Source organism: Chryseobacterium foetidum, from assembly GCF_025457425.1.
In the GTDB taxonomy this organism is placed as follows: domain Bacteria; phylum Bacteroidota; class Bacteroidia; order Flavobacteriales; family Weeksellaceae; genus Chryseobacterium; species Chryseobacterium foetidum.
Window position 1 is genome coordinate 1 of the sequence record NZ_JAMXIA010000001.1, and the last position, 57,671, is coordinate 57,671.

Sequence of the window (57,671 nt, forward strand, 5' to 3'; positions counted from 1 at the left end):
ATGAAAGAAAATTTGATGATGACATGGCAGAATTGCCTTCAGTTTATGAGAGATAATCTCAATGCGGCTGAGGATAATTCTGATCTGAAGAAACTTGAAAAATCCTTCGACTTACTTTTCGACAAAGTGCAGCCGGTTTCTCTGGTTGACAACAATCTTACGTTGATGGTACCGAGTGATTTTTACAAAGAATATATTGAAGATAACTACCTGTCTCTACTTTCTGCTGCCCTGAAGAAAAATATTGGCAAAGGCGTTAAGCTTTGGTATTCTGTGATGGAAAACAAACCCGCAGGTCAGGAAAAACCTGTTACCATGAATATGAAAGGCAAAACCGTTGCTACACCAAAAGTGCAGGAAACGATGCCTCAGGGTTTTTCGGGAAATATCGTTAATCCTTTTGTGGTTCCTGGTATTAAAAAGGTAAACATTGATTCCAATCTGAAATCGGATTTTTCTTTTGATAATTATGTGGAAGGGGAGAGCAATAAATTTGCTTCCACAGTGGCGAAATCTATTGCCAAAAGACCTGGTGCAACGGCTTTCAACCCTTTGTTTTTATATGGAGGTTATGGTGTGGGTAAAACTCACCTTGGTCAGGCAGTTGGTCTTGAAGTGAAAAGCCAGTTTCCGGATAAAGTGGTTTTGTATTTATCTTCAGAGAAATTTATCCAGCAGTTTATTTCGGCTGCGAAAGCTCATAAACAGACAGAATTCGCCAATTTTTACCAAATGGTGGATGTGTTGATTATCGACGATATTCAGTTTCTTTCAGGAAAATCTGCAACACAGGACAGTTTCTTCCATATTTTTGATTATTTACATCAGAACGGTAAGCAGATTATTCTTACTTCAGATAAAGCTCCGGTGGATATTATGGATATTCAGGACAGAATTGTTTCCCGATTCAAATGGGGACTTTCTGCAGAAATCAAATCTCCGGATCTTGAAACAAGAAAGAAAATTATTGTTGACAAACTAAGCCGCGACGGAATTGTTTTAACAGACGATATGCTTGATTTTCTTGCATCAGAAGCGAAGACAAACGTTCGTGAACTGATTGGTGTGATCAATTCTGTGATTGCGTATTCTACTATTTATAAGTCGGACTTAAGTCTTGAACTTTTAAAGGAAACCATTAATAAAATTGCCGCCAATCAAAAGAAAATCATCAATATTCCTTATATTCAGGAAGTTGTATGTGATTATTTTGGAATTAAAAGAGAGCAGCTTTTATCTAAAACCAGAAAAAGAGAAATTGCACTTCCAAGACAGTTGGCAATGTACTTTGCAAAAGAATATACCAACTCTACATTTACCAAAATTGGTGAAGAAATGGGAGGGAAGGACCACTCAACCGTAATGTACGCCTGCGAAACAATTAAAGATGTTTCGAAAATTGACAAGGAAGTAAAAAAATATGTAAAAGATCTTACTGAAAGAATCAAACATTAAGTAAGAATTTTTTTAAATTAATATTAAAAATGAAGGATAGATTTATTCTTCATTTTTTATTTTTGTAATCTCAAATCTCAAATCTCAAATCTCAAATCTCAAATCTCAAATCTCAAATCTCAAATCTCAAATCTCAAATCTCAAATGAAAATATTAATGGTCTGTCTCGGAAATATCTGCCGAAGCCCGCTTGCTGAAGGAATTTTAAAATCTAAACTTCCTTCAAATTTCACAGTTGATTCTGCCGGAACTATCAATATGCATGAAGGCAATGCTCCCGATAAAAGATCTGTGGAAGTGGCTGTGAAAAACGGTTTAAATATTTCAAAACAGCGTTCAAGACATTTCCAGTCTCAAGATTTAGATGAGTACGACAGAATTTTCTGCATGGATAAAAATAATCTGAGAGATGTTTTATCTTTAGCTGAAAGTGATGAGCAGAGACAAAAAGTTTCGCTATTGATGAATGATTTAAATTTAAAACAGCATCCCCACGAAGTTCCTGATCCATACTGGAGCGGCTCCGAAGGTTTTGATCAGGTGTACAGACAAATTGATGAAGCCTGTGAAATCATCGCAGAAAATCTTCTAAAAGAATCTTTTAAAATTAAACCTTAATTTCAGCCTTAAACTAAATCTCAACCTAACAAAATGCTTTTTTTACTTCCAGCTTATCTTTCAGAAAATACCTCTATAACTAACTTTTCTCCCGTGATTAAAGAGTACATCATGCAGACCGATTACTTTTTTGTTGAAAACGAGAAGACTGCCAGAAAAGTAGTTAAGTTTTTCGCACCCGAAAAAAAGCAGGCAGATCTAAAACTGTTTTTGCTTGATAAATACACAGAAAATGCTGATATCAAGGAAGCTCAGACCCTGATGCTGAAAGGTCAGGATTTTGGTTTATTGTCTGAAGCGGGTTTGCCCTGTATCGCTGATCCGGGGAATCTCATGGTAAAATGGTGTCATGAAAAAAATATTCAGGTGGTGCCAATTTCAGGGCCATCTTCGATTATTTTAGCTTTGATTTCAAGTGGATTTAACGGGCAGGAATTTACTTTCAACGGATATCTTCCCATCGATAAAGCAGAAAAGAAAAGACAGATTCTTCATTTGGAAAATCTGGTTCAGAAAACGGGTTATTCACAGATTTTTATGGAAACACCTTACAGAAATAACCAGCTTGTTGAAGATCTTTTAAAATTTCTTCCAGCAAATACAAAGCTTTGCATCGCTGCCAATATCAACGATCCGGAAACTGAATTTATCAAAACAAAAACCATCAAAGACTGGCAAAAGCAAAAGCCTGAACTTCATAAAATTCCTGCAGTATTTGTATTAGGAAAGTAATTAAGAATCTCATAAATGGAGCAGGTTGATTGTGTAATTTTTGAAAGACTATTTTATATAAATTATCTTATTTATTATTTAACACCTCATTAACACACCCTTTGCATCATTCTTGTCAATACATAATTATAACATCAAAAAAATAAAATATGTCTGACAAAAAATTAGCTGGTCTGTGGATCGATATGCAAAAGGCGGTAGTGGTAAAAAATCATGATGCTCAGAATGCATTTAAATTCTTTCTCTGCAGTCCGGTAAAAGCGATTATCCAACACGGAAACTCAAGTGAAAATGCAGGAAACAATGCTGAACAAACCAATAAGGTTAAATTCTTCAAGGAAGTTGAGCATTTGCTAACCAATTCAGAAGAAGTATTGATCACAGGTCCGGGAACGATTCAGGAAGAACTGAAAAAACATCTTCACGACACTGCACAGTTTAAAGATTTAAAAATCACTCTTGAAACTTCACAGCAAATGTCTGATGAGCAGGTTTTAGAGACGGTAAAGACACATTTTAATGCTTAATTAAATTGTTATTGCAAAGGAATCATCCGAGTACCAAAAGTATTTGGATGTTTTTTTATGTTTATTTTTTATTTTTTCTGCTCCACCATTTTCTCCAAATTACAATTCCTATCGGAACAAGGATAAGTAATGGCCAAAGAGAAATTACACCTAAAAGAAGTGCGACTAAACCATTCCATCCTTCAGTTAAAGAATCGGCAAATCGGCTTCCAAAACCGACTTTGGAAGTGGTGGAAGATCTTACTTTTTCTTTAAAAAGCGTGAGATTGAGCGTGCTGTATTTCACACGGTCATCGATAAATTTTAATCGGCCTTCGGATACATCAATTTCATCCTCAAGAGTGCGGATGTTTTCCTGAATTTCAAGCATATCACTTGTAGATTTCGCACTTTTAAGCATATCCCTGTACTTTTCAAGGTAAATCTTTTTATTTTCAAGTTTAATGGAAATATCGACATATTCTTCCGTAACGTCATCAGAATAAATATTTTTTGCGGTCACCGTTCCAAAACCATCTGAAAAAGAATTGATTAATGATTCAAATTGTTGGTGGGGAACCCTGATCGTAAACTCCATCTCGTCCCGCATATCGCTGTTTCGGAAAGTTTCTTTCTGAATGTAAGCCTGATTCTTTTTAACGATGGACTGGATCTGGCTTTGGGATTTTATAATATCTCCGACCTGAACAGTCATCTCCCCATTTTTAATAATTTTTTTCGCAATTGAATTGACTTTGGGAAGCGGTTGTGATTCTATAGCTTTATCTTCTGATGCCCGTCACTGCTTGCCGCCGCAGCATCCCTTTGAGGAGCAAAATTTGCGGTGGCACTTGCAGGCATATCCTTGATTTCTTCAAGATTAACTTCTACTATCTGTTCTTCCTGCGGCTCACCTTCATTTTTACTACAGGATACGAGGGTTGTAAATGCGATTGCAATAAATATTTTTTTCATTTTAAAATTTTTGTAACTTTTAATAAGATGTTCTATTCAATATTACGAATTTGTTTTCATATTTTTAAAACATGAAAAGATATCTTCACGCCTTTTTGTTTTTGCCCATTATCAGTTTTGCTCAAACTCCGGAACTGACCGATGAAATGGCTGTCAAACTATCCGAAAAACCGCTTCACTGCATTAATCAGGAGTATCCTAATAAAACAGCTCACATTATTAATAATGCTGGTGAAGTTTCACTCAGTCCGAAAGATCTGCATCCCAGTTTTTATGGTTGCTTCGATTGGCATTCGTCTGTTCATGGGCATTGGATGTTGGTTAGGCTATTAAAAACAAAACCCAGTCTGTCGGTTTCCAAAGAGATTGAAAAGATTTTAGACAATTCATTTAAAAAAGAAAATCTCCAAACCGAAGCAGATTATTTTACAAAATATCAACTGACAACCACTTTCGAGCGAACTTACGGCTGGGCCTGGCTGTTGAAACTCGATGAAGAACTGATGACGTGGAATCATCCGAAAGCAAAAATCTGGCATGAGAATTTAAAACCTTTAACAGATAGAATTCTCAATTCATGGAAAACTTATCTGCCGAAACAAACCTATCCAAACCGAACGGGCGTTCATCCGAACACCGCATTCGCAATGGTTTTCGCACTGGATTGGGCGAGAGCGGCAAAAGATAAAGAATTTGAAAATCAACTGACTGAAAAAGCAAAATATTTTTATCTAAACAATACAAAAACGCCTGCGTATCTCGAGCCGGACGGTTCAGATTTCTTTTCGCCAAGTCTTGAAATTGCTGATTTAATGCGGAGAATTCTTCCGCAAAAAGAATTTGTAAAATGGCTTGATAACTTTTATGAAAAAAGAAGTCTGGAAAACATTGAAAAAATTCCTGTGGTCAGTGATTTGAGCGATTATCAAACTGTTCATCTCGTTGGTTTATCTTTCACAAAAGCATGGTGCATGAAGGGAATCGCAAAATCTCTTCCCGACAGTCATCCGCTAAAAAAAGAATTCCAAAAAACGGCAACCATCTTTTTAAACAATGGACTTCCATTATTATTTCAGGGAAATTACGGCGGAGATCATTGGCTGGCAAGCTTTGCAGTGTATGCTCTGGAAGATTGATATTTGATTTAAATTAATTAAGAATTCTATTCTTAAATCATAGTATTATGTTATTAAGCGAAACGCCATTGTTTATCTTGAAAATACGCACAACACTTTTAAAAAATCTTTGTCTAACCTTGCGTTTAAGAAGAAATTAAAATCAATATCTAATCCCCAATTTTTTCAAAATAAAACTCAACAACCAAATAGGTCCAATTAAAAGAAACTGTAAGTCTTTGAGAAATGAAGGTTTTTTGCCCTCAATTTTGTGTCCTACAAACTGTAAGATCCATGTGATAATAAAAACTGCAAGGTAAATCATCCACGATTTTCCGCCGATGTGGATATTCACAGCATACGCCAGATGTTCCATCAAAAGCATTGCAAAAATCATGATGAAACCAATTAATAAAGAAAGTCTGAGATAAAATAAAGTCACCAGAATTACAGCAATTAAACTTACCAAACTGATGCATCCAAAATATGGCGCACAGAAATGTGGGGAAGGAATCAGTGAAGTAAATCCTAAAATAGTCCAAAAGATAAGCGGAACACAGATCCAGTGAATCAACTTGTTGGTGGAGTTTCTGTGACTTTCGGCGTATTCTGCGAAAAGCAAATCGATCTTTCTCATGGTTATGAATTTGGGTGTACTAAAATAATAAATTTTTGCAATCGAAAACAGATTGTTTACATTTGCCTTATGTCTGCTTTAGAAAAATTCGGGGTTGAGATTTTTACGCAACACAATATCTTTGAAAGAATCTCTGCCGACAAACCTTTCCGTCCCGATAATCCTGCTTTTATCTTTATCAGAAGCGGTTCTATTAAACTGCGACAGCATTTCAGCGACCTCGAGCTGTCTGCGAATATGTTTATGGTGACCGACCCGCAGACGGTTTATGAGCTGATTTCCGTGAGCGATGATTTTCAGTCGAGGATGGTTTCTTACAAACGGGAATTTATTTCGGCTTTGTCGTTGAAATTCAACAGATTGATTACATATCGTTATTTCCGTCAGCAGATGAATGTGGGAGTTCCTTTTCATCAGGATGATATGGATGTGGTCTGGAAAAGCGTCAATTTTTTAAAATACATTCTCGATTCTCAGACGGAGATGACCTACAAAAAAGAAATGGTGGAGCATCTTTTCTCGGTTTTCTGTTATCAAATGGCTGGAATTATTTCCAGTGAAGACAGCAATTCGATGAATCAAATGTCGAGACAGGAAGAAATTGTTTTCGTTTTTCTCAATGATTTGGCTTCCCATCATCATAATAACAGAACGGTAGAATTCTATGCCGAGCGACAGTCGATTACAACCAGACATCTTTCATCAGTTGTAAAGACCATTACGGGAAAGTCGGCAAGTCAGATTATTGCTTTAATTGTAATCAATGAGGCTAAAGTATTATTAAACTCTTCTAAAAAGCCTGTTTCAGAGATTTCTGCAATTCTTGGATTCAGCGACCAATATTCGTTTTCCCACTTTTTTAAGAAACATCTGGATGTAAGTCCGTCACAGTACCGTCATCAGTTCGAAAGCTAGAATCCTACATTTGAACATCTTTTTCCAAATATCAAACATTTGTTTGACTTTGCATCTGTTGTAACTTTGCTTCGTAAAACAAGGTAAAATGACAAAGAATATAAAAACAGCACTATCACTCGTGATGGCTATCTTTCCTGCGCTGTTTTTTTCACAGGAAATAAAACAGATGACAGCAAATGAAGTTGCCGAACTGGCACTTCAGAACCACTATCAGCTAAAAGTTTCAGCTCAGAATATCAATATTGCCAAACAGCAGACCGATATCACCAAACTTCAGAAACTCCCTTCCATCACAGCTTCTACAACTCAATTTTATTTGGGAAACGTTGCGGCAATCGACAAAGACTTTTCCAATTCAACAGCTATTCCGATGCCTCACTATGGAAGTACGTACGGCGTTCAGGCAACACAATTGATTTTCAAAGGCGGATTGGTGAATAAATCTATCGAACTTGCAGGACTTCGTGAACAGCTTTCGGAACTCGATTTAGAAAAAAATCAGCAGGACGTTAAATTTTTAGTGATATCCAATTATCTGGACGTTTATAAAATCATCAACCAGCAATCGGTTTTTGAAAATAACAAAAAACTGGCTCAGCAACGGTTAAAAAACATCAACGATTTCTACAAACAGGGAATGGTGACCAGAAACGAAGTTATCCGTGGTGAACTGGCCATCAAAAATATTGACCAAAGCATTCTCACTTTAGCCAACAACCGAAAAATCCTTAATTATAATTTAAATATCGGTTTGGGTTTACCTGCTGATACGGAAATTATTCCGGTTGAAAATTTGGAAAATAAAGAAATTGGAATCGGGATGGATTATTATTTAAATCTCGCTCACGACAGCAATCCACAACTGAAATCTGCAGAAACCAACATCGGTGTTGCCGATAAAAATATCGAAATCATAAAAACCGACAGAATGCCAACGCTTTCCGGTTTCGGTGGATATAGTCTTCAACGACCGATTACCAATAGAAATCCTGTTCTGGATATGTATGCAAGTGGTTGGCAAGGTGGAATTTCGTTAAGCTACAACATCGATAATTTATATAAAACCAAAGAAAGAGTAAAGCTTGGTGAATTTCAAAAAACTCAGGCCAATGATGTTTTCACTCTAACTCAACAAAATGTTGATATGAATGTAAACGCTTCATACGTCAAATATCAGGAAGCAATCCAGCAGGCCGATATTTTAAATGATGCGAAAAGACTGGCGGAAGAAAACTATAAAATCACCGAAGCGAAATACCTCAATCAATTGGCGGTACAGGCAGAAATGATTGATGCGCAAAACCAGAAACTTCAGTCTGAACTGGATTTTGCGAATGCGGAAATCAATGTGCTGTATCAATATTACAATTTATTGAAATCAACGGGAACGCTTTAATAATTTAAACATTTTAAATGCGCTAAAATTTATTTTAAACGCAAAGTTTTATGATGGCTGAAAATATTATTAAGTGAGCAAAGATGAATCAACAAGTTGATTTTATTAAGCATATGCATAAGCTTCGCAAAACAAATTCATTTGCCTTTGCACCCTTAAAAATAAAGCGTTGCAAATAAAAAATCTTTGCGTTATACAATAAAACACAACGACTTTTCTAAATTAAAAGGCTTTTTGAAACTAAAATCATTCATAGTTAAAACTCTCAGAACCTCGTGTTCAAAAAACATATAAAAACAATGGAAAACAAGGAACAAAATATTCAGAATACACAACCACAAGCGCCGGTAAAACAAGTGGTTACAAGTGCTGAAGCCAAGAAAAAACAAAACAGAAAGAATAAAATCAGAGCCATCATCTCAAACGTTATTGTTTTTGCAGTGATTGGTTTCGGGTTGTTCTGGTTGATTCGTCAGTACTTTCACATCGGTGATAAAACCTATACGGAAGCGGCTCAGGTGGAAGAATTTATCAATCCAATCAACACCAGAGTTTCGGCTTACATCAAAGAAATTAAATTCATTGAACATCAGCAGGTGAAGAAAGGTGATACGTTGGCCATTTTGGATGACCGCGAAATCATTACACAACTCGGACAGGCGGAAGCAGCCTACCAAAACGCATTGGCTCAGCGTTCGGCAACAGGTTCATCAATCAATACCGTTTCCAACAACGTCAGTGTAATGGAATCTAACATTGCCGGCGCAAAAGCGAGATTGTGGAATGCCGAACAGAATTTAGGACGATACAAAAACCTTTTGGCAGCAGAAGCGGTAACCAGACAGCAATTTGACCAAGCCAAAACAGAATACGATGCCCAAAAAGCAGCGTATGAAACTTTGGTCAATCAGAAACAGTCCGCCAACCTTTCTACCACCGAAGTAAAAAGCAAACTGGGAATCAATGATGCCGAAATCAAACGAACAAAAGCCGCTTTGGATATGGCGAAAATCAATCTTTCCTACACAGTCATCACCGCACCTTACGACGGTGTAATGGGAAGAAGAACGATTTCGGAAGGACAGCTCATTCAGCCTGGACAACAGGTTGCTACCATCGTTTTAAACAATCAAAAATGGGTAACCGCCAACTTCCTCGAAAGTCAGATGCCCAATATTAAAATCGGTGAAAAACTCATGATGACTGCCGATGCACTAGGCGGAAAACAGTTTGAAGGAAAAGTCACCGCAGTTTCCGCAGCAACAGGCTCAAGATATTCAAGCGTTCCGACGGATAACTCCACCGGTAACTTTATTAAAGTTCAACAGAGAATTCCCGTAAGAATCGAGTTTACAGATGCCAACAAAAAAGAAGATGTAGCGAAACTGAGTGCGGGGATGAATATGAATGTTTCTATTCAAGAGCCAAGTAAAAAGTAAAAAGAGCCAAGTTAATGGGATGGAAGTGGGAAGCGGGATGATGGAAGGACGTGATTAGTAAACTTTCGACATTTAGTGACAAAGTTTAAAATTTTATAAAAATAATAAACGCAATACTGGAAAACTTCCAGCACCCATCTTCCATCTTCCCTCTGAAAAAATAAACGCAATACTGGCAAAACTTCCAGCACCCATCTTCCCTCTTCCCTCTGAAATAATAAACGCAATACTGGCAAAACTTCCAGCACCCATCTTCCATCTTCCATCTAAAACAAATATTATGTACAACAAAGGTCTTTTCAGCGATTGGGTTCCGAAACCCGTACAGCTTCTGATGATGGTTTTACTGCTTATCGTAGTGATGCCGTTGGGTGGAGTTTATACCGGAAACATCAGTTTTATGGTGGGCGGAACCGGCGTGATGCAGGAATATTTTCTGTGGGCAAACTATGCCACCACCATTGGGATGGGTGCGTGTATGCCTGTGGTTTTAAGAATGAAAATGCGGTTCAAAGTCCGTGATAAACTCGTGGTTTTATTGGTGCTTTTGGGTGCATTAAGTTATATTAACGCTAACACTTTCGAGCCGATGGTTATCGTGATGAGCTCGTTGGTCATTGGCTTTTTAAAAATGATGATAACCATCGAATTATTTTTACCGTTAATGGCAATGCTTGGCGGACGTGGGATTTTCTACGGCGTTTTCTACACATTTGTTTTAATATTAAATCAGGTCTCCGCGTACTACGCTGTGGAAGTTTCAATAATGTACAACTTTCAGCAGTTCTTTATTTTGGCGGCCGTTTTGTGTTTCGTTTTGGCATCATTGTGCTGGATTTTGATGCACGATAAATATTTTGCCCTAAAAGTTCCGTTACATTACATCGACTGGCTGAGCGTCATCCTTTTTGTTTCAACGTTTATGTTTTCGGCCTACGTATTTTCGTTTGGGAAACAGCAGGATTGGCTTAATTCAAAAAACATCATCAACGCAAGCATAGCAGCATTTGTAAGTTTCGCATTATTGGCGATTCGTCAGCTGACATTAAAAAGACCATACATTTCCTTTAATATATTCACAAAAAGCAATGTGCTCAACGGACTGTTTATGCTCCTATGGCTGGGAATGTTTTTAGGGACAACATCGCTTCAAAACATTTATTCAGTCGGGGTTTTGGGCTACGACCAACTGACCAATGCAAAACTCAATCTCATGATGATCCCCGGACTACTTTTAGCCGGAGTCATCGCCGTATTTTGGTTTAAAAAAGAATCACCGCTTAAAATGTTTATCTTTTCGGGCTTTTCAGCAATGACGGCTTATGCAATCATTATGTATTTTTCGATGGTACTCGAATTCAACTACGAAAGCTGGTACTTACCGATGTTCCTGAAAGGTTATGGCATGTGTTCACTCTTCATTTCGGTTTGGTATTACACATTAGACAAACTGGAACTCAACGAAATGCTGGCCGCCATCGGATTGGTTTTGGTGTGGCGGACTTTCCTTGCAGTAGGGTTTTTCTCAGCCCTGTTTTCATGGTTTCAGTATCAGTTTCAAATCGTCAGTTTAGGAGATTTGGCTGTTTATATGGATGGGATGACGATTACGCCGCAAAACGTTGCAACCAATATGAAAACCATTCAGCTCAACGCCATTATTTCCGCCAATAAAAAGATATTCGGCTACATTATCGTCGCCGGTTTTGGAGTAATGTTGTACGTGCTGACTCATCATTTCGGAAAACGCACAGAATATTTAAGAGTCATCAGAATCCTCAACGGAAAGTCTGTCATCGCCAGACGAAGATTCCGTGAAAGAAAAAAATTGGAAGAAGACATCAAAGGCGCCGCCGGCCCTGCCTTATAAAGAAACCTTGTTTTTACCCGTAAAGTCTCGTTTTGTTTTTCAAAGCGGGGCTTTAATTTTTAAAAATTATCCAGTACATATTACTCATTACCCATCACTCATTACCGATATTTTCGGGAGCTTAATCCCGCTGTTCACTATATCTTTTGCTCTTCGTTCCTCATCACAAAAGGATGCCGTTTCCATCGGGGCTAGGGAATCCCGCCATCAAAGATTTATTTCGAAATTTGATCTTAAACCTCATAGGTTTCGAAAACTTACGAGGTTTTGCATCTAAGATGAAGATTTGTTCAAAGAAACAGATCGGAAGAATCAAAAGTAAGAAAACGCCCTGCCACAAAGGTCCCTGCACCCGTGCATCAGGTTTGCGGGAAGTACGCAAGTCTGTCGCACCTTAGCAACATACTTGCGGAAACATCCGAAAGCTTGTCGCACCCCCGCAGGAAGCTTTCGGTAAATTATAATTGTTTATCGCTGTGTGACATCGTGTTTTCGGACAAGTAATAATCCTGTTTATTTTTAAAATAAAATTTTCACATCAATCAAAATGCAAAAATCAGATTTAATAAAATATTTCAAAGGCTTATCTTTGCGGAAGATTTACTTGTATGAAAGACTTAATGGGACGCGCAATTCTGGATTATTTTCAAAACGAAAATCCTGAAGATCTGCAGACAGAAACCTCAATTTCCGAACTCGATGAACTTCCGGTAGAATATCTTTTCAGAGGTTTTGAAGAGATGAACAAAATCGAACAGAAAGCTTTGAAATTAGCTCATGGAAAAGTCCTTGACATCGGAGCAGGAGCGGGTTCGCATTCACTGTATCTTCAAAATGAAAGAAAATTGGATATTACCGCTTTGGATATTTCGCCAAAATCTATTGAAGTCTGTCAACTACGGGGTATTCAGAAAACTGTTGTCCAAAATATGCTGGAATTTTCCGGGGAAACTTACGACACAATTCTTCTCCTTATGAACGGAACCGGAATTTTCCAAAGCCTGAATGTGATTGATATTTATCTTCAAAAACTTCATTCTTTATTAAATAAAAACGGACAAATCCTCATTGACAGCACAGATATTCTTTACATGTTTGATACCGACGAAGATGGCGGAGTTTTGATTCCTGCCAACGGATATTATGGCGAGCTTGATTATATCGTTCATTACAAAGGCGAGTCTGAAGATCCGATAAAGTGGCTTTATTTAGATTTCAATACATTAAAGAATGCTGCAGAAAATAATGGTTTTAAAATAGAAAAGGTTTTGCAGGATGAAGATTCTTACCTGGCTAAACTGATTAAAAACTAGATTGATTTTCTGGTAATTAAGTTTTGTTGACTTTAAAATCGTTGTAAGTTGACTTAATTTTTTTTATTGCATTGATTACTCTGTATAAATTCCTACTCTGAAAATCTCATTAAAAAATAGCTTGAGAATAATCTTTCATAATTTGAGAATATCAAGAACAGCATAATGGCTGCAAATATACTCGGGAACAGGTAAGATTGAGATCTGTAAACTATTCTCTTCGGCATTGAAGTTACCCAAATAATGACTAAGATGAGAGGTCCTGTTACAACGGGAAGTATTTCAGGACTATATCTTGATGAAGATGCCAAGTTATTTTCAACGATAAACTTATAGGCATAAAATTGTAGAGGCACATAAATAATTCCAAGTAAAAATGTGAAAACAGCAGGAATATATTTTTTTAGTTTTAAGAAGTTTAAACTTAGTAAAATGGCTCCGAATAATGTTCCAAGAAACACGCCTGAAATCAAAATGAATGTTCTTGAATATAGCTTTACAGCAGATGGATCTGTCGTTATATGATCTTTCCAGTCTTCAATTTCTTCATATTTTTTTGCAGCTTCAGATTCTTTTTTGTGCTGAATAAGATGCTGAATGTTGTTTATTTCTGCAGCAGAAAATATTCTTCCTCTATCCTTTAAAATATCAAAAGCGATCTGAACAGCTTCAGGCACAAAGCGGTTTTGTGACTGAAGATATTTCTCTAATTCCCTGTTTGAAAGTTTTTCTAACGTACTTTTCTTTACCATGATTCAAAAAAAAAGGGCATCCGAAAATGCCCATTTCCATATCATTTTAAATTTACCCAATCTCAATCCCATTCTCAACATTGCTGTCATCCGGCGTCACAAAAGATAATTTTCCGTCAGGTTTTGTAGTCAACAACAGCATTCCCTGAGATTCAATCCCTCTGATTTTTCTTGGCGCAAGGTTTAATAAAATCATCACCTGCTTTCCGATTACTTCTTCAGCCTTAAAGCTTTCTGCGATCCCAGAAACAACAGTTCTTACGTCAACACCTGTATCAACAGTTAATTTCAATAATTTATCTGCTTTTTCTACTTTTTCAGCTTCAATAATCGTTGCTGTTCTCAGGTCGATTTTTGTAAAATCATCAAACTGTATTTCGTCTTTCATTGGATTGGCTTTAGGGTTTGTTTTTTTATTGCTTTGTTTTGTATTTTCTAATTTCTGGATTTGAAAATCAATTACATCGTCTTCAATTTTGGAGAAAAGAAGAGTGGCTTCATTGATTCTATGACCGTACGGTAAAAATTGATTTGTCAAATTTAATACGTCGTCCCACACTAATTTTGAATAGTTTCTGCATTTTATTTCTTTATCTGATTTAACGAAAGGTTTTGAAATTAATCTATCAGTAAAATTAATATCAAGTTCTAAATCATTTGAGTTGAAAATTTCTTCGATTTTATTTGATGTAAAAGGCATAAAAGGCTCGCATATATAACCAAGCAATATTGATATTTGAGAGGCAACATATAATTGTGTTTTAACTCTTTCAGGATTGTCTTTAATTATTTTCCATGGCTCTTCATCAGCTAAATACTTGTTACCAATGCGTGCAACAGTAATCATTTCATTCAAAGCATTCCTAAATTCATACTTGTTTAGATATTGTCCCAATTTTTCAATTGAATTTTGAACCAGATGCATTGCCTCAATATCTTGTTGAAGAAAGTTTGGCTTTTGTACAATTCCATCATAATATTTATGAATTAAAACGGCAACTCTGTTGATGAAATTTCCGAAAATCCCAACCAGCTCAGAATTATTCTTTGTCTGAAAGTCCTTCCATGTAAAGTTATTATCCTTCGTTTCAGGAGCAGAAGAAAGCAATGCATAACGCAAAACATCCTGTTGCCCGGGAAATTCTTCCACATATTCGTGTGCCCAAACTGCCCAGTTTCTTGAAGTTGAAATTTTATCGTTTTCTAAATTTAAAAATTCAAACGCAGGTACATTTTTCGGCATAATGAAATCTCCGTGAGCCTTCATCATTGCAGGGAAAATAATACAGTGGAACACAATATTGTCTTTTCCAATAAAGTGAACCAAATCTGAGTTTTCGCTTTGCCAGTAATCTTTCCAGTCTTTTCCGTTTTTCTCAGCCCATTCTTTGGTGAAAGAAATATATCCAATCGGAGCATCAAACCAAACGTAAAGTACTTTACCTTCTGCATTTGGAAGTGGTACAGGAACGCCCCAGTTCAGATCTCTGGTCATGGCACGGGGTTTCAAACCATCCGTTAACCACGATTTTACCTGTCCATAAACATTGGTTTTCCAGTCGTCTTTATGGCCTTCGATGATCCATTCGTTTAAGAAATCTTCGTATTCATTTAAAGGTAAATACCAGTTTTTGGTTTCTTTTAAAACAGGAACGTTACCGCTCAACATCGATTTTGGATTGATCAGTTCTGAAGGTGAAAGGGTAGTACCACATTTCTCGCACTGATCTCCATAAGCGTTGTCATTTCCGCAATTCGGACAGGTTCCAACGATGTATCGGTCGGCTAAAAATTCGTTTGCCTGCTCGTCAAAATACTGCTCAGACATTTCTTCTGTAAACTTTCCCTTCTCATAAAGAACTTTAAAGAAATCCTGACTTGTTTCGCGGTGATTTTGAGAGGTAGTTCTTGAATATTCATCAAATGAAATCCCCAAATCCGAGAACGATTTTTTGATGATTTCATGATATTTATCGACGATATCCTGTGGGGTCACGCCTTCTTTTTTAGCTCTGATGGTAATAGGAATTCCGTGCTCGTCACTTCCGCAGATAAAAGCAACATCTTTCCCTGACCTTCTCTGAAATCTTGCGTAGACATCAGCAGGAATATAAACACCCGCCAAATGCCCTATATGAACCGGTCCGTTGGCATAAGGCAACGCTGCCGTAATCAATTTTTTATTTGACATTTTTATACTAAAATTTAGATGTGCAAAGATAATTATAATTTATCTAAAGTTTTAAGAAATGATTCTCATCAAGGCTTATCATAAATTTTGGCTGACACTTGGTCATTTAGTTAAACGAATGTTTAATTTTTTACTGTATCAACCCATATATTATGCAATGTATAGTTTTTGCTAATAATGTGATTATTAATAATTTGTGAAAATCATGTGGTTTAAGATAAAGAAAATTTAATAAATAATTAATATTTATTAACATCAAATAGTTTTTTGTTTAAATTGCAGGGCTGGGATACAGCATAAACAAAGGAAACTATATAAAAATAATATTGTGAAAAACTTTACAACGGTATTAAAGATTGCACCGGCATTTTTACTGGCAAGCTCAGTAATGTTCGGGCAAGAGCAGGATTCTACTGCAAAGGAAAAGAAGATTGAGGAAGTAGTTTTAATTGGTTACGGTAAGCAGAAGAAATCGGACCTTACAGGATCTATTACTTCAGTTAGCGAAAAGGAATTTAATAAAGGTGCAATTGTATCAGCAGATCAGCTGATTAATGGTAAAGCTCCCGGCGTACGTATAACGAACACTGGAGGTTCTCCTGATTCAGCACCCAATATTAGAATCAGGGGTGGTTCATCAATTTCTGCACAGAATAATCCTCTCATTGTAATAGATGGAGTGCCATTAGATTTTGTATCTGCTGCAGGATCTGCTAATCCTCTCAATTTGGTAAATCCCAATGATATTGAATCTTTTTCAATTTTAAAGGATGCATCTGCTACAGCTATCTATGGTTCAAGGGCATCAAATGGTGTAATTATTATAACAACAAAAAAAGGAGGCGGTAAATTAAAGATTAATTTTAGCACGAATATGTCTGTTGGTGAGGTAACAAAATTTGCTGATGTGATGGATGCTGATCAATTTGTAGACTATGTCAGCAAATATTTTCCGCAAAGTAAATGGAAACTTGGGGTAGGTGGATCTGCTGATAACCCTACAACGACAGGAACAATTTACAATACTGACTGGCAAAAAGAGATTTACAGGACTTCTGTATCAACGGATAATAATCTAAGTTTATCCGGAGCTTTGTTTGATAAAAAATTACCTGTAAGATTATCTTTAGGTTATAACCGAACTGAAGGTGTGGTAAAGACGAGTGACTACGAAAGGTTTTCGGGAGCATTGAGAATAACACCAACATTATTTGATAAGCATCTGAAAATTGACGTAAATGCAAAAGGTATAATATCTGATCTTAATGCGATAGATCAGGATGCAGCCATTGGTGGAGCCATATCCATGGATCCTACAAAACCTGTTTACGTTTCGCAAACTGGTCTGAGTGGAAATCCATACAACAGGTTTGGAGGGTTTTATCAGAACACTGCATTGGTGAGCAATCAATATAATGCTATTGGGCAGTCAAATCCTTTGGCAGTTTTGTTACAGAGAACTTCCCCTCAAAACATTAAGAAATTACTAGGTAACGTAGAATTGGATTACAAAATGCATTTTCTACCTGAATTGAGAGCCGTTGTGAATTTAGGTTTGGAAACTTCAGAATCCAATCTTGAAACTGTTTTCGGTGATAATGCTATTCAAACCTACAGGTTGGTGAGTGGAGCTGCTACACCAAATGACTTTGTTTTTAATCCAGGAGTAAATTACCGCGAGAGACAAAATATTTTTAACAAGACGTTGGATTCATATTTAGTATACGAAAAAAATTACTCAGGATTTATTTCCCATTTTTTAATTCAGGGAGGATACTCTTATCAAAGTTTTAGGAATGAGGGACATAAGGATGAATTCAGATATAACAATGAGACAGGTATAAGAGAAAGTTTTGTTCAGTTTCCATTACTCAACCCGAACAATAATTACTATAATTTAACCAATCTACAGTCGTTTATTGGAAGAACAAATATTGATATCAAAAATAAGTATTTATTCACAGCTACATTGAGAGCGGATGCGTCTTCTCTATTCAGAAAAGATATCAGATGGGGATATTTCCCTTCTGTTGCGTTTGCATGGAAAATTAACGAAGAAGGTTTTCTTAAAGACTCAAATAATATAAAAGAGTTGAAATTGAGATTAGGGTGGGGACAGACAGGACAGCAGGACATTACTCAAATTGCAGGTTATTATCCATCCAGAGCTTTATTTCAGGAAGGTAATGCAGGATCTCAATATTTTCCAGGAATCGGAACTTATAGTGCGATACCATTTAATGATGAGTTAACCTGGGAGAAAGCTACAACAATGAATGCTGGATTGGACTTCTCTTTATTCAGGAATAATTTTATTACAGGTAGTTTAGATGTATATAGAACTGAAACCAGTGATCTTTTGGCTAAAGTTCCTTACCCTGCAGGGCAATTTCTTACTAACGAATTTGTACGAAATGTAGGAAGTACAGAAAACAATGGAGTTGAGCTCAACCTGACTGTAAATGCTGTGCGGACTGACGATGTCACCTGGAGCGTCTCTGGAAATATGGGCTATAACAAAGGAAAGGTAAAAAATCTGGATCAATTAAAATTGATTCAGGGTCAGGATGGAGGTTTGCCTGTAGGTACCGGAAATATTCTTGCATATAACGCGGTAGGGTATCAGCCGTTTTCCGCCTATGTTTATGAACAGGTTTATGATTCAAACGGTAATCCTTTGGCCGGTGTAGTTGTTGACCGAAATAATGACGGCATAATTAACACAGAAGATAAATACTTTAAAGCAATCAGACCCAATTGGACTTACGGATTTAGTACATCGTTCAATTACAGGAAGTTTGATTTTAGTACAAGTTTGAGAGGTCAGATAGGAGGTAAAGTTTTCAATGCCAGAAAACTTTCGCAAGGTTACAGACAAAGTTCAGTTCCACAAAACGGACTTTCAGTTAATAATGCTAATTCCTACGCTGCAGTATCGCCATTTGATAATATAACAGATCCGGTTATCTATTCAGATTTCTTCTTGGAAGATGCTTCGTTTTTGAGAATGGATAATGCAACAGTAGGTTATTTAATTCAAAATGCATTTAAAAATACCAATATCAGAGTTTACGCATCTGTAAACAATGCATTTGTTATTACTAAATACAACGGTGTGGATCCGGAAAATTTTAACGGTATTGATAACAACTTTTATCCAAGACCAAGAATCTATACACTTGGTTTTAACCTTAACTTTTAAAAATAAATCATGAAAAATATAAAATTTAAATTACTTACACTAGGTACAGTGCTTTTACTTGCTACAAGTTCTTGTATTGGTGATTTGGATACAGAACCAAAATATGATTATACTTTAGAACAATTAATTGCTCAGGATCCAAATGCAGTAGAGGGATTACTTTCAAGATTATATGCAAGTTACGCATTGTCAAGTGTGAGAGGGTCTGGTGAATCTGATGTTGCGGGGGCAGATCCGGGTGAATCACCTTTTATCAGAGGTCTGATTAATCTTGAAGATTTCACAGCTGATGGTATGAAAAACAGATGGGGAGATAATGGTTTAGATCAGTTGACAACCACTGTAAACTGGACTGACAGTAATAAGTTCTTCAGATATGTTTATGACAGATTATACTATATTATACCGCAGGCAACCAATTTGATTCTGATTCTTAATAAAGATGATGTAAGCTATGCAAAGAAAGCAGAAGCAATTGGCGAATTAAAATTTTTACGGGCACTGTCATATTACTACATCATTGATCTTTTTGGTAAAGGTGTGTTGGTAAATGATACTAATTTTGGTACAACCGCCCCTCTTCCGGAATCCTCCAGAACAGAACTTTTTAATTATGTAGAAAGTCAACTAATTGAAGCTGAAGCAGTTTTGCCTGCTACGAACTCTTATGGAAGAGCAAACAAGGCAACAGTACAATTTCTTTTGGCAAAATTATATCTAAATGCAGAAGTGTATACCGGAACAAATAGATACAGCAGTGCCGTACCTTATCTAAACAAAGTAATAGCAGCTGGATATAGTCTTGAAAGTAATTTCTCTAAAAATTTCAGGACAGACAATAATACTTCGAAAGAAATCATATTTCCCTTGATTGCGGACGCAATCTCAAGTCAGAGTTTTGGAAATACAACATATATTATTCAAGGTAGTCTTAGTATAGAAACGATGACTCCGCAAACTTATGGTTCAGTAGGACCTGATGCAGGAGCGTGGGCAGGCCACAGAGCTACGAAGGCCTGGTACGGCCTGTTTGGAAATTCTGCTGCTGCACTAAACGCAAGTCCGGATCAGAGAGCGAAGCTATTTTGGACTACTGGGCATAGCTATGAAATGACTGATTATAAAGTGTGGAAAGATGGATATCCTTCTGTGAAATTCCAAAATGTGAATGCTGCCGGAAACGGAACACCATCAGTTTTTGTTTCTACTGATTTTCCTTTATTCAGATTAAGTGATGCTTATCTTATGTATGCAGAGTGTGCAGTAAGAGGGGCTGCAGGAGCTGACATGGCATTGGCTCAAAGTTATTTTAACCAGGTAAGAAATAGATCAAATGCTGGAAATCTGACCGTGACACTCCAAAATATTTTAGACGAAAGGGGTCGTGAACTTAATCTCGAAGGAGTGAGAAGACAGGATTTAATCAGATTCGGAAAATTTACAGGAGGATCATACCTGTGGCCATGGAAAGGTGGCTCTAAAGACGGTACCGCAATCTCTGACAATTACAAGCTTTTCCCTATTCCTGCTACAGCACTTCAGTCTAACCCTAATTTGACACAAAATACAGGATATTAATTATTTAAAAATTACTCAGAATGAAAAATATATTTAAAATATTTCTTTTAGGGATACTCGTCGTTTTTATAATTTCATGTCAGGAAGATGACGATAAAGTAATGCTGAACAATACTTCTGTAAGTACATTGTCAGTAAATAAAACAACTGTTGTTTTAGATGAAACAACTGCAGATCAGGCGGCTCTTGTATTTGAATTTAGGAATCCAACCTTTAGCCCTTCAGTTCAATTTACGAATGCTGTGGAATTTGCCGTTGCAGGAACTAATTTTAGCCCAAATACCACCAGAGAGGTTTCTATGGGTCAGAATACATTTTCTTTAAGTCATTTACAACTTAATAATATATTGGCTGATTTAAATGTAGTTCCTAACACACTTAAGTCAATTGAAATTAGATTAAAATCCAACGTAAACCCAGTTACTCCGTTTTACTCGAATGTTTTGAAAGTATCGATGACCGGTTATACACCAAACCCGGATTTGATTTTTCCTAAGATAAATGTTCCAGGTGGATACGCAGGAGCAGCAGGTTACGCAGACTGGACTCCTGCAAATGCGCCTAATCTATTCTCTCCAGATAAAAACAGCCAGTATAGAGGATTCATTTACGTAACTGCTCCAAACAGTGAATACAAATTCACGATTAATCAGGATTGGGCAGGGGACAAAGGGGATGATGGTACACTCACAGGTAAACTTGTTGAAACTGGCGAACAGAATATAAAAGCAGCAACTGCGGGCACGTATTATGTGAAAGTTGACTGGACTGCCAATACATACTCGTCTGTTTTGGCAAACTTTGGGGTAATAGGCGATGCTACTCCCGCAGGTTGGGGTGCTGATACAGATCTTGTTTATAATCCATCTACAAAAACGTACGTAATCAACTCAATTGTTTTAACTGCAGGTGGAGTTTTCAAATTCAGAGCAAACGATGACTGGGCAATGAAGATTCAACCAGCCGCAGCGGATCAGACTCTTGCTTCGGGAACAGCTGTTCAGACTTTCTTCAATGCTGAAGGAACTGTACAGGGAGATTCCAGTTACAAAGTTTCTGAAACCGGAAATTACAGAATCGAATTAGATTTACACAACTCAGCATATTACAAGCTGACTGTTACAAAATTGTAAAATATATCTTATTTAACAGCAAAACTGTTGCTTCCCAGCAGCAGTTTTTTTATTTTTAAAGTTTATAATAAATCTGACATGAAGAAAATGACAACAGGAGCGCTAATGCTCTCAATGATGTTTGGAATAGCCAATGCACAATCCTTAAAATCTCCCGACGGAAAATTTGAAATGAATTTTCAGCTCAAAAACGGAGTACCTTTTTACAATTTGAAATATGAAGGTAAAACGGTTCTGGAAGATTCAAAATTAGGATTGAGATTATTTAAAGATACCTCAATAAAATTCGCCTCAGAAATTGCAAAGCCGGAAGATGCTAAAAACGATTTGAACAACGGCTTTACAAAAACGGACGAAAAAAGAGACTCCAAAAACGAAACATGGCAACCGGTTTTAGGAGAGAAAAAAAATTATATCAACCACTACAACGAATTTGCGGTTACGCTAAACCAAACTTCAACAGACAGAAATATCATCATTAAATTCCGTCTTTTCAATGAAGGTTTGGGGTTCAGATATGAATTTCCACAACAGAAAAATCTGAACTATTTCGTGATTCGTGAGGAAGATTCAGAATTCGATTTCCCGTCAGATATGAAAGCATGGTGGATGGTCGCAGATTATGATTCTCAGGAATACCAGTATCAGGAAACCAAAATATCAGAAATTCCTGCGAGATGGCCAAAAGCTGCCGATGCCAACGCGTCACAGACTTTAATTAAAAATGCGGTACAGTCTCCATTAATGTTAAAAGTTGAGGGTAAAACTCCGTTGTACATCAACGTAGCTGAGGCTGCGGTTTTAGATTATCCTGCATCCCATTTGGAAGTTGATGCAGCCACTTTTAAATTAAAAACGCACCTTACCGCCGACAGACAGGGAGCAAAAGGATATATGCAGACCTCTGCAACAACGCCCTGGAGAACGGTTATCGTTTCGCCAAAAGCTGAAGTCGTGATGGCTTCCAAAATGCTGTTCAACCTGAACGAACCTACAAAATATACTGATACTTCCTATATTCACCCAACAAAATACATGGGCGTTTGGTGGGAAATGATCATTGGAAAATCACAGTGGGCATACGGTCAGCCGGAATCAAATGTTCATTTGGATAAAACAGATTTCACAAAGTTGACACCAAACGGAAAACACGGTGCCAACAACACAAAAGTAAAAGAATACATCGATTTCGCAGCTGAGAACGGTTTCGAAGGTCTTCTGATCGAAGGCTGGAATATTGGCTGGGAAGACTGGTTCGGCCGCTCAAAAGAATATGTATTTGATTTCCAGACTCCTTATCCGGATTTTGATATTAAAATGCTGAATGAATATGCTCACGCAAAAGGCATTAAACTGATCATGCATCACGAAACTTCAGGTTCGGCAACAAACTACGAAAGATTTGCAGACAAAGCCTTCCAGTTGATGAACAAATATGGGTATGATGCTGTGAAAACAGGTTATGTAGGCGATGTGATTCCACGTGGCGAGCACCATTATTCACAGTGGATGATCAACCACTATTACAGAATCGTGGAAAAAGCAAACGAGTACAAAGTGATGGTCAATTCTCACGAATCTGTACGTCCAACAGGGGAAAGCCGTACCTATCCAAACTACATTTCTGCGGAAGCAGCAAGAGGCGGTGAGTACGATGCATTTGGAGGTAACAATCCGGATCACCACACAATTCTTCCTTTTACAAGATGGATGGGCGGATCGATGGATTACACACCGGGAATTTTCCAGACCAAGCTCGATTATTATTTCCCTGGCGACAAACGTTTTGTGAAAACCACGTTGGCAAAACAGTTGGCTCTCTATGTTACGATGTACATGCCGCTTCAGATGGCTGCCGACCTTCCTGAAAACTACAAAAGACACATGGATGCTTTCCAGTTCATCAAAGACGTAGCTGCAGATTGGGACGACACCATTATTTTATCTGCCGAGCCGGGCGAATTTGTGCACACAGCAAGAAAAGCAAAAGGAACAGAAAACTGGTTCGTTGGGGGAATCACAGATGAAAAAGCTTTGGATTACACCGTAGATTTTTCTTTCCTAGACAAAGGCATAAAATATGAAGCAACCATTTATCAGGATGGCAAAGACGCCGATTACATCAACAATCCTCAGTCTTATCATATTTATAAAAAGACCATTACAAGCAAAACAAAACTGCCTGTGCATTTGGTAAGAAGCGGTGGTTACGCCATTTCTATCAAGCCGGTAAAATAAAATTCCCCTTCTCTGAAGGGGTGGATTTTGAGCGAAGCGAAAAAGACGGGATAGTTTTATGGATTATTTTTTTAGGAGCTTAATCCCGCTTTCCGCTATATCTTTTTTGTCATTGCGAACAAAGTAAATTTAACGGCTGAACTTTTTCGCAATCGCAATAACAAAAAAGGATGCCGCTGCAATCGGGGCTAGGGCAGACCGCATATTTAGAGACTTTGTTGAAGGTAGAAATTCTTCGGCAAAGTTTTTTTTTGTAAATTTAAGGTTTAAAATTATCTCAATGAAGTTGATGGCTACACTCTTCAGCAAACAGAATATTTTCCTTCTTCTGCTGATTACAATGGTCTTAATGGCGAAAATCATCCCTTTTCACGAATCTTACAATCAGTATTTCAATCTCTCAGCATTCATAGACTGGGGAATTGCAGGAATTTTCCTCCTCTACGGTTTAAAACTGAATTTAAAGGAAGTCGCAAAAGACATTACCAACTGGAAACTGCACCTGCTCATTCAGTCCGCTACATTTTTGATCTTTCCGTTTTTGGTTTTTATATTTTATCCGTTCATCAAAGATTCAGAATATTTCAATATCTGGCTTTCTATTTTCTTTCTGGCAAGTCTTCCGTCCACTGTTTCGTCATCGGTCGTAATGGTTTCAATAGCCAAAGGAAATGTAACTTCAGCAATTTTCAACGCATCTGTTTCCGGAATTATCGGAATTGTAATGACGCCTTTGCTGATGAGCTTTTTTATGCATTCAGATTCTTCTTCGGACAACAATGGTGAAATTTTTCAGCAGCTGTTATTAAAGGTTTTACTTCCAATCATTTTAGGAATTATCTTCAATCCATTATTGAAAAAATTCGTTACAAAATATTCAAATATCATCAATGAGTTTGACCGGTTGATCATTTTACTCATTGTCTACGAAAGTTTTTCTACAGCCTTCGTTGAGAATGTATTTTCGTCGGTTCCTTCAACGGTATTTTTAGTTTTAGCTTTTAGTGTCGTGTTTTTATTCTTCGCAGTCTATTACATCACCCAATTTTTAGCCAAAAAGATGAGGTTTAATCCTAAAGACATTATCACAGCGACGTTTTGTGGTTCCAAAAAATCACTGGTTCACGGCAGTTTGTTTTTACTTGTCCTCGGAATTCCCGATGAACAGAAGGTTTTATTCCTGCTTCCGGTGATGGTTTACCATAGCTTTCAGCTGTTTTATGTCAGCTGGCTCGCCAACAGGATTGCAAAACGCATGGAAATCTCAGAATCTAAAATTTAAGACTTTCTAAAATGATAAAATCAGTTTCAAAACTAACCGCAATATTGTTGATTGCTTCATTTTCTGTAATGAAAGCCCAAAGCATAAAAGAAATTGTAAACACGAAAGGCTCCTTCAGAAAAGACATGGTTTTTCCAATTAAAAATGAAATCAAAGAAACACATATTCCCGTTTCGATTATTAAAGGCAAAAACAAAGGTCCTGTTTTTACCATTGTTGCAGGAATTCACGGCTATGAGTATCCGCCTATCATCGCGGTTCAGGAAGTGTTAAATGAAATCAAGCCTGAAAATATCAATGGAACTTTAATCATCATTCCCATCGCCAGTGTTAAATCTTTTCAGAAGAGAACACCTTTTGTCAATCCACTCGATGGTAAAAATTTAAACAACGCTTTTCCGGGCTCCAAAAACGGAACTCCGACCGATAAAATTGCGGATTTCATTACGAAAGAGATCATTGCCAACTCAGATATTTTTCTCGATATTCATGGAGGAGATGCCAGCGAAGATTTGCTTCCTTTTGTCTGTTTTTACGAAAGAAACGATACCGCAGACCAAACGGCTTTAGCTTTAAATTTATCCAAAGCTTCCGGAATGAAAAATATTGTTTCGTATCCCTACACTTTGAAACCTTCTGACCCATCGAAATACGCTTTCAAAGAAGCAACACAGCAGGGAATTACAGCTTTAAGTATTGAAGCAGGTAAACTCGGAAATGTGCATAAAGAAAATGTAGATTTAATTAAAAAATCTGTTTACAGAATGCTCAGTTTTTCCGGAAATTTAACTGAAAAATCTTCGGATAAAATAGGTTCAGAAAAACAAAGATTTTTCAACAATCAGGACTACATCCGCGTTCCCGAAGACGGAATTTTTTACAGTATGTTAAAAAGTGGTGATGAGGTAAAGAAAAACCAAATTTTAGGCTATATTACAGACGAATTTGGAAACAGAAAAAAAGAAATTATTTCCGAAACAGATGGAGTTATTTTGTACAAAGTCGGTACGCCACCCGTAAACAAAGGTGAAACTCTTTTCTGCATCGGATATTTTAATTAGCTCATTTAAATATGAAAAAAATATATACAATCGCAGCATTATCTGCAGCTGCACTGGCGTTTTCGCAAAAACCTTTAGACAGAGTAGAGCCCGCATTTTGGTGGAAAGGAATGAAAAATCCTGAAGTTCAGCTCCTCATTTACGGAAAAGACATTGCCAAAAATGAAATTGAAATTTCAGACGGGATCAAAGCAAAAGATATTCAGAAAGTAGAAAATTCAAACTACGTTTTTGTGACTTTGAATACGAATGAAATCAATGTTTCAAAATTTAAAATCAACGTTAAAAACGGAAAGAAAAATGTAGGTTCTTACACGTACGAACTGAAAGAGAGAAATCCGAACTCGGCCAACAGAAATTCTTTTACTTCAAAGGATTTAATGTATCTCATCATGCCTGACCGTTTTGCCAACGGCGATGAAAAAAACGACTCACAACCCAACCTTACAGAAAAGGCCAACCGAAGTCTTCCCAACGGCCGTCACGGCGGAGATCTGCGGGGAATCATCAACAATCTCGACTATCTTCAAAACCTCGGAGCAACCGCCATCTGGCTGACTCCTGTAAATGAGGATAATGAAAAAGTTTACTCTTACCACGGTTACGCGCAGACCGATTTGTATAAAATTGATGGTAGATACGGAACCAACGAAGAATACAAAGAACTTTCCCAAAAACTCAATAAAAGAAATATGATGCTGGTGATGGATTACGTAACCAATCACTGGGGAATTTCGCACTGGCTCATCAAAGATCTGCCCACAAAAGACTGGATCCACTGGTTTGATGATGGTGATAAGGGTTTCAAGCGTTCGAATTACAAAATTACGTCTCAGTTTGATCCCAATGCTTCCGATGCGGACAAAAAAGTAGCACTGGACGGTTGGTTTGATACTTCCATGCCCGATATTAATCAGAGCAATCCTTTGGTTTTGAAATATTTAACCCAAAATGCGATCTGGTGGATCGAATACGCTGAACTGGGCGGTTTCCGTGTTGATACTTATCCTTACAATGACAAGGAAGCGATGGCGAAATGGGCAAAAGCCATTACCGACGAATATCCGAAATTTAATATCGTCGGAGAAACATGGTTGAGCACTGCAGGACATATTTCTGCGTGGCAGAAAGATTCCAAAACTGGAGAAGCCGCAAATTACAATTCAAATTTGCCATCCGTTATGGATTTCCCTTTGTACGACGAACTTCCGAAAGCCATTAAAGAAAAAGAAGGCTGGAATAACGGGATGAACAGACTCTACAACAGCTTTACCAATGATTTCCTCTATCCTGACATCAACAATCTTCTCGTCTTTTTCGAAAATCACGACACTGAGAGATGGAATGAAATGTTTAATAATGACCCAAAGGCTTATAAATTGGCGATGACGGTCATCTCAACCGTCCGTGGAATTCCTCAAATCTACTACGGAACTGAAATCGGAATGCGTGGCGACAAGAATAAAGGTGGCGATGCAGATATCCGAAGAGATTTTCCGGGCGGCTGGAAATCTGATCAGCAAAATGCTTTCAATGTAGCTTCGCAAACTGCTGAACAGAAGGAGTTTCATGACTTTACACAGAAATTATTGACGTGGCGAAAAGGAAAAGATGTGATCCATACCGGAAAAACTAAAAATTTCGTTCCTCAGAATGATGTTTTTGTGTATTTTAGATACAACGAAAAAGAAACAGTGATGGTTGTGGTGAATAACAATGATAAGGAAGCAGTTTTAGATTTAAAACGATTTTCAGAGGCAATAAAATCTTCCACAAAAGGAAAAGATATTATTTCTCAAAAAGATATTTCGCTTCAAAACAAACTTTCCATTCCTGCGAAAACATCGATGATTATTGAATTAAAGTAAAAACGAATTTCACAAATAGTTTCACGAATTACACAAATCATTGGTGTGTTCAATGAAAAATATTAATGAAATCTGTGTTTAAGATGAGAAGTATCAAATACCGATCACACAATTTTTCGCAATCCATTAATGCCATTAGTGAAAAGATTAGTATCATTTGTTTTTAAAAAAAAATAAATTTAAAATGAAGAAAACAACAATAATTTTAACAGTTTTCCTGTTTGTCCTGAGTTTCACAACCGTTTCGGCACAGGCAAAATTTGAAAAAGAACAAACCGAAATCGCCACAATGCTCGATGCATTCAATGTCGCTGCAGCAAAAGCAGATTACAAAACATACTTCGACTTCTATGCCGATGAATCTACCTTTATCGGAACCGATGCAACCGAGGTTTGGGAAAAAAAGCAATTTATGGTTTGGGCAAAACCGTACTTCGACAAAAAATCAACATGGAATTTTAAATCTTTAAAAAGAAACATCCATTTCACAAAAGATGGAAAAATGGCTTGGTTTGATGAATTACTGGATACCCAAATGAAAATCTGCCGCGGCTCCGGAGTTGTAGAAAAAATTGGAGGTCAATGGAAAGTGAAGCAATATGTTTTATCAGTCACAGTTCCAAATGAGGTTGTAGATAAAGTCGTTGAGATCAAAACTCCGATTGAAGATGCTATGATTCAAAAATTAAAAAACTAGAGTGTAAATCTTTTATCATTCATCAATTATCAATTATAACTTTATGACAAAAAAGATAAAACCGAATCTCTCAATGGCTCAAATCATCAACATGAGCATGGGATTTCTCGGAATACAGATGGCTTTCGGGCTTCAAAACGGGAATGCCAGCCGAATTCTCGGGAACTTTGGAGCAGACGTTCATCAGCTTTCTTGGTTCTGGCTGGTGGCACCGGTTACAGGTCTGATCGTGCAGCCGATTATCGGTCACATGGGCGACAATACATGGGGAATTTTAGGGCGACGAAAACCGTATTTTCTTATTGGTGCGATTTTGTGTGCAATTGGTTTGGTTTTACTTCCCAATGCAGCTTCTGCAACCCAAATGATGGCGGCCAATGTTTTACTTTTGGCAGTTATTTTTCTGGCCATGATGGATGCATCCATCAATGTTGCGATGGAACCGTTCCGTGCGTTGGTGGGAGATATGCTTCCGAAACATCAGGGAACTTTGGGATTTTCTGTACAGACTATTTTAATCGGAATTGGTGCGGTAATCGGTTCTTATCTGCCGGACTGGCTGAATAAATTAGGGATCTCAAATGTTGCTCCCGAAGGTTTTGTGGCCGATAATGTGATCTACGCATTTTATTTCGGTGCCGGAATACTTTTGCTTACAATAGTTTACACAATTGCTACTACTAAAGAATATTCGCCAAAAGAATTTGCTGAGTTTGAAGGGCAAAGTGAAGTGGTAGAACAATCTTCAAAAATGACTGATATTTTCAGTGATTTTGCAAAAATTCCAACGCTGATGAAAAAACTGGGAATTGTTCAGTTTTTCTCATGGTTTGCCCTTTTTACCATGTGGGTTTTTACTACGAGTGCTTTAGCAACACATCATTTCGGGCTTTCTCCGGATGATACGCATTCAAAAGCATTCAACAATGCAGGAGATTTAACTGGCAGTTTGTTTGGAATGTACAATCTTTGGGCAATTCCATTCGCATTCCTGTTAACACCGATTGCAAAATGGATCGGTAAAAAGCAAACTCATGCTTTGGCTCTTCTCTGCGGTGGATTGGGTTTGATTTCAATGTATTTCATCAAAGACACATCGCTTCTTTGGATTTCAATGATCGGGCTAGGTTTTGCGTGGGCAAGTATTTTAGCAATGCCTTATGCCATGTTGATCGACGCAATTCCACAAAGAAAAATGGGTGTTTTTATGGGTATTTTTAATTTCTTCATCGTTATTCCTCAAATCATCAACGGTATATTTGGCGGCCCAATCGTAAAAGGCGCATTCGGAAACTACGCAATGGGCTACGTCATGGTTGGTGGAATCTGTATGATTCTGGCAGCAGTTCTTACAATGATTTTCATTAAAACAGATGATTCAAATCCTCAGGAAATTGAAGAAGAAATTCAGCAGGCGCGTTTTTAAATTTGAGATTTGAGATTTGAGATTTGAAATTCGCAATTCAAGATTCAAAATTTAAGATTCAATATTCAAGGTTGAAAATTTTGTATTTAAGATTCAATATTGAAAATTAGAATTAAGAATTGATTTAATAAAAAGTTTCTATAAAAATATCACTAGGAGCGGACTTTAGTCCGCTTTTTTATTTCAAAGCTGTGGATGGGCTTTAGCCAAAACCTACTATTCACAAAAATACTCAAGGCTCAAAAAATTCACTTCAAAGAAAATTGATCATTCAAAATTCACATCCATCACTTCTTACCTTACATCAACATTCCGACAACAAATTGTAACGAATTTTGCTTCAATAAATTTAAATATCGTTCATCAATCATCAATTATCAATTATCAAACATCAATCATCAATAAATAAATCATCAATTATGAAAACAGTATATCACAAAGCAGATTCAAGAGGGCACGCCAATCACGGTTGGTTAAATTCCTACCACACCTTCAGTTTTGCAGGTTATCAAAACAGAGACAGACAAAATTTTGGAGTGTTGAGAGTTTTAAATGACGACACCGTTTCTCAGGGAATGGGTTTCGGAACGCATCCACACAAAAACATGGAAATTATTTCAATTCCATTGGAAGGAAACTTGGAGCACAAAGATTCTATGGGAACGACTGCGGTTATTAAAAAAGGAGAAATTCAGGTGATGAGCGCCGGAACCGGTGTAATGCACAGCGAATACAATCAGAATAAAGATGAAGCCGTAAAATTCTTACAAATCTGGGTTTTTCCGAGGGAAGAAAATGTAGAACCAAGATACGACCAGAAAAGCATCAAGGACGGCGAAAAAATTAATGGTTTCCAGCAGATTTTATCACCCAATAAAAATGACGATGGTGTTTGGATTCATCAGGATGCGTGGTTCAATTTGGCGAATTTCACGAAAGGAAATGGTAAAAACTACACCATCAACAAAAAAGGAAACGGGGTTTACGCATTTGTTTTAAAAGGAAGTGCTAAAGTTGGGGACAGAGTTTTAAATGAAAGAGACGGCTTAGGAATCTGGGATACTCAAAGTTTCAACATTGAAGCAGTAGAGGACACAGAAATCCTTTTAATGGAAGTTCCCATGGATTTACCGGAATATTTAAAATAAAGACTAATTTTGCACCATCAAAATTTAAAGGCTCTTGATAATAATTATTCTAATGTAATTTTCAAACCAGTCAAACCACGAAGTGGTTAAATTTGAATAGCCGTGGGTGCAACCCATGGAAAAAAATAGCCAAAAATCAACGAACCACGAAGTGGTTCAATAAATATCACACAAACCTTCAATAATATATATTAAATAAATGAAAATCCTAGCCATTGCAGGAAGCAATTCCGACACATCAATCAACAGACAACTCGTAACTTACGCTACAACTTTATTCGACAACGCAGAAATTGAAATCGTAGACATGAACGACTTCGAAATGCCCATCTATAAACACCAGCTCGAAACAGAAAGCGGAGTTCCTCAGGCAGCAGTTGATTTCGCTTCAAAAATTGACGGCGCAGATTTGCTTTTAGTTTCTTTATCAGAGCACAACGGAACGTATTCAACAGCATTCAAAAATGTGTTCGACTGGACGTCAAGAATCAAAGGCAGAAAAGTATGGAACGATATTCCGATGCTTTTAATGGCTACGGCAACCGGACCAAGAGGTGGTTTAGGCGTATTGGAAGCAGCTTCAAAGAGATTTCCATTACACGCAGGAAATGTGGTTGATACATTCACATTGCCGCACTTTAATGATAACTTTGATAAAGAAAATCAGAAAATATCTAACGAAGAGAAAGACAGTGAGTTAAAAGAAAAAATAGCAAAGATTTCTGCTGTTGAAATAATCTTGGAAAAATAGCATTTGAATATTAACATAAAATTAATATCTTTGCAAAAAGAAAAAGTAATGAAAATTCAGACCACTTTTAAAGAATGTTTCTCCAAAAAAGGGAATGTTGTGGACTCTGAAATTCTGAGATAATATAACGGCCGATAATCTACCAAGATTGTCGGCTTTTTTGTTTTCAAAATTGTACTTGATAAAATAGAAATAATACGTCCCATTTTAGCACAAAACGATTCATTTGTTAGATTGTTAAACTGATACACTGTTACATTAAAAATATGAGCAACACATACAAATCTGCAGGAGTAGACAAAGAAGAAGGTTACAAAACCGTTGATAAAATCAAAAAAGCGGTGGGCGAAACACACAATTCCAATGTATTGAATCATTTGGGAAGCTTCGGTGCTTTTTACGAAATCGGAGGTTATAAAAACCCTGTTTTGGTTTCAGGAACTGATGGAGTAGGAACGAAACTGAAAGTCGCTTTAGACTCAAAAAGATACGATTCTATCGGCGTAGACTGTTTCGCAATGTGTGCCAACGACATCCTTTGCCACGGTGCGAAGCCTTTGTTTTTCCTCGATTATTTAGCTTGCGGAAAACTGGATTCTGAAATCGCTGCAGAAATCGTTTTAGGGATGGTAAAAGCCTGTAAAGACAACAACTGCGCATTAATCGGTGGTGAAACTGCCGAAATGCCGGGAATGTATCAGCCTGGTGATTATGATGTTGCAGGATTCTGCGTAGGAATCGTTGAAAAAGACCAGATTATTGACGGTTCAAAAATCAAAACAGGAGATAAAATCATTGCTTTGCCAAGTTCAGGATTCCATTCAAATGGGTTCTCTTTGGTAAGAAAGATATTCCCGAATTTCGAAGAAGAATTTGAAGGAAAACCTTTGTTTGAAACACTTTTGGTCCCTACAAGATTGTATTATAAAGACATTCACAAAGTAATTGAAGAAATAGAAGTTGCCGGAATTGCCCACATCACAGGTGGCGGTTTGTACGAAAATATTCCAAGAATTATCGGTGACGGACTTTGTGCTTCCATCGATGCTTCAAAAATTCAGATTCCAAGTGTCATGCTGGAGCTTGAAAAAAGAGGAAACATCGCCCGTGAAGAAATGTTCGGAACCTTCAACATGGGTGTCGGGATGATCGTTGTCGTTGATCCTGATCACGCCGAAAAAGTGCTTCATCTTCTAGATGACGCTTACGAGATCGGAGAAATCACGGAAGGAGCAGAAAAGATTGATTTGAAATTTTAGGAGCTGTTTCCCGCTGTCCACTGTATCTTTTTTGTCATTGCGAACAAAGTAAAGCAATCTGTTGAACTTTTTCGCAATCGCAATAACAAAAAAGGATGCCGTTTCCATCGGGGCTAGGGAAGAACGTATTTTTAGCAATAATAGTTTTTAATGAAAAATATTGTCATTTTAGTTTCAGGTTCCGGAACCAATCTTCAGAGAATCATCGATACAATTGCAAACGGAGAAATCCAAAACGCAAAAGTATCGTTAGTTGTGGCCGACAGAGAATGTTACGGACTCGAAAGAGCAAAAAAACACAACATCGAAACCGTGTTGATTCCGAGAGGAAAAAATTTCAGCAGTGAATTGGGTAATGTTATTCCTGAAAATACAGATTTAATCGTATTGGCAGGATTTTTATCCATCCTAAAACCTGAGTTCGTGGAAAACTGGACAGGAAAAATCATCAACATTCATCCTGCCTTACTTCCAAAATACGGCGGAAAAGGAATGTGGGGACATCACGTTCACAATGCGGTAATTGAAGCTAAAGAAAAAGAAAGTGGAGCAACCGTCCATTTTGTAACGGCGGGAATCGACGAAGGAGAAGCAATCCTCCAGAAATCATTTGAAGTCACAGAAAACGACACTCCAGAAACGTTAGCAGAAAAAGTTCATAAAATTGAATATGAAATTTTCCCAATAGCAATTAATAAAGTATTAGGAAATAACTAATCGTCATTAAAAAGACACTTAAAAATTCCCCTCCCTTGGAGGGGTGGCAAAAATTCAAAGAATTTTTGACGGGGAGGATAAACAGGCATTAGATAAATAAGCTAAACAGAACTCAAAACAACACTTCGCTCCCTTTCCTTTGGAGAGGGTTGGGGAGAGGATTAAAAGACACACTTAGATCAATTAAAATTATTTCAAATTCAGTAAAATCTAAGTAAAAGTTAGGATCGGAGGTGAAAGAACCGATCCACAGTTTGAAATAACTGTAAAAAGTAAAAGTTGAAAAAGTCCCGAAGGGACGGCCTTGTAAAGGATAGGATGAAATCCTGTCTTTTACGAAGCAAAAAGAAGTAAAAATGAATGAAAATCGCAATCCTGCGGTTTTCATTTCAAAAAAAATGAAAAATCTATGAGCAAGAGAGTTTTGATCAGTGTTTCTGACAAAAATGGATTAACAGAATTCGCACAGTTTTTAGAATCTCAGAATTATGAATTAATCTCTACCGGAGGAACATTCAAACATTTGAAAGACGCTGGTTTAAATCCAATCCAAATCGACGAAGTAACCGATTTTCCTGAAATGCTGGACGGAAGAGTGAAAACTTTACACCCTAAAGTTCACGGCGGTCTGTTGGCTGTTCGTTCAAACGAAGAGCACATGAAAACCGTTCAGGAGCACAACATTGGTTTGATCGACATGGTGATTGTGAATCTGTATCCGTTTTTTGAAAATGTAAACAAAGACATTTCATTACACGAAAAAGTAGAATTCATCGACATCGGAGGACCTTCAATGCTTCGCTCAGCGGCCAAAAATTTCGATTCTGTAACCGTTATTACTGACGTTGAAGATTACGAAAAAGTAAAAGCTGAAATGGAACAAAACGGTGACACCGTTATCGAAACCCGTAAAAAATTAGCTGGGAAAGTTTTCAACCTTACTTCAGCTTACGATGCGGCCATCTCAAGAATGCTTTTGGATGAAGAATATCCAACTTATTTAAGTGCTTCATACAAAAAAGTGGCAGACTTAAGATACGGAGAAAACCCACATCAGACTGCAGCGTACTACGCTTCAACTTTCGAAAATGGAGCAATGAAAGATTTTGAACAGTTGGGAGGTAAAGAATTATCATTCAACAACCTTCGTGATATGGATCTTTGCTGGAAAGTGGTAACAGAATTTAAAGAAGAAATGGCTTGTTGTGCTGTAAAACATTCTACACCTTGTGGAGTGGCAATCGGAACTTCAGCTTTAGAAACTTATCAAAAAACTTTCGAGTGCGATCCAATTTCAATCTTCGGTGGAATCGTTGCTGCCAATTTCAAAATTGATGCTGCAACTGCTGAAGAATTAAACAAAACATTCCTCGAAATTGTAATGGCTCCTGATTTTGACGAAGATGCTCTGGAAATTTTAAGAAAAAAGAAAAATTTAAGAATTATAAAAATCGTTAATCCGGTTTCAGATAAACAGACGTGGGTAAAAGTTGACGGCGGAATCTTGGTTCAGGATAACGACAGTATTTTCTCAGACGACATTAAAGTGGTTACTGAAACTCAGCCTACGGAAGAGCAGAAAAAAGCTTTATTGTTTTCGCAGAGAGTGGTAAAATATGTAAAATCAAACGCAATCGTTGTTTCAAACGGAATCCAGGCTTTCGGAATTGGTGGTGGTCAGGTGAACAGAATCTGGGCAACTCAACAGGCAATTGAGAGAGCAAAAGAAAAATCTACAGGAGATTTGGTTTTAGCTTCTGATGCATTTTTCCCTTTCCGTGATGTGGTAGATTTCTGCGCTCAGGAAGGCATTACAGCGATTATTCAGCCTGGAGGAAGCGTAAAAGATCAGGAAAGTATCGACGCTGCAAACGAACATAAAATCCCGATGATGTTCACTGGTGTTAGACACTTTTTTCATTAAAATTGAATTAAAATAGTAATTTGAGATTGTATTTATAGCATTCAAAATTATATATTTGTAAAATAGACTAGATAATAAATAAAGTATGAGAATATTAATCATAGGTGAAGGAGGAAGAGAATCTGCTCTGGCAACAAAACTTCAGAAAGATTCAAGAGTGAGTCAGATGTTTTTTTCCAACGGAAACGCTACGACCGACAGAATTGGGAAAAATATCCATTTATCAGAAATCAAAGAACTTAGGGATTTTGCAATCAAGGAAAAAGTAGATCTTACCATCGTAGGTCCGGAAGCACCGTTGGTAGCTGGACTTAAGGATGAATTTAAAAAGCACGATCTTAAAGTTTTCGGCCCGACTCAAAAGGTGGCAAGTCTTGAAGGAAGTAAAGCTTTCTCCAAGAAATTTATGAAAACCTATGATATCAAAACTGCAAAAGCAGAAGTTTTTGATGCTTACAATGATGCAAAACAATATCTTCAGACTCAGGAATTCCCATTGGTAATCAAAGCCAGCGGATTGGCGGGTGGAAAAGGAGTTGTAATCTGCGAAAATCTGGAAGAAGCAGAAGCTACCATTCACGACTTTATGATTAGAAGAATCTTCGGTGATGCGGGAATCCGTGTGGTGATTGAAGAATATCTTGAAGGTTTTGAAGCTTCAATCATTGCATTCTCAAACGGGGAAAAATTGTTCCCTTGCGTTGCTGCAAAAGATTATAAAAAAGCCGGTAACGGCGACACAGGTCCAAACACAGGAGGTATGGGTGCTGTGGCTCCAAGCCCTGAATTCACGGCTGAGCATTTTGCAGATTTCGAAAAAAACATCCTTGAGCCTACTGTGAAAGGTCTCAAAGGAGAAGGTTTCAGCTTTAAGGGAATTATCTTCTTCGGACTGATGATCACCAAAAACGGAACTTACCTTTTAGAATACAACATGAGATTCGGAGATCCTGAAACTCAGGTTTTAATGGCTTTAATGGAAAACAATCTTCTTGATGTGATCAACGATTGTCTTGACGGAAAAGATATTCAGTTGAAGTTCAAGGACGAGAAAGCAGTTTGTCTTGTAATGTGTTCAGGAGGTTATCCGAGAAACATCGAGACAGGATTCGAGATTGTTGGTGAAGATAAAGTGAAACACAGCCAGTTGTTATACGCTGGTGCTGCAAGAAAAGGCGACAAGGTAGTTTCCAACGGTGGTAGAGTACTCAATATCGTTGCTACAGGTGCTACTTACGAAGAAGCCCGCAAGAAAGTGTATGAGGATGCAATCCCTGTACATTTTGATTACAGTTTCTACAGAGAAGACATCGGTAAATTTTAATATAATGCCCTGATTTTTCGGGGCTTTTTTTATTAGGAGCCGGGAACCTGCTGTCCACTGTATCTTTTTTGTCACGATCTCCGCTTCGCTGCGTTCGCAACAAAAAAGGATGCCGTTTCCATCAGGGCTAGGAAGAGCCAAGTAAAAAGGATCAAGGTAAAGAGCCAGGTAAAAAATAAAAAGAGACAAGTAAAAGATAAAAGTCAAAAGTATTTTAATTAATCTTAAATCTTGAATCTTAAATCTTGAATCTCGCATCCCGAACCCCGTATCCCGAACCCCGAATCTCAAATTTCAAACCTCAAATTTCAAACAAAATAATGACCAACGGTATCATCATATTAGATTTCGGATCTCAGTACAACCAGCTTATCGGAAGAAGAATCCGTGAGATGGGCGTGTATTCCGAAATTTTACCATTCAATACACCATTAGAAACAATTCTGGAAAAACAGCCAAAAGGTATCATCCTCTCAGGTGGACCAAGTTCTGTCAACGCAGAAAACGCGCATTTGGTGGAAAAAGAATTGTACGAGCAGGGAATTCCTGTCTTGGGAATCTGCTACGGAATGCAGTTGACTGCACACCTTTTGGGCGGAAAAGTACACAAAGGTGTAAAAGGCGAATACGGCAAAGCACATTTAGAAATAGTTAAAGAATCTTCTTTATTAAAAGGCGTAACCGATAACTCCATCGTATGGATGAGTCACTTCGACGAAGTTGGACAGTTGCCTCCAGGTTTCGATTTAAATGCAAAATCAGGTGTAATTGCTTCGATTGCCAATGAAGAGAAAAAAATCTACTGTGTACAGTTTCACCCTGAAGTTTCTCACACGGAAGAAGGAGGCAAAATGCTCGAAAATTTCGTGTTTGCAATCTGTAATTCAGAGAAAAACTGGAAACTGACCAATTACATCGAAAAAACAGTTGAAGAAATCAAGGAAAGAGTAGGAGACAACAAAGTGATTCTTGGACTTTCCGGCGGTGTAGATTCTTCTGTTGCTGCCGTGTTAATTCACAAGGCAATCGGTGATCAGCTGACTTGTATTTTTGTAGATACAGGTTTGTTAAGAAAAGATGAAGATGTAAAAGTAATGCAGAATTACGGTGAACATTTTCACATGAATATTAAACTGGTTGATGCCAAGGAAAGATTCCTTTCAAAATTAGCCGGAGTTGACGACCCTGAAACCAAAAGAAAAATCATCGGAAACGAATTTATCCACGTTTTCGACGAAGAGTCGCATAAAATTGAAGGTGCAAAATTCTTGGCACAGGGAACTATTTATCCTGACGTTATTGAAAGTCAGTCTGTAAACGGCCCTTCAGCAGTAATCAAATCCCACCACAACGTAGGCGGACTTCCTGAAGAAATGGAGTTTGAATTACTTGAGCCGCTGAGAGAACTCTTCAAAGACGAAGTAAGAAAAGTAGGAGAAGAATTGGGGATTCCTCATCATTTGGTACACAGACATCCTTTTCCTGGCCCAGGTTTGGGAATCAGAATTCTATGTGCTGTAGATGCTGAAAAAGTGAAAATCCTTCAGGAAGCTGATGATATTTTCATCGAAGAATTATATAAAAACGATTTGTACGAGAAAGTTTCTCAGGCATTCGTTGTTCTTCTTCCGGTGAAATCTGTCGGAGTAATGGGTGACGAGAGAACCTATGAATACACAGCAGTAGTCCGTTCTGCCAACACCATCGACTTTATGACCGCAACGTGGAGCAGACTTCCTTATGAGTTTTTAGATACTGTTTCCAGCAGAATCATCAACGAAGTAAGAGGAATCAACAGAGTAGCTTACGACATTTCAAGCAAACCGCCAGCAACAATTGAGTGGGAATAATCTTGAATGAAATTTAAATATAAACCAGCTTTTTTTGAGGCTGGTTTTTTTGTGCAAATCGACGAAAGTTTAAGGTGAAATTATCACTAGTCTAAGACAGAAATTCAAATCATTTAATTCCTAAAATTAGAGAAGGACAGGAATATATATTAAGACACAACAATCCGATTGAGCTCAACAAAGCAATAAAATATCCTGTAAAATAATTACAATCCCATTTTGTTCAGAATTTTTTCGAGTTACTTTAAAATTTATGGAAATACATTGCAATTAAGGATAAATTGAGAACAATCAAAAAACAAAATATAGCCTTGAAGATTTTGTTATCACCTTTTAAAACGTTGAAAAGTATAATGGAGCAAAATAAAACAAAGGTCACAGCATTTTTTGTGTCACGGATATCAAGTTTGTGATAAGAGAAAAGATTGATGTTATGAAGTAGATTGTTGGTTAATTCAGAAAAAAACAATCTTAAAATTATAATAAAAATTATTGTAAAAAGATGGATAAGTTTAATGTATTTCATTCCTGTTGTAGGATAATTGTATTCACAAAAATAGAGATTTCAACTTTACTTTTAAAAGAATTTTAACATCCAAAACAAAATTTTTCCCCGACCTTTGTTTCAATCAAAACAAAAAAATATGCACAAAAATTACGCAGGCCAGCCTGTAATTACCTTAAACAACGGCGTTGCCATTCCGGCTTTAGGCTTTGGCGTTTGGCAGATGGAAGATCTTCAGCAGTGTGAAGACGCTGTTATAAAAGCCATTGAAGTAGGATACAGAATGATTGATACAGCCTCAATTTATCAGAACGAAACATCGGTAGGAACAGCGATTCAGAAATGTGGTGTGAGCAGAGATGAACTTTTTATTACCTCAAAACTTTGGGTTCAATCTCATGGTTACGAAGAAACGAAAGCAGCATTCCAAAGAACTTTAGACAGATTGCAGCTCGACTATCTTGATATGTACCTAATTCACTGGCCTTTCGGAGATTTTTTAGGAGCGTGGAAAGCTTTCGAAGAACTCTACAGCGAAGGAAAAATAAAAGCCATCGGTGTTTGTAATTTCACTATTGAAAAATTGGAAGAACTAAAAGCCAATGCAAAGGTTTTGCCAGTCATTAATCAAATTGAGTTGCATCCTTTATTTCAGCAAAAAGAACTTCAGATGTACAACAGAGAAAACAATATCGTAACTCAGCCATGGAGCCCGCTTGGAAACGGAAATGCAGATCTTCTGGAAAATGAACAGCTGAGAGCGGTTGCGTCGAAGTATGATAAAACTGTTCCTCAGGTCATTTTGAGATGGCATCTTCAGGAAGGTTTCTGTGTGATTCCGAAATCTGTGACGCCTTCCAGAATTGATGAGAATTTTAATGTCTTTAATTTTGAACTTACAGAAGACGAGATGAATATTGTCAGAAGTTTAGATACAGGAAAAAGACTTTTCTTTGACCCGAAAGATCCTGAGTGGGAGCAAAAAATGCTTAATTCTAAAGCAGATATTTAATAATAAAAAAACAAAGTCCGGCCAAATTGGGCCGGACTTCTATTAACCAATAAAACCAAAATGGCTTTATAAACTTTTCAGTAATTTTTCTGTTTCAGCTACATCTTCACCTTCAGCTTTTCCTAAATCAACAGATTTTTGTGCCCAGATTTTGGCATTTTTCTTATCACCAACCTTATTGTAAAGGTTAGCCAAAGTATCTGTATTGGCATAGCTTTCTTCCTTTTTCACAGATTCCTGAGCCCATTTTACAGCTGTCTGAAGACCTGGTTTTGAATCTACATTTTCAAAAAAGTTCCATGCGATTTCGTTGAGCTCCATTGAAGACATTTTTTCGTAATCAGCATATAATTCAAGTGCGATTTTTTCGTAAGTTTTAAAATCTTTGGCTCTTGCAGCTCTGCCCATTCTGGATCTCTGCAAAATTTTCTCCGCTTCGTCTTTAGATAAAAACTTTTGTGCTTCAGTTAAAAAATACTGGTCATCCCATGATTTTTTCTCAGCATTATAAGATTTTTTCATGATTGCATTTACTCTTACATTTTTATCAAATGCATTGTAATTGGCTTCAGGAAAAACTTTGATAATGTCAGCTTTTCTTTCTTTGAACATCGTGTACATCGGGCTGTCAGGATTTTGTGCAGCCATCAAAAGCATCTGGACATCTTCTTGTGTAAGTGTTTTCACCTGTGGAAAGTATTTTTCCAAAACTTTCGTTGCAAACTGAGGATCATTATAAATTGTTAATCCTGCCAGATTCTTTAATAATTCAGGATTGGTATCTCCTTTTTCAAATTTTTGCTTTAGAGTGCTCAGTCTTTTGCTTGGATCATTCGCATCTTTTGCAATCACAATAAAGTCTTTTGCTTCCGGAGTATATCCTAAAGATCTGTGAACTTCTTCACCGTCACCGTTGATAAAAAGATAAGTAGGATAAGATTTTACGCCGTATTTTTTGGCAATTTCAAGACCTTCACCTTTTTCCATATCAATTTTTGCATTCACGAAATTGGCATTGAAATATGCGCCAACTTCCTGTTGAGGGAAAATGTTTTTGGCCATCAGTTTACATGGTCCGCACCACGTTGTGTAAGCATCTAGAAAGACAAGTTTGTTTTCTTTTTTCGCTTTTTCCAAAAGAGTTTTGAATGGTGTTTCTTCGAATTTAATTCCCTGTGCAAAAGCTACAGCGCTGAGAACAATAGAAGAAAGGATAGCAAGTTTTTTCATTTAAACTAAAAATTATTTAATACAAATTTAATTATATTTCTATTTGATTGTGAATAATCTTTTTTATTTAACATTTTTTAGGTTTTCAAGTATTATATTTGAATATGCAAAACAGAATCTCATCATTTCCGCCTATCATTGATAAAGAATCAAAAATTCTTATTTTAGGTTCTGTTCCGGGCGTGAAATCTCTTGAAAAGAAGGAATATTATGGTCATCCACAAAACAAATTCTGGAAAATTGTCTTTGAATTGTTTGATGAAAATTTCACTGAAAATTATTCGGAAAAAATAGAAATTCTTAAGAAAAACAAAATTGCCTTATGGGATGTAATCGATACCTGCGAGAGAAAAGGCAGCCTTGATGCTGAAATCAGAAACGAAGAAGCGAACGATATTGAAACTCTTTTAAAAACCTATTCCAATATCAAAACAATATTTTGCAATGGCGGAAAGTCTTTTAAGACCTTAAAGAAAATTTTAGATAAAAATTCAGAAATTCCTGTATATTTATTGCCATCAACCAGTCCGCTCCACACGATTTCTTTTGAACGGAAACTCGACGACTGGAAAATTATTAAAACATATTTATGAAAATATTTTTATCTGCTGTTTTTGGATTTATTTCTTTAAATCTACTCTCTCAAACATATAATTTTGATTATTATATAGGATACAGTACCGAGCTAAAACGAAATAAAGACATTTCATCAAATAAGTTTTACAGCCTTGTAAATTCTAAAAATCACAGTTACACTGCCAAAATTATTAAGGGAAAGAAAACTAAATCAGAAGTAATCATTGCAGATTATCCTAACGAAGTATTGTATTATTTTGATCTTAAAAGCGAAAATTTTCCTCTAAAAAATGATGATTTTATTTACGTAAAATCAAAGAAGCTGAAAAATGTAAAGAAACAATTTGAAGATGAGTTTAAAAACAGATTCATAACGACCGTTCCTATGAACAATGACGGGATTATTTTCAATTACGAAATTAAGGAATCTAAAAACAGTGATTCTAAGAATTACAGTACGAAAGCTGTAGTTTCATTTACTAAATATAAAGATGATCTCGCATTTGCTGGTTTGGAGATCCTACTTGATTTTTATGGTGTAAGCAGGAAAATTGTATTGCCGGAAAATATGATTTTAACTTCTGCAACCAGTGAATTTGATGGTGCTGAAAAAACATTGGAGTTGAAAGTGATTGAACCGGTAGAGATTACTTTTAGTGTAAAATAAAAATATAAAAATAATGAATTTTTTTTCCATCATATTATTTTTTTCCTTTTTTGCTTCTGCACAAACTTACCATTTTGATTATTCATTAGAGAGTAAAAGATTAGCTGATGGTAATTTTAAAGAATGGAATTGGGGCAAAATTTTTTTTGATACAAAAAATAATACAAACATGAGTTTTTTTGATGATGGCACTTTGAAAGCAATTTTATTTGATGTCCCGAGAAATATGACTCACGTTTTTAATGTAGAAGAAAGTAAAAATAATACAAAATTTAAATATTCTCACAGCAATAAATATTTGTCGGATAATTCTTCTGATGAGAGTCCTTATTCTATTGACATTGAAAAAATAGATGATGCCAATTTTAAGATTGATGTATATGTTTACACCAATAATAAAAAAACAAAGAAAAAGAAAAAAGTCTCAGCAATCGCTACTTTGGAAAAAGCAGATTTTGAGTATTTTGTAATTCATGCAGATTTTTTTCCATCAGATTATATTAAAAACCAAATTTTGGAAAAGATGCCAGAAGATTCAAAGTACTACATAAAAAAAGTAACCGTCGAGTATGTTGGTTCTAAAAAATTTACATTGATAAACGAAGTTCAGACTTCCGATATTACCCTTCCAGTTCCAATTCAAAAAGAAAAACAGTAATAATTTTTAATAGTGTTTAAAGCAGCAAAATAATGTTGCTTTTTTTATTTCCCTCAAAACACTTGACAAAGGGGTATCGAATGTTGTATATTTGCACCTCGCAAATTACTTACTGTAATTGATAATTTTTAAACCGTAATTTAAAAAAATGAAAACATCAGATTTTAATTTTGATCTTCCCGAAGAACTTTTAGCAGAACACCCGTCAGAGCACAGAGATGAAGCCAGATTAATGGTTTTGGACAGAAAAACTCAGACTATAGAGCATAAACTTTTCAAAGATGTTGTAGATTATTTCGACGAGAAAGATCTTTTCATCTTTAATAATACTAAAGTTTTCCCTGCACGTCTTTACGGAAATAAAGAAAAAACCGGAGCAAAAATCGAGGTTTTCCTATTAAGAGAGCTTGATAAGGAAACAAGAGTTTGGGACGTTTTGGTAGATCCGGCAAGAAAAATCAGAATCGGAAACAAATTATTCTTCACTGAAGACGAATCTTTGGTAGCTGAAGTTATCGACAATACAACATCAAGAGGGAGAACACTTAGATTTTTGTACGATGGTCCTTATGAAGAATTCAGAGCTAAATTAAAAGAATTGGGTGAAACTCCACTTCCAAAATACATCAAAAGAGACGTTGAGCCTGAAGATGCTGAAAGATACCAGACCATCTACGCAAAAGTAGAAGGAGCTGTAGCTGCACCTACTGCAGGTCTTCACTTCTCAAGACATTTGATGAAGAGACTTGAAATCAAAGGAATCGACTTTGCTGAAGTTACGCTTCATGTCGGTTTGGGAACTTTCAACCCGATCGAAGTTGAGGATTTATCTAAACATAAAATGGAATCTGAAGAGATTTTCATCGACGAAAAAAATGCTGCAATTATCAACAAGGCTGTTGAAGAAAACAGAAGAGTTTGTGCTGTAGGAACTACAACGATGAGAACTTTGGAAACTTCAGTGTCTTCAAACAAAAAAATCTCTGCATTCCATGGTTGGACAAATAAATTTATTTTCCCTCCACACGATTTCGGAGTTGCGAATTGCATGATTACCAATTTCCACACGCCAAAATCAACATTAATGATGATGATTGCCGCATTTGCAGGAAAAGATTTCGTGATGCACGCTTACGAAGAAGCAGTAAAAGAAAAATATAAATTCTACTCTTACGGAGACGCAATGTTGATTCTTTAAGAAAAGAAGCTGGAAGCTGGGTGCTGGAAGTTTAACAATTCAGCGCCCAGTTTTTCATCTGACACCCATCATCCGACACCCAACAATTCAATGAAAGACATCCGTACTTTATCTCTCGATCAACTCAAAGACTATTTCGGCACCATTGGCGAAAAGCCGTTTCGTGCCAAGCAGGTCTATGACTGGATCTGGAGTAAAAATCTTCATTCATTTGAAGAAATGACGAATCTTTCGAAGGATTTGAGAGAAAATCTGATCCGTGATTTTATTATGAATCCCGCGGCGGTAGATCAGTTCCAGAAATCTACAGACGGAACCATAAAAAACGGTGTTAAACTGCATGATGGACTGATGGTTGAATCAGTTTTGATTCCTACAGAAACCAGAACTACAGCTTGTGTATCTTCACAGGTAGGCTGTTCTCTTAATTGTGAATTTTGTGCAACTGCCAAGCTCAAAAGAATGAGAAATCTTGAAGTTGCAGAAATTGTTGACCAAGTTGCGTTGATCGACAGGCAGAGTAGGGAATACCACAACCGACCATTGACGAACATAGTGTTTATGGGAATGGGCGAGCCGATGATGAACTATAAAAATGTAGTTGAAGCCATCAAAAAAATTACTCAGCCGGAAGGTTTGGGAATGTCGCCTAGAAGAATTACTGTTTCTACATCGGGAATTCCGAAGATGATTAAAATGCTGGCAGATGACGAGTTGCGTGTAAAATTAGCTTTGTCTTTACACTCAGCTGTTGAATCTACCCGAAATGAAATAATGCCGTTTTCGGATAAATTTCCATTGACGGATATTATGGAAGCCTTGCAGTACTGGTACAAGAAAACAGGCTCAGTGATTACCTTTGAATATTGTGTCTGGAAAGGAATAAATGATAAGGATGAAGACATAAAAGCCTTAATTAAATATTGCCGTCAGGTTCCTTCAAAGGTTAATTTAATTCAGTACAATCCGATTGGTGAAGGTAAATTTGATCACAGAAGTATTGCCGCCGAAGAGAAATATGTTCGTGAACTCGAAAAAGCGGGTGTAACTGTGATGGTAAGAAAAAGCCGTGGTGGTGACATCGACGCGGCCTGCGGACAGTTGGCGAATAAAACTGCGGAATAATACTCTTTTTTCAATTTTCACAACCCGAAATTTATTTTAATGACTTATTTTAAGAAAACCACGAAATGTTTGAAATTACTCAACTGTGGCAAATCTTTTGAGAAAATTACAATTCGCCCAAAGAACCACAAAGTGGTTTAATATTCATAGCCATGGGTGAAACCCATGGTTAAATGCAAACGCGTTCACACAACCACGAAGTGGTTGAATTAAATCAACACTACAATTTTCAATTTAGCCTTCCATTCACATCAAAAACCTTATTTTTGTGTTATGAAAAAGGTTTTTCAACTCATTCTAATCATTTTTTCGATATTAAATTCCGCACAGCAATCCGAAATTTTTAAGCTAAAAAATTATAGGATTTCTGTTTTAAATGATTCAATTCAGGAGACTTCGGGGCTGAATTTCTTTAGTGAAAAACTGTACACTTTCAACGACAGCGGAAATCCTGCAGAACTTTATGAAATTGATAAGAAGACAGGAAAGATCCTAAAAATTTTAAAGGTAAAAGCTGAAAATAAAGACTGGGAAGCTTTAACAAATGATGGCGAAAACTTTTATATCGGCGATTTTGGAAATAATGCAGGAATACGTCAGGATTTAAAAATTTTCAAAATTCCTTTTAAAAATAATCAGCTTCAGAATGATTCTCTGAAAATCATTTCTTTCTACTATCCCGAACAGCAAGATTTTACACCCAAAAATATTTCAACAGATTTCGATTTGGAATCTATGATTTATTTAAATGGAAAGCTGCATATTTTCACAAAAGAATGGGCTTCAAAATCGACAACACATTATACTTTAGATCCGGATAATTTCGAAAAACAGGCAGCTCAGAAAATTGAAACTTTCAAAACTGGTTTTATGATTTCTGATGCTTATTATTTTGAGAAAAAACTTTTTGTTGTTGGTTACACCAAAAAAACTGAAGTCTTTCTGATGATTTTTAATGAATCAAATTCCGGAATTTTCTTTAAAAATAATCCATGGAAATTATATCTGGGGAGTGCCCTAAGCATCGGCCAGATCGAAGGAATTGCTGTAGATGAAACTGGGATTTACATTTCCGGTGAAAAATTCTATTCGCCCATCGGTAATACAAAACCTTATTTCTATTTTATACCAAAAGAAAAACTCAAATTCTAAGGCATTTTGTATTCAGATAAAATTTAATTTTCCGTTAAAATTGGTCTAAAAAATTTATCTTTGTGAGAATTAAATATCAACTACCCATCATTCAAAGATAGTGGCGAATACCGTAGAAGAAATCAAGCGACCCATCAACGAAGAAATGAAGCTTTTTGAACAGAAGTTTTATGAATCGATGCAGACGAAAGTATCTTTATTAGATAAAGTCACCCGTTTTATTGTGACCACAAAAGGGAAGCAAATGCGCCCGATGTTCGTATTTCTTTGTGCAAAATTAATCGGTGAAGTCAACGAAAAAACGTACCGTGGAGCTTCAATGATTGAGCTGATTCACACCGCAACTTTGGTGCATGATGATGTGGTGGATGAAAGTTTCAAACGCCGGAATTTCTTTTCAATCAACGCTTTATGGAAAAATAAAATTGCCGTTCTTGTTGGTGATTTTCTTTTATCTAAAGCTGTTCTGCTTTCTACGGATCACAAAGATTATGATTTGCTGGCTGTGATTTCCAGAACCATCAGAGAAATGTCTGAAGGCGAACTTTTACAGCTCGAAAAAGCCCGAAAACTGGATATTACCGAAGATGTTTATTACGAAATTATCCGTCAGAAAACAGCAACATTAATCGCTGCCTGCTGTGAAATTGGGGCTTTGTCAAATAATGCTGATGAAAATTTAGCAAAAAAAATGATGGAGTTCGGAACTTATACGGGTATGGCATTCCAGATAAAAGATGATCTTTTTGATTACTTAAGTTCAAATGTTATCGGGAAACCTGTTGGAATTGACATCAAAGAACAGAAAATGACTCTTCCACTGATTCACACTTTGAAAATAGCGAACGAGAAGGATAAAAAATATTATTTCAATACCATCAAAAGATACAACAACGATCAGAAGAGGGTAAAGGAACTTATTTCTTTCGTGAAGTCATCAGGAGGACTGGAGTATGCAATCACTAAGATGAAATATTTTCAGCAGAAAGCCAAGGATATTTTAAGCGAGTTTCCTGATTCTCAGCCCAAAACATCGCTTAATCTGATGTTGGATTATGTGATTGAGAGGAACTTTTAGATTTCTCTTTCATCATTTTTACGAAGTAAGATGGTTTAATCTCGAACTTTCTGTAAAAGTTGTCTGAAAAGCTTTCGGCATTGGAAAAACCACAGATATTCGCCAGCTCTTTTACATCATATTGTAAGTAGGTGGCATCGGTTCTTAAAAGATCAATAATATAATTTAAACGGAGATTATTTATATATACATTAAAGTTTGAACCTTTATAAGTATTAATAATTTTTGAAAGATAAGTAGAATTTGTTCCCAATTCTTCAACAAGAGATTTTTGGGTAAGCTGGCTGTCGAGATATCTTTCTTCGTCTTCGAAAGCATCAAGCTGAGTCATAATGCTTTTTACAACCAGCGGATTCAGACCTGCTATTTTAGAATAATATTCATCCTGATTTTCAGGACTTTCCAGATTGAGTTCTTTGACATCTTTATCTGATATGGAAACCGGTTTAGCAGTTTCCTGTTCAGTTTTTTCCTGAATTTCCCTCGGTGCATGATGTTTTTTATGCTCAACTTCAGAATTGATTATGATATTTTCAAATCTCTGCTTATAAAGTTTTTTGATCTTGTAGTAGCGGATACTAAAGAAAAGAATGATCCCCAAACTGATAACGAGTATGAAAACGAAGATGTTACTTCTTAAAATAAGAAGATTTTCAACTTTGTTTTTCTCGGAGATCAGCTTTTTTGTGTCATATTCCTTATTGATTTTGGGGTATAAATATTTAAAGTTTTTCTCATAAGATTTATCCAGAATCATCAGTTTATCAATGTATTCCAGCTGCTTATCTCTATTTTTAATTGAATCATTATATTTTATAAGAATTTCGTACGCAGATCTAAATTGCGGATCCAATCTGTTCGATTTATTGTATTGATTGTCAATAACCTCCATGAATTTTACGGCAATCGTTCTTTTTCCGATTTTCCAATTGTTTAAACCTAAATAGTAGATTTCGGTGATGTGTGGATATTGATCATTGTACATTTCTAAAGCTTTGGTCAGTTTAGAAATTGAAGTTTTATAATCGTTTTGATAGTAAGCATCAGTACCTTGTGACGATATAAAATAGGGAATATACTGCTTTAAGTCATTGTCTTCCAGGTATTTAATGCTCTCAGGAATAAGTTGCTTATTTTCTTGAGATTTACCCATTTTGGTATTGTTATCAATATAACTTAACATTGAGTAAATATAGTAGGTCTGGTAATCTTGCCCTAATTTGGAATCTGTACTGTGTTTTTTAAAAAAATCAATACATATAAGCAGTTCTTTTGCAGCATCTTCATAGAGACCAAGGTATATTTTGTTTTGAGCAATCAGATATATGCTTTTATAAATAATATATTGATCGTCAACATTTGCAGCATACTTATTTGCAAGCAACACATCGTCAAGTGATTTTTGATAAAATGCTTCCTGAATGTATATTGCTCCTCTGTTAAAATAAGCTGTGGCGAGCAATCTTTCGTCTTTTGACTGATTTGCTGTCTCTAAAGCCTGATTGGCATAACTCAGATTTTGAGGATAAACTGAAAAATTACTTGCATACCGGTATGCATAAACAAGTGCTTCCTTATTACCTTCAGTTTTTGCGGTTTTTATATAGTGCTGAATTAAATTCCATGCTTTTTTCTGATCATTATGAAAACTGTCAATTTTCATTTCGATTTCCTGGTAGTTCATCTTTTTTTTAGAATTTACCTGTGCATTTAAATTATCCGTGATCAGGAAAATCATAAATACATAAGTTAAAACTCTTATAGTTAGATGGTTACGAAAATAGTAATGGACTTTGAGTAACACTTTTGTCTTTTTATAAATTTAAAAGTCTACAATATTAACATAATTAATCTGAATAAAAAATCTAAAATTTAAAAATTGCCGGACATTTTTTATGAATTTCCCGTAGCAATATTTGACTTAAATTAGTTTTCAGATGTATGTTTGCAACAGAAAATTAAGCGAACTAAAAATTAATCTTTATAAATTTAATCAATATGAAAAAGTTAGTACTATTTTTTTCAGCAGTATTGTTAACAACAGTAATTTCTTGTCGTCAGGATGATGATAATTTCACTACAGAAGATTATCAGAATTTGGAGATTATTAATAAAGCTTCTCAAAAGATTCAGGATTCCACTGGAACTGGGGTGACATTAGAAGGAGATCCAATTGCACCTCCTAAGAAATAAAAAAGACCAAACCAAACCACATTCACATATTTAACAATTTTTTTTTTTTTTTTTTCATCATTTGTGTTTTTAGATTCCTTGCGTGTTTCACGCGAGGAACTTTTTTTTTAAATTTAAGATTCACAAATAGACAATAATCGGCAACTGTCTATAATTATGAAATTTTTAAAATAATTACAAAAAAATATGAATTCTATAAAATTGTTTTATTCAGTACAACAAAAATTATTTATATTTGTAAAAATCATAGTGTAATGCAGACAACATATATAGAAACGCAACAGATTTCTTTTCAGGATTTTAAAAATCAGATACTTAGCGATTACAAGTTAGGAAGAATTTCCCGCGAAATGTCTTATCTCGGAAGGAGAGAGGTTCTTACAGGAAAGGCCAAATTTGGTATTTTCGGGGATGGTAAGGAACTTCCACAGCTTGCAATGGCCAAAGTTTTCAAAAATGGTGATTTCCGTTCAGGTTATTACAGAGATCAGACTTTTGCTTTGGCTGCAGACGCACTTACTGTTGAGAGTTTCTTTGCTCAGTTGTATGCAGATACGAGCGTAGAACGTGAGCCCGCTTCTGCCGGTAGACAGATGAATGGTCATTACGCTACAAGAAGCTTAAATGAAGACGGCAGCTGGAAAGATTTAACATCACAGAAAAATATTTCGTCAGATATTTCTCCTACTGCTGGCCAGATGCCCCGACTTTTAGGTTTGGCTCAGGCTTCCAAAATATATAAATCAGTAAAATTTGAAGGCTCCGAGAAATTTTCTCAGGGAGGTAACGAAGTTGCTTTCGGGACAATTGGTGATGCTTCTACAGCAGAAGGTCATTTCTGGGAAACCTTAAATGCTGCATGTGCACTACAGGTTCCTATGATTGTTTCGATCTGGGACGATGGCTACGGAATTTCTGTTCCTACAATGAAGCAGAGAGCTAAAGCAGATATTTCTGAAATGTTGAGCGGTTTTCAAAGAAAAGAAGGAGAGTTTCAGGGTTGTGAAATTATTCAGGTGAAAGCTTGGGATTATCCTGCTTTGTTGGATGCTTACGCAAGAGCAGAGCATTTTGCAAGAACGGAATCCGTTCCTGTTGTTGTGCACGTTATTGAAGTTACTCAGCCACAAGGTCACTCCACTTCAGGTTCGCACGAACGTTATAAAAATGAAGAACGTCTTGCCTGGGAAACTGAGTTCGACGGTTTGGTGAAATTTAAAGAATGGATTTTAGACTATTCAATCGAAATTGAAGGCAAAGAAGAAGTTTTGGCTACTGCTGAGGAACTTGATGCCATCGATGAAGAAGCTAAGAAGAATGTAAAAGCCGGTCAGAAGTCAGCATGGGAGAGCTACCAGAAGACAATTACAGATTTGATCAATTCAGTTTTGCCTTTGGTTGAAAATTTAAAGGGACAAAATTCTGAAATTGAAAACCATATCAGCATATTCAATAAGTTGGTTTCTAAAGCAAAGAAAGATGTTTTCCATTTGGTGAGAAAATCTTTGCTGGCAACGAGAGGAACAAATTCTTCTGAAAGAAATCAGTTGATGCAGAAGTACAACGAGATTTTTGAAGTTGAAAAAGACAATTACTCATCTCACTTATACTCTCATTCTGAATGGAAGGCTGAAAATGTAAAAGAAATAAAACCTGTTTATTCTGATTCTTCTGAAGATGTTGATGGCAGAGTAGTCATCAGAAATAATTTCGATAAAATTTTTGATAAATATCCTGAAACTTTGGTCTTCGGTGAAGATGCCGGAAATATCGGCGACGTAAACCAGGGCCTTGAAGGAATGCAGGAGAAATACGGTGAACTTCGAGTTGCCGATACAGGAATCCGTGAAGCTACAATTTTAGGTCAGGGAATCGGAATGGCAATGAGAGGATTAAGACCAATCGCTGAAATTCAGTATCTTGATTATATTCTGTATTGTCTACAGGGCATGAGCGATGATTTGTCAACTGTTCAGTACAGAACAAAGGGCGGACAAAAAGCTCCTGTGATCATCAGAACTAGAGGTCACAGACTGGAAGGTGTCTGGCATTCCGGTTCACCAATGGCGGGGATTTTAAATCTTTCCAAAGGTATTTTGGTTTTAGTTCCAAGAAACTTAACGAAAGCTGCAGGATTCTACAACACCATGCTTCAGAGCGACGAGCCTGCTGTAATCGTTGAATGTTTAAACGGATACAGATTAAAGGAAAAACAACCGGACAATATCGGTGAATTTACAGTTCCTGTCGGAAAAATTGAAGTAACAAAAGAAGGAAAGGATGTTACTTTGGTGACCTATGGTTCAACCTGGAGAATTGTCACTGAAGCAGCTAACGAATTGGAGAAATTAGGTATTTCTTCGGAAGTGATTGATGTCCAGTCATTAATTCCTTTTGATTTAACGCATGAAATTGCTGAATCTGTTAAGAAAACCAATAGATTGGTCGTAATCGACGAAGATGTGCAGGGCGGAACTTCAGCTTTTATCCTACAACAGATTTTAGAAAAACAAAAAGCATTTAGATATTTAGATTCTGATCCGTTGACGATTGCTGCAAACGATCACAGACCAGCTTACGCAAGTGACGGTGATTACTTCTCCAAGCCATCTGCAGACGATATGGTTGAAAGAATCTACGCCATGTTTAATGAAACAAATCCTGAGAAATATCCTGCGATATTTTAACTGGAATTTAAATAAATCTGAAAACCGCTTTTTTAGGGAGCGGTTTTTTTTATTGAAATCTATTGAAATCTTAAATTTTTGATTTTTTTTTAAAGAAATAGCTTAATAATTTTTTTTTTGAATTTTTAAGTACGATGACGATTTCATTGGATTAGCAACAAAAAATAGTTTATCGAATTTATTTCAATAAACTATTTTTCATAAGTGATAGTCATCTTATTTATAGCATGCCGTTTGCCTTTGTGCTGGCAAAAATCACTCACCATTCAAACCCATCATTATTCTGCTGAGATATTCCTGTTCTTTTATGACCTTTTCGTAAGACTGTTTTGCATATACCGGTGAGATCCTGTAATTTTCAGAGAATGTGTCAAACCCCTGGTTTTCGACAAATCCTGCAAAATTAGAGAGATATTCCGTGATGAAATTATCAATCAGCTTTTTTCTGATCTCACAGGCAGTACTGCTTTTCATTCTTTGTAAGGACTTCAGGACGTATGATTTATCCGCCCCAAAGCTAATAATCTGAGAAACTACAGATTTACTATTCAAAACCGTTGCTTCCTGAACAATTGGTTTCGGGTCATCTTCAAACATCATGATCGTAAGTTTTAAATGGTGATTGGATTACATTAAATAGTAGCTTTGCCTTCAATGCCGTCTGAGTTGTCGCTTTTGCTACCGCTCACAGCAGCCGCCACGAAACTGAGAAGGCTTACAAGTTTACCGGCTTTGGTGTCCCAGTAATACGTGTCTTTTGGCTCAACCCTGATGATGGAAACCGTCGGGTCATCTTTTCCGTCAAACCATGCATTGGCAATGGGTGACCATTTTTCTTCGATTGTTGAACGATCCTTGTAAACAAAAGCTTCACCATACACAGAAAGATATTCTGAATTTGAATTGTTCATAAAATATAACTGAACACGGTTATCTTCTTTTATTTCGAAATTTTTGTTGCTGGTATCACTGCTGATGAACCAAAGATTTCCCGATTCATCAGTTTCCTGCAGAGACATCGGTCTTGAATTGTTTGGAAGTTTTCCTAAATCTGTACAGAACATACAGATTTTTGCAGCTTCAGAGAGTTCTTTAATTTTCTTAATAGCGTCTTCACGCATCAGATTTTCTGTAGACATAATATTAATATTTTAGTGTGTGATTTTTTCTAAGCAATTCAAAAAGCCGACCAATTTTTGAAATTGTTTTGGAATTTACATAAAAAATATCTTTTTTACTCATTATTAGTATTTTATTTAATTAAATTTTAAAAATATGCTGTTTCTATGATTGTAATCATAATGACACATAGCTGATATGTCTACTTTAGCCTGCGAATTAACACACACATTTAAATCAAATTTTATGAAAAAGTATTTTTTAGTAGCGGCAGTTGCTGCATTTACACTTAGCTGTACAGAAAAGAAAGAGGTAGAAAACAATACGACAAACATGTCTGATTCTACTACAACGGAACCTATGGCAGCTCCCGCAAACCCAATGCCTCAGGATACAGGGATGATGTCTGCAGATTCTGCAAACACTACAAAAATGAAGAGTGACAGCATGAAATAAAAGTTTGTTTCGTTATTTAATAATTGCAGTTCTATTCTTTATAAAGAGTAGAATTGTTTTTTTAATTATATTACAAAAATTTGTAAATTCGATAAAAATTTATTCCTTTTATGGCTGATACACTTCCCGTAGCTAAAACACTGAGCTGCATGAAAATAGATGAAGAACTTCTTCTATCTTTTGGTGGTGAAATAAAATCTTATGAGCAAAACGAGTTTGTCTTTAAAGAAGACGAAAAACCTGCTTATTACTTTCAGATTATTAGCGGAAGCATAAAGGAGAACAATTATAATGAGCTTGGTAATGAATTTATCCAGAATATTTTAGGTTCAGACCAAAGCTTTGGAGACTCGTTTCTTTTTCTTCATAAAAATTATAACATCAACGCTGTAGCTCTGACCGACTGTCAGATTTTAAAACTTAAGAAAGATGATTTTTTTAGATTAATTACGCAGCATCCCGATATTTCTGTAGATACCAATAAATGTCTTTCCCAAAGGCTGTATTTCAAAACAGCAATGATTCAGAATCTGGCCTCGCCACTTCCCGAAAAAAGAATTTTAGGACTATTGGATTATCTGAAAAGTTTTCATAAAGATGATGATAAGTTTTCTTTTCTGGTAAAACTTACCCGTCAGCAGATAGCAGATTTAATAGGCCTTCGTGTAGAAACAGTAATCCGCACTGCCAAGAAACTGGAACGCGAAAACTTCCTGAAAATCGATTCAAGAAAAATTTATTACTGATTTATTTAATAGAAAATCTTACGGTTCTGAATTTTTAAAATTCCATTTTTTTCCATACTTTTTATTGCTCTGATAACAGTTTCCACGCTGAGTCCTGTAATTGAAGCGAGTTGCTGCCTTGTAAGCTGTATCTGAAGGGAAAAATCAGATTGGTCTTTTTCATTGTTTTTCAGATAGTCGAGGAAAGCTTTAATTTTTTTCTCAGGACTCTGTACTGCAATCGTCTGCATCATCACAAACTGATAATGCATGTACTCGGATAAATGACTTATCAAATAAGGATAAATATTTTGATTAGCCTTCAGCATTTCGTGAAAAGACAGTTTGGGAAGCTTCAATACAGTAACATCATTGATTGCGATGCTGTTGATGCTGTATTTTTTTTCAGTAAATAAATAAGATGTACCGATACTGTTGTTTTCAGCAACGATACCGTGTATAAATTCTTTTCCGTTTTCTGTGTAATTATTGAGTTTTACCTTTCCTTCTGTGATGTGATAAAAATAATTGGCAACTTCATTTTCCGAGAAAATTTTGTCGTCATTGTCGTAAGACTTGTATTCGGCTCCGAATGAAAGCAGGAGGTCTTCAGAAATCATGTATAATAAAGCGGTTTGTTTACTGTGAAACTTTTAAAAATGTAAAGAAAAAATATTTTTAATCACAAGTAAATTATTGTAGTACCACACAGATACCACATTGGTTAGATTTGCTTTAAAATAGCCTTTATTTACAACAAAACGACTGTGATTAGAATCATAAAAACTAAATGAGTAAGAATTTTATATTTGAGAAACATAAAAAAATAAACTGAAAATCCAATAAGTGATCACTAACTTCAGTTTTAAGAAACTGTTTTTAGAACCACAAAAGGGGATAATTTTAATATATGAACAACAAAAATTTAAATATTTCTAAAAGTAAAAAAAATATTTTTACGGAAAATCAGGAAATCGTTGACCTTGCCAAAGATAATTCTCCAAGACTTTTGAATACCTGCAGATCTGTATTTCCATCGTTTTTTGAAAACCTTAAGCAGATTAATCCGGATCTGAAAAAATCTGAATTGATTTTCTGTGTTTATCTGAAACTTGATTTCAGCACCAAAGAAATTGCGATCTACACTTTTGTAACTCCAAAGGCTATTCAGAACAGGAAAAACAGGATCAGAAAGAAATTAAATATCGCTTCTGATGTAGATATTTACAAATGGTTTGATGAGTTGTAAGACTTAAATTTCATAAATTTCTGCATCTGTAAAGACATAGAATCTTCCATTTTTTGGGAGATTTTTTGTGTCCAGACCTGTAAACTCACTAAAGGCAGGAAGCAACAACCGGTTTTCTGTAACAACAAAACACGGAAGCTTAATTCTTTTTACCGGAGAATGAATCACAAAACCAGGATGGATATGCCCTGAGATTTGAAATTTTTTCTCTTTCCTGTCAAAGTCATGAATGAAAATAAAATCTTCAGATTCATATTTTTCAGCTTTAAAATCAAGACACAATTTTTTATCCAAAGCTTTCGAAATCCGGTCATGATTTCCTTCAATCAGATAAAATTTCAGATCAGGAAACTGTTCTTTCCAGCTGCAGAATTCCGCAACTTCGGCATTGTCGCCGGCGTGAAGCAGATCGCCTACAACCAAAAATTTTTCCGGCTGAAAATATTCAATTAATACTGATAAACGCTGCAAATCACTTTCGAAAACCTGATTGGCAAGGGCGATTCCGTTTTTTCTGAAATGGGCAGTTTTACCGATGTGAAGGTCGGAGAGAACCAGAGCTTTTTGATCTTCCCAAAACAGAGCGCGCTGATTGGTAAGTACAAAATTCTGATTTTTTATCTTAATTGCTTTTGTGGAAACTTTCATGGAAGTTGCAAATTTATT

51 protein-coding genes are annotated in these 57,671 nt (G+C 36.3%); 39 read left to right on the forward strand and 12 right to left on the reverse strand.

The features are described 5' to 3' along the window. From dnaA to NG809_RS00020, 4 genes are all read left to right on the forward strand, one after another. The gene (dnaA, locus tag NG809_RS00005) at positions 1–1,455 is read left to right on the forward strand and encodes a chromosomal replication initiator protein DnaA (RefSeq protein ID WP_262146953.1); all 1,455 of its coding nucleotides are present in this window, start codon (positions 1–3) and stop codon (positions 1,453–1,455) included. A gap of 144 nt (positions 1,456–1,599) precedes the next feature. Then, complete coding sequence (locus NG809_RS00010) at positions 1,600–2,073, forward strand: low molecular weight protein-tyrosine-phosphatase (protein WP_262146955.1); 474 nt, start codon at positions 1,600–1,602, stop codon at positions 2,071–2,073. Positions 2,074–2,106: 33 nt separating this feature from the next. After that, the gene (locus tag NG809_RS00015) at positions 2,107–2,805 is read left to right on the forward strand and encodes an SAM-dependent methyltransferase (RefSeq protein ID WP_262146957.1); all 699 of its coding nucleotides are present in this window, start codon (positions 2,107–2,109) and stop codon (positions 2,803–2,805) included. Between the two features lie 149 nt (positions 2,806–2,954). After that, a complete protein-coding gene (locus tag NG809_RS00020; RefSeq protein ID WP_262146959.1) occupies positions 2,955–3,332 on the forward strand; it encodes a hypothetical protein in 378 nt (125 codons plus the stop codon). Between the two features lie 61 nt (positions 3,333–3,393). Here the strand turns inward: NG809_RS00020 and NG809_RS00025 are convergent, their stop codons facing one another. Together NG809_RS00025 and NG809_RS00030 are read right to left on the reverse strand one after the other, a co-directional pair. Further along, on the reverse strand, positions 3,394–4,026 hold the full coding sequence (locus NG809_RS00025; protein ID WP_396124784.1) for a DUF4349 domain-containing protein: 633 nt from the start codon (positions 4,024–4,026) through the stop codon (positions 3,394–3,396). A gap of 59 nt (positions 4,027–4,085) precedes the next feature. Next, positions 4,086–4,286, reverse strand: coding sequence for a hypothetical protein (locus NG809_RS00030; RefSeq protein ID WP_262146961.1), 201 nt, complete (start codon positions 4,284–4,286; stop codon positions 4,086–4,088). Between the two features lie 71 nt (positions 4,287–4,357). On the opposite strand from NG809_RS00030, the gene NG809_RS00035 reads away from it, so the two are divergent. Then, positions 4,358–5,422 carry a DUF2891 domain-containing protein gene (locus tag NG809_RS00035; protein ID WP_262146963.1) on the forward strand — a complete coding sequence of 355 codons (1,065 nt, stop codon included), beginning with the start codon at positions 4,358–4,360 and terminating at the stop codon, positions 5,420–5,422. A gap of 142 nt (positions 5,423–5,564) precedes the next feature. Here NG809_RS00035 and NG809_RS00040 read toward each other — a convergent pair whose 3' ends face one another. Next, positions 5,565–6,038 carry an Mpo1 family 2-hydroxy fatty acid dioxygenase gene (locus tag NG809_RS00040; protein WP_262146965.1) on the reverse strand — a complete coding sequence of 158 codons (474 nt, stop codon included), beginning with the start codon at positions 6,036–6,038 and terminating at the stop codon, positions 5,565–5,567. Between the two features lie 69 nt (positions 6,039–6,107). On the opposite strand from NG809_RS00040, the gene NG809_RS00045 reads away from it, so the two are divergent. The 3 genes from NG809_RS00045 (at position 6,108) to NG809_RS00055 (ending at position 9,791) form a co-directional block, all read left to right on the forward strand. Beyond that, positions 6,108–6,953, forward strand: coding sequence for a helix-turn-helix domain-containing protein (locus NG809_RS00045; protein WP_262146967.1), 846 nt, complete (start codon positions 6,108–6,110; stop codon positions 6,951–6,953). Positions 6,954–7,041: 88 nt separating this feature from the next. After that, on the forward strand, positions 7,042–8,352 hold the full coding sequence (locus tag NG809_RS00050; RefSeq protein ID WP_262146969.1) for a TolC family protein: 1,311 nt from the start codon (positions 7,042–7,044) through the stop codon (positions 8,350–8,352). Between the two features lie 299 nt (positions 8,353–8,651). Beyond that, positions 8,652–9,791 carry an HlyD family secretion protein gene (locus tag NG809_RS00055; protein ID WP_262146971.1) on the forward strand — a complete coding sequence of 380 codons (1,140 nt, stop codon included), beginning with the start codon at positions 8,652–8,654 and terminating at the stop codon, positions 9,789–9,791. A 93-nt stretch (positions 9,792–9,884) separates the two neighbouring features. Here NG809_RS00055 and NG809_RS00060 read toward each other — a convergent pair whose 3' ends face one another. Next, on the reverse strand, positions 9,885–10,079 hold the full coding sequence (locus tag NG809_RS00060) for a hypothetical protein (protein ID WP_262146973.1): 195 nt from the start codon (positions 10,077–10,079) through the stop codon (positions 9,885–9,887). On the opposite strand from NG809_RS00060, the gene NG809_RS00065 reads away from it, so the two are divergent. Next, a complete protein-coding gene (locus NG809_RS00065) occupies positions 10,072–11,661 on the forward strand; it encodes an MFS transporter (RefSeq protein WP_262146975.1) in 1,590 nt (529 codons plus the stop codon). The two genes, NG809_RS00060 and NG809_RS00065, sit on opposite strands and share 8 nt — an antisense overlap. 608 nt (positions 11,662–12,269) lie before the next feature. Then, positions 12,270–12,974, forward strand: a complete 705-nt coding sequence (locus tag NG809_RS00070; RefSeq protein ID WP_262146976.1) for a class I SAM-dependent methyltransferase — start codon at positions 12,270–12,272, stop codon at positions 12,972–12,974. Positions 12,975–13,066: 92 nt separating this feature from the next. Here the strand turns inward: NG809_RS00070 and NG809_RS00075 are convergent, their stop codons facing one another. Then, positions 13,067–13,726, reverse strand: coding sequence for a hypothetical protein (locus NG809_RS00075; protein ID WP_262146978.1), 660 nt, complete (start codon positions 13,724–13,726; stop codon positions 13,067–13,069). Positions 13,727–13,778: 52 nt separating this feature from the next. Beyond that, a complete protein-coding gene (gene metG / locus NG809_RS00080; protein ID WP_262146979.1) occupies positions 13,779–15,917 on the reverse strand; it encodes a methionine--tRNA ligase in 2,139 nt (712 codons plus the stop codon). 328 nt (positions 15,918–16,245) lie between these two features. Between metG and NG809_RS00085 the strand changes: the two genes are divergently transcribed. The 17 genes from NG809_RS00085 to NG809_RS00165 all read left to right on the forward strand — a co-directional run bounded on the left by NG809_RS00085 (position 16,246) and on the right by NG809_RS00165 (position 40,892). Further along, on the forward strand, positions 16,246–19,119 hold the full coding sequence (locus tag NG809_RS00085) for a SusC/RagA family TonB-linked outer membrane protein (RefSeq protein ID WP_262146980.1): 2,874 nt from the start codon (positions 16,246–16,248) through the stop codon (positions 19,117–19,119). Between the two features lie 9 nt (positions 19,120–19,128). Further along, the gene (locus NG809_RS00090) at positions 19,129–20,697 is read left to right on the forward strand and encodes a RagB/SusD family nutrient uptake outer membrane protein (RefSeq protein ID WP_262146981.1); all 1,569 of its coding nucleotides are present in this window, start codon (positions 19,129–19,131) and stop codon (positions 20,695–20,697) included. A gap of 20 nt (positions 20,698–20,717) precedes the next feature. After that, a complete protein-coding gene (locus tag NG809_RS00095; protein ID WP_262146982.1) occupies positions 20,718–21,830 on the forward strand; it encodes a SusE domain-containing protein in 1,113 nt (370 codons plus the stop codon). 78 nt (positions 21,831–21,908) lie between these two features. Then, the gene (locus NG809_RS00100) at positions 21,909–24,068 is read left to right on the forward strand and encodes a glycoside hydrolase family 97 protein (RefSeq protein WP_262146983.1); all 2,160 of its coding nucleotides are present in this window, start codon (positions 21,909–21,911) and stop codon (positions 24,066–24,068) included. A 289-nt stretch (positions 24,069–24,357) separates the two neighbouring features. Then, entirely contained in the window at positions 24,358–25,350 is a 993-nt protein-coding gene (locus NG809_RS00105) for a bile acid:sodium symporter family protein (RefSeq protein WP_262146985.1), read from the forward strand. An 11-nt stretch (positions 25,351–25,361) separates the two neighbouring features. Next, on the forward strand, positions 25,362–26,411 hold the full coding sequence (locus tag NG809_RS00110; RefSeq protein WP_262146986.1) for a succinylglutamate desuccinylase/aspartoacylase family protein: 1,050 nt from the start codon (positions 25,362–25,364) through the stop codon (positions 26,409–26,411). Between the two features lie 11 nt (positions 26,412–26,422). Further along, the gene (locus NG809_RS00115; protein ID WP_262146987.1) at positions 26,423–28,279 is read left to right on the forward strand and encodes a glycoside hydrolase family 13 protein; all 1,857 of its coding nucleotides are present in this window, start codon (positions 26,423–26,425) and stop codon (positions 28,277–28,279) included. Between the two features lie 184 nt (positions 28,280–28,463). Beyond that, positions 28,464–28,976 (forward strand): nuclear transport factor 2 family protein, encoded by a 513-nt coding sequence (locus tag NG809_RS00120; RefSeq protein WP_262146989.1) that lies wholly within the window; start codon positions 28,464–28,466, stop codon positions 28,974–28,976. Between the two features lie 43 nt (positions 28,977–29,019). Then, positions 29,020–30,402: an MFS transporter gene (locus tag NG809_RS00125; RefSeq protein WP_262146991.1), complete on the forward strand. Its 1,383-nt coding sequence runs from the start codon at positions 29,020–29,022 to the stop codon at positions 30,400–30,402. Positions 30,403–30,821: 419 nt separating this feature from the next. Next, on the forward strand, positions 30,822–31,550 hold the full coding sequence (locus NG809_RS00130; RefSeq protein ID WP_262146993.1) for a pirin family protein: 729 nt from the start codon (positions 30,822–30,824) through the stop codon (positions 31,548–31,550). Positions 31,551–31,749: 199 nt separating this feature from the next. Then, positions 31,750–32,301: an NADPH-dependent FMN reductase gene (locus NG809_RS00135; protein WP_262146995.1), complete on the forward strand. Its 552-nt coding sequence runs from the start codon at positions 31,750–31,752 to the stop codon at positions 32,299–32,301. A 266-nt stretch (positions 32,302–32,567) separates the two neighbouring features. Continuing rightward, entirely contained in the window at positions 32,568–33,560 is a 993-nt protein-coding gene (purM, locus tag NG809_RS00140; RefSeq protein WP_262146997.1) for a phosphoribosylformylglycinamidine cyclo-ligase, read from the forward strand. A 150-nt stretch (positions 33,561–33,710) separates the two neighbouring features. Continuing rightward, a complete protein-coding gene (gene purN, locus NG809_RS00145; RefSeq protein WP_262146999.1) occupies positions 33,711–34,277 on the forward strand; it encodes a phosphoribosylglycinamide formyltransferase in 567 nt (188 codons plus the stop codon). Positions 34,278–34,686: 409 nt separating this feature from the next. Then, the gene (purH, locus tag NG809_RS00150) at positions 34,687–36,201 is read left to right on the forward strand and encodes a bifunctional phosphoribosylaminoimidazolecarboxamide formyltransferase/IMP cyclohydrolase (RefSeq protein WP_262147001.1); all 1,515 of its coding nucleotides are present in this window, start codon (positions 34,687–34,689) and stop codon (positions 36,199–36,201) included. Between the two features lie 85 nt (positions 36,202–36,286). Further along, positions 36,287–37,525, forward strand: a complete 1,239-nt coding sequence (gene purD, locus NG809_RS00155; RefSeq protein ID WP_262147003.1) for a phosphoribosylamine--glycine ligase — start codon at positions 36,287–36,289, stop codon at positions 37,523–37,525. Positions 37,526–37,845: 320 nt separating this feature from the next. Then, entirely contained in the window at positions 37,846–39,375 is a 1,530-nt protein-coding gene (gene guaA / locus NG809_RS00160) for a glutamine-hydrolyzing GMP synthase (RefSeq protein WP_262147006.1), read from the forward strand. Positions 39,376–40,019: 644 nt separating this feature from the next. Next, positions 40,020–40,892, forward strand: a complete 873-nt coding sequence (locus NG809_RS00165; RefSeq protein WP_262147008.1) for an aldo/keto reductase — start codon at positions 40,020–40,022, stop codon at positions 40,890–40,892. A 66-nt stretch (positions 40,893–40,958) separates the two neighbouring features. Here the strand turns inward: NG809_RS00165 and NG809_RS00170 are convergent, their stop codons facing one another. Beyond that, entirely contained in the window at positions 40,959–42,122 is a 1,164-nt protein-coding gene (locus NG809_RS00170; RefSeq protein ID WP_262147011.1) for a thioredoxin family protein, read from the reverse strand. A 104-nt stretch (positions 42,123–42,226) separates the two neighbouring features. On the opposite strand from NG809_RS00170, the gene NG809_RS00175 reads away from it, so the two are divergent. From NG809_RS00175 to NG809_RS00205, 7 genes are all read left to right on the forward strand, one after another. After that, positions 42,227–42,715 (forward strand): DNA-deoxyinosine glycosylase, encoded by a 489-nt coding sequence (locus NG809_RS00175; RefSeq protein WP_262147013.1) that lies wholly within the window; start codon positions 42,227–42,229, stop codon positions 42,713–42,715. Next, the gene (locus NG809_RS00180) at positions 42,712–43,365 is read left to right on the forward strand and encodes a hypothetical protein (protein ID WP_262147015.1); all 654 of its coding nucleotides are present in this window, start codon (positions 42,712–42,714) and stop codon (positions 43,363–43,365) included. The genes NG809_RS00175 and NG809_RS00180 overlap by 4 nt, the downstream gene beginning before the upstream one ends. Positions 43,366–43,378: 13 nt before the next feature. Then, positions 43,379–44,023: a hypothetical protein gene (locus NG809_RS00185; protein ID WP_262147017.1), complete on the forward strand. Its 645-nt coding sequence runs from the start codon at positions 43,379–43,381 to the stop codon at positions 44,021–44,023. 148 nt (positions 44,024–44,171) lie between these two features. Then, positions 44,172–45,221, forward strand: a complete 1,050-nt coding sequence (gene queA / locus NG809_RS00190) for a tRNA preQ1(34) S-adenosylmethionine ribosyltransferase-isomerase QueA (RefSeq protein ID WP_056030491.1) — start codon at positions 44,172–44,174, stop codon at positions 45,219–45,221. Between the two features lie 90 nt (positions 45,222–45,311). After that, on the forward strand, positions 45,312–46,346 hold the full coding sequence (gene rlmN, locus NG809_RS00195; RefSeq protein ID WP_262147021.1) for a 23S rRNA (adenine(2503)-C(2))-methyltransferase RlmN: 1,035 nt from the start codon (positions 45,312–45,314) through the stop codon (positions 46,344–46,346). 273 nt (positions 46,347–46,619) lie between these two features. Beyond that, positions 46,620–47,498: a hypothetical protein gene (locus tag NG809_RS00200; RefSeq protein WP_262147022.1), complete on the forward strand. Its 879-nt coding sequence runs from the start codon at positions 46,620–46,622 to the stop codon at positions 47,496–47,498. A 100-nt stretch (positions 47,499–47,598) separates the two neighbouring features. Beyond that, positions 47,599–48,576 (forward strand): polyprenyl synthetase family protein, encoded by a 978-nt coding sequence (locus NG809_RS00205; protein ID WP_262147024.1) that lies wholly within the window; start codon positions 47,599–47,601, stop codon positions 48,574–48,576. On the opposite strand, the gene NG809_RS00210 is transcribed toward NG809_RS00205, so the two are convergent. After that, the gene (locus NG809_RS00210) at positions 48,536–50,314 is read right to left on the reverse strand and encodes a helix-turn-helix domain-containing protein (RefSeq protein WP_262147025.1); all 1,779 of its coding nucleotides are present in this window, start codon (positions 50,312–50,314) and stop codon (positions 48,536–48,538) included. The genes NG809_RS00205 and NG809_RS00210 overlap by 41 nt on opposite strands. Positions 50,315–50,574: 260 nt before the next feature. On the opposite strand from NG809_RS00210, the gene NG809_RS00215 reads away from it, so the two are divergent. Together NG809_RS00215 and NG809_RS00220 are read left to right on the forward strand one after the other, a co-directional pair. Next, on the forward strand, positions 50,575–50,769 hold the full coding sequence (locus NG809_RS00215) for a hypothetical protein (RefSeq protein WP_262147027.1): 195 nt from the start codon (positions 50,575–50,577) through the stop codon (positions 50,767–50,769). 254 nt (positions 50,770–51,023) lie between these two features. Further along, on the forward strand, positions 51,024–53,456 hold the full coding sequence (locus NG809_RS00220; RefSeq protein WP_262147029.1) for an alpha-ketoacid dehydrogenase subunit alpha/beta: 2,433 nt from the start codon (positions 51,024–51,026) through the stop codon (positions 53,454–53,456). A 255-nt stretch (positions 53,457–53,711) separates the two neighbouring features. On the opposite strand, the gene NG809_RS00225 is transcribed toward NG809_RS00220, so the two are convergent. Next, complete coding sequence (locus NG809_RS00225) at positions 53,712–54,056, reverse strand: hypothetical protein (RefSeq protein WP_262147030.1); 345 nt, start codon at positions 54,054–54,056, stop codon at positions 53,712–53,714. A 32-nt stretch (positions 54,057–54,088) separates the two neighbouring features. Further along, positions 54,089–54,595 carry a pyridoxamine 5'-phosphate oxidase family protein gene (locus NG809_RS00230; protein WP_262147032.1) on the reverse strand — a complete coding sequence of 169 codons (507 nt, stop codon included), beginning with the start codon at positions 54,593–54,595 and terminating at the stop codon, positions 54,089–54,091. Positions 54,596–54,821: 226 nt separating this feature from the next. On the opposite strand from NG809_RS00230, the gene NG809_RS00235 reads away from it, so the two are divergent. Next, on the forward strand, positions 54,822–55,031 hold the full coding sequence (locus NG809_RS00235; protein WP_262147034.1) for a hypothetical protein: 210 nt from the start codon (positions 54,822–54,824) through the stop codon (positions 55,029–55,031). A 110-nt stretch (positions 55,032–55,141) separates the two neighbouring features. After that, the gene (locus NG809_RS00240; RefSeq protein WP_262147035.1) at positions 55,142–55,777 is read left to right on the forward strand and encodes a Crp/Fnr family transcriptional regulator; all 636 of its coding nucleotides are present in this window, start codon (positions 55,142–55,144) and stop codon (positions 55,775–55,777) included. 5 nt (positions 55,778–55,782) lie between these two features. Here the strand turns inward: NG809_RS00240 and NG809_RS00245 are convergent, their stop codons facing one another. Further along, on the reverse strand, positions 55,783–56,376 hold the full coding sequence (locus tag NG809_RS00245; RefSeq protein WP_262147037.1) for a Crp/Fnr family transcriptional regulator: 594 nt from the start codon (positions 56,374–56,376) through the stop codon (positions 55,783–55,785). 290 nt (positions 56,377–56,666) lie between these two features. On the opposite strand from NG809_RS00245, the gene NG809_RS00250 reads away from it, so the two are divergent. Next, complete coding sequence (locus NG809_RS00250) at positions 56,667–57,005, forward strand: helix-turn-helix transcriptional regulator (protein ID WP_262147038.1); 339 nt, start codon at positions 56,667–56,669, stop codon at positions 57,003–57,005. Between the two features lie 3 nt (positions 57,006–57,008). Here NG809_RS00250 and pdeM read toward each other — a convergent pair whose 3' ends face one another. Further along, on the reverse strand, positions 57,009–57,653 hold the full coding sequence (gene pdeM, locus NG809_RS00255) for a ligase-associated DNA damage response endonuclease PdeM (RefSeq protein ID WP_262147039.1): 645 nt from the start codon (positions 57,651–57,653) through the stop codon (positions 57,009–57,011). Positions 57,654–57,671 lie beyond the last annotated feature (18 nt).

Excerpts from the sequence above, each read along its gene's own strand:
- dnaA (WP_262146953.1), top strand. The coding sequence starts at position 1 with ATGAAAGAAAATTTGATGATGACATGGCAGAATTGCCTTCAGTTTATG.
- NG809_RS00010 (WP_262146955.1), top strand. The coding sequence starts at position 1,600 with ATGAAAATATTAATGGTCTGTCTCGGAAATATCTGCCGAAGCCCGCTT.
- NG809_RS00015 (WP_262146957.1), top strand. The coding sequence starts at position 2,107 with ATGCTTTTTTTACTTCCAGCTTATCTTTCAGAAAATACCTCTATAACT.
- NG809_RS00020 (WP_262146959.1), top strand. The coding sequence starts at position 2,955 with ATGTCTGACAAAAAATTAGCTGGTCTGTGGATCGATATGCAAAAGGCG.
- NG809_RS00025 (WP_396124784.1), bottom strand. The coding sequence starts at position 4,026 with ATGACTGTTCAGGTCGGAGATATTATAAAATCCCAAAGCCAGATCCAG.
- NG809_RS00030 (WP_262146961.1), bottom strand. The coding sequence starts at position 4,286 with ATGAAAAAAATATTTATTGCAATCGCATTTACAACCCTCGTATCCTGT.
- NG809_RS00035 (WP_262146963.1), top strand. The coding sequence starts at position 4,358 with ATGAAAAGATATCTTCACGCCTTTTTGTTTTTGCCCATTATCAGTTTT.
- NG809_RS00040 (WP_262146965.1), bottom strand. The coding sequence starts at position 6,038 with ATGAGAAAGATCGATTTGCTTTTCGCAGAATACGCCGAAAGTCACAGA.
- NG809_RS00045 (WP_262146967.1), top strand. The coding sequence starts at position 6,108 with ATGTCTGCTTTAGAAAAATTCGGGGTTGAGATTTTTACGCAACACAAT.
- NG809_RS00050 (WP_262146969.1), top strand. The coding sequence starts at position 7,042 with ATGACAAAGAATATAAAAACAGCACTATCACTCGTGATGGCTATCTTT.
- NG809_RS00055 (WP_262146971.1), top strand. The coding sequence starts at position 8,652 with ATGGAAAACAAGGAACAAAATATTCAGAATACACAACCACAAGCGCCG.
- NG809_RS00065 (WP_262146975.1), top strand. The coding sequence starts at position 10,072 with ATGTACAACAAAGGTCTTTTCAGCGATTGGGTTCCGAAACCCGTACAG.
- NG809_RS00070 (WP_262146976.1), top strand. The coding sequence starts at position 12,270 with ATGAAAGACTTAATGGGACGCGCAATTCTGGATTATTTTCAAAACGAA.
- NG809_RS00075 (WP_262146978.1), bottom strand. The coding sequence starts at position 13,726 with ATGGTAAAGAAAAGTACGTTAGAAAAACTTTCAAACAGGGAATTAGAG.
- metG (WP_262146979.1), bottom strand. The coding sequence starts at position 15,917 with ATGTCAAATAAAAAATTGATTACGGCAGCGTTGCCTTATGCCAACGGA.
- NG809_RS00090 (WP_262146981.1), top strand. The coding sequence starts at position 19,129 with ATGAAAAATATAAAATTTAAATTACTTACACTAGGTACAGTGCTTTTA.
- NG809_RS00095 (WP_262146982.1), top strand. The coding sequence starts at position 20,718 with ATGAAAAATATATTTAAAATATTTCTTTTAGGGATACTCGTCGTTTTT.
- NG809_RS00100 (WP_262146983.1), top strand. The coding sequence starts at position 21,909 with ATGAAGAAAATGACAACAGGAGCGCTAATGCTCTCAATGATGTTTGGA.
- NG809_RS00105 (WP_262146985.1), top strand. The coding sequence starts at position 24,358 with ATGGCTACACTCTTCAGCAAACAGAATATTTTCCTTCTTCTGCTGATT.
- NG809_RS00110 (WP_262146986.1), top strand. The coding sequence starts at position 25,362 with ATGATAAAATCAGTTTCAAAACTAACCGCAATATTGTTGATTGCTTCA.
- NG809_RS00115 (WP_262146987.1), top strand. The coding sequence starts at position 26,423 with ATGAAAAAAATATATACAATCGCAGCATTATCTGCAGCTGCACTGGCG.
- NG809_RS00120 (WP_262146989.1), top strand. The coding sequence starts at position 28,464 with ATGAAGAAAACAACAATAATTTTAACAGTTTTCCTGTTTGTCCTGAGT.
- NG809_RS00125 (WP_262146991.1), top strand. The coding sequence starts at position 29,020 with ATGACAAAAAAGATAAAACCGAATCTCTCAATGGCTCAAATCATCAAC.
- NG809_RS00130 (WP_262146993.1), top strand. The coding sequence starts at position 30,822 with ATGAAAACAGTATATCACAAAGCAGATTCAAGAGGGCACGCCAATCAC.
- NG809_RS00135 (WP_262146995.1), top strand. The coding sequence starts at position 31,750 with ATGAAAATCCTAGCCATTGCAGGAAGCAATTCCGACACATCAATCAAC.
- purM (WP_262146997.1), top strand. The coding sequence starts at position 32,568 with ATGAGCAACACATACAAATCTGCAGGAGTAGACAAAGAAGAAGGTTAC.
- purN (WP_262146999.1), top strand. The coding sequence starts at position 33,711 with ATGAAAAATATTGTCATTTTAGTTTCAGGTTCCGGAACCAATCTTCAG.
- purH (WP_262147001.1), top strand. The coding sequence starts at position 34,687 with ATGAGCAAGAGAGTTTTGATCAGTGTTTCTGACAAAAATGGATTAACA.
- purD (WP_262147003.1), top strand. The coding sequence starts at position 36,287 with ATGAGAATATTAATCATAGGTGAAGGAGGAAGAGAATCTGCTCTGGCA.
- guaA (WP_262147006.1), top strand. The coding sequence starts at position 37,846 with ATGACCAACGGTATCATCATATTAGATTTCGGATCTCAGTACAACCAG.
- NG809_RS00165 (WP_262147008.1), top strand. The coding sequence starts at position 40,020 with ATGCACAAAAATTACGCAGGCCAGCCTGTAATTACCTTAAACAACGGC.
- NG809_RS00170 (WP_262147011.1), bottom strand. The coding sequence starts at position 42,122 with ATGAAAAAACTTGCTATCCTTTCTTCTATTGTTCTCAGCGCTGTAGCT.
- NG809_RS00175 (WP_262147013.1), top strand. The coding sequence starts at position 42,227 with ATGCAAAACAGAATCTCATCATTTCCGCCTATCATTGATAAAGAATCA.
- NG809_RS00180 (WP_262147015.1), top strand. The coding sequence starts at position 42,712 with ATGAAAATATTTTTATCTGCTGTTTTTGGATTTATTTCTTTAAATCTA.
- NG809_RS00185 (WP_262147017.1), top strand. The coding sequence starts at position 43,379 with ATGAATTTTTTTTCCATCATATTATTTTTTTCCTTTTTTGCTTCTGCA.
- queA (WP_056030491.1), top strand. The coding sequence starts at position 44,172 with ATGAAAACATCAGATTTTAATTTTGATCTTCCCGAAGAACTTTTAGCA.
- rlmN (WP_262147021.1), top strand. The coding sequence starts at position 45,312 with ATGAAAGACATCCGTACTTTATCTCTCGATCAACTCAAAGACTATTTC.
- NG809_RS00200 (WP_262147022.1), top strand. The coding sequence starts at position 46,620 with ATGAAAAAGGTTTTTCAACTCATTCTAATCATTTTTTCGATATTAAAT.
- NG809_RS00210 (WP_262147025.1), bottom strand. The coding sequence starts at position 50,314 with ATGATTTTCCTGATCACGGATAATTTAAATGCACAGGTAAATTCTAAA.
- NG809_RS00215 (WP_262147027.1), top strand. The coding sequence starts at position 50,575 with ATGAAAAAGTTAGTACTATTTTTTTCAGCAGTATTGTTAACAACAGTA.
- NG809_RS00220 (WP_262147029.1), top strand. The coding sequence starts at position 51,024 with ATGCAGACAACATATATAGAAACGCAACAGATTTCTTTTCAGGATTTT.
- NG809_RS00225 (WP_262147030.1), bottom strand. The coding sequence starts at position 54,056 with ATGATGTTTGAAGATGACCCGAAACCAATTGTTCAGGAAGCAACGGTT.
- NG809_RS00230 (WP_262147032.1), bottom strand. The coding sequence starts at position 54,595 with ATGTCTACAGAAAATCTGATGCGTGAAGACGCTATTAAGAAAATTAAA.
- NG809_RS00235 (WP_262147034.1), top strand. The coding sequence starts at position 54,822 with ATGAAAAAGTATTTTTTAGTAGCGGCAGTTGCTGCATTTACACTTAGC.
- NG809_RS00240 (WP_262147035.1), top strand. The coding sequence starts at position 55,142 with ATGGCTGATACACTTCCCGTAGCTAAAACACTGAGCTGCATGAAAATA.
- NG809_RS00245 (WP_262147037.1), bottom strand. The coding sequence starts at position 56,376 with ATGATTTCTGAAGACCTCCTGCTTTCATTCGGAGCCGAATACAAGTCT.
- NG809_RS00250 (WP_262147038.1), top strand. The coding sequence starts at position 56,667 with ATGAACAACAAAAATTTAAATATTTCTAAAAGTAAAAAAAATATTTTT.
- pdeM (WP_262147039.1), bottom strand. The coding sequence starts at position 57,653 with ATGAAAGTTTCCACAAAAGCAATTAAGATAAAAAATCAGAATTTTGTA.